We start from the raw sequence: 57,671 nt of genomic DNA on the forward strand, positions 1-57,671 counted from the left end.
AGCAACGGTCATACGGGTTCCTTGGCTGATTCATTCTTGCCTGCGCAGTTGGCTAACGGGCATTTCCAGACGCTGCTGATTATGCAGCATGTTGAGCAGGACGATCGCTCGCTCCTCGCCCTTCTGGCTTTCGAAAACCGCTTGCAGTGCACGAAATGGCCCATCGGTAATCTCGACGGTCTCGCCGGCTCGAAAGTAGATGTTACCGTTCGACGCGTCCGCTTTGGCCTGGGCGCTTTTGCGTAATGTAACGATCAGCTCATCGTTCACGGGCAAAGGTTCGTCACCGAAGCCGACCAGCTTGAGCACCCCACGCGTCGAGCGAATGGGCCGCCAATTGCTGGCCAATCGATCAAGACGAATGAACAGGTAATAGGGGAACAGCGGCTCGTCGAGCCAATGCAGCTTGCCACGGCGTTTCTTCTGCACCTGTAGCACAGGGTGAAACACTTCATAGCCCTGATTGTTCAGGTTTTCCGCGGCACGAAAGGATTCACCGCCCTTGCAATGAATCAAATACCAGCGGGGAATGGCATCACTTTCCCGTTGTTCGTAATCGGTAAGCTGATCGCTCATAAGACTCCATGATAAATAGTTGCCCAACTTCAATGTAAGGCATTGATCTAATAGGCGCGGAGAACGTAAGTTGTCCATCAGTCTAGCATCGATGTCGAGCATATCGATTCACGATAACCCCCAAGGTCTTTTCTGATGGCAGGAAACTCTCGATGACTCTCCCCCCAGCACGCCGCTCTTGGTGGGATGCTCTGACCGTCTATGCCCAGGCGCCGGTGATCACCATGTTGTTTCTGGGCTTTTCCGCTGGCCTGCCCTTTCTTCTGGTGTTCTCGACATTGACCGCCTGGCTACGCGATGTTGGCGTAGAGGTGGCGGCAATCGGCTTCTTTTCCTGGATCGGTATCCTGTATTCGATCAAGTTCTTCTGGGCCCCGGTCGTCGATCGTTTACCCCTGCCTGGATTGACCCGGCTGTTCGGTCAGCGCCGCGGCTGGATGCTGCTGGCTCAGATGACGATCGCTCTGGGCCTGGTAGGCCTGGCCTATACCGACCCTCGCGCAAGTCTTGTCAGCGTGGCGGGATTTGCCTTGCTGGTCGCCTTCGGCTCCGCCACTCAGGATATCGTGATCGATGCCTTTCGTATCGAATCCGCCGTCGAGGAGGTACAAGCCGCCATGGCCTCGACCTACATCATCGGCTATCGCGGCGGACTGCTGGCCGCCGGTGCCGGCGCGCTCTACATTGCCGATCTGGCATCCTGGCACTGGGCGTATCTGGGCATGGCCTGTCTGGTCGGCATAGGCATGCTAACGGTACTCGTACGGCCAGAGCCACCCCGCTCGTCACTGGGCGTGCAGTTGATTCACGAGCCTCGTGTGCGTGCCTTCCTGCGCGCCAGCCGAGGGCGGGCACAGCTTTGGCGCCGTTTGGGCGCCTGGATGATCGGCGCGGTGGTCTGCCCCTTCACGGACTTCTTCTCCCGCTACGGTCGCCGCGCCCTGTGGCTGCTGGTCTTCATCGGCATTTATCGCATCAGCGATCTGTCGATGGCGGCCATGGCCAACCCGCTGTATATCGATCTCGGTTTTACTCTTTCGCAGATCGCCAATGTGACCAAGGTGTTCGGCATCGCGATGAGTATTGCCGGCGGTATCGTCGGTGGACTGCTGGTCGTGCGCTATGGCATCGGGCAGATGCTCGTTGCCGGAGCCGTGATCGTCGCCCTGACCAATTTGCTGTTCGCCGTGCTGGCGCTGATCGGGGCGCAAATGCCCATGCTGGTGATCACCATCATGGGAGACAACCTGGCCAATGGCCTGGCCAGCACCGTCTTCATCGCGTTCCTGTCGAGCTTGACCTCACGTGCCTACACGGCAACCCAATACGCACTGTTCTCGTCCCTGATGACGCTACCGGGCAAGTTCATCGGCGGATTTTCCGGAGTGGTGGTCGCCGGGCAAGGCTACACGGTGTTTTTCGTCTTCGCGGCGCTGCTCGGGCTACCGGCGGTGTGGCTTGCCTGGCGCATCAGCCGCGATCCGTCATTGAAAGCGGACCGCGAACCTGCCACTGGCGCAGGATGATGGGCTCATTTGTCGAGGTGTCGCTGCTGCTCCGCCAGCCACCCCAATGCGCCCTGAGTTGCAGCCCATTGGTCGCGCATCAACGCTCGATACTGCCAGGCCTCGGCCTTGGTGCCCGGCTCCGGCACCTCCAGCGCCAGCGGTACCGGCCGGGGGTTTTGAGCGCACATCATGGCGATGGCGTGGACGTTGAGGGCTTTTACGTCGCGTAGCGAGCGCACGGCTTCCTCGAGGCGTTGCAACCTGAACAACGCCAGCGCTCGCCCCATCAAGACGCCCAGGAGCGGACCTTCATCGTCGGGTTCCTGTTGATCGCTGAGATCAACGGCCTCCTCGTCGCGGCCTTCGCGCAACAATTGATCCAGCACCAATTCCCGCAAGCCCAGACTGTCCTGATCGTCGAGTACCAACAGACGCTCGGCCATTTGCCGCGAATCGCGTCGCGCGCCACGCTCCATGCCGACCACCAGCGCCAGGCCGGTACGCAAGAGCAACGCGTTATCCGCATCGTCCCAGGTAAAACGTCCACCGGCTTCTTCGATCTGATCAAGCCAGCGTCCAAAACGCCGGGCCAGGGGAACGAAGAACATGTTGGCCATCCAAGGCAAGCTGCCGAAGCGACTGGCCAGCGCCACCGCCAGTGTCTGAACGACCTGGGGCGAGTCGAGCCAGGCAGGCTGGGCGTGCAAGGCATCGAGCCAGTCGGCGGCATGCGGCCAGGGGTCGTCCTTGAGGCCCAGAGCGGAATCTTCATCGATCTTGACGAGAAAGTATCCCTGCCAGGCAGCAAACAGCGTATCCTCCCGGGCACTGGTATGATATTCCAGATGACCGTCCGCCGCGTGCTCGAGGTGCAATCTAGGCGCGTCGCCCAACCCTTCGAGCAGGGTCTGCAAGTTGATCAGCGGCGCGGCCAATGCCTCTTCGGAATTGACCATCTGTTCTGCCAGGGTGGCACCGGGGTTATCGGCTAGATCGGCGAGAAACTGCAGCTGCTCGACATCGAGATCACTATGCCGTGCCAGGCGTCGAAACCAGAACCGTGCGCGCTCGCTGGCTTCTTCAGGGTGCCCCTCGTGAAGCAGCAGCATGGCCTCGATATAGGCAAGCGTAGGCGAATCCGGCAACGTTTGCTGGGCGCGCACGAAGGCTTCTCGGGCGCTTGCCAGGTCATCGCTGTCGAGATGCATCAGACAGAGACGCTCCAGGGCCACGCCGCGCAGAAACAGTGGCCCACGGTCGAGTATTTCGTCGAGCAGCGCCGCCTTCTTGCGGTGAAATCCACGCTCTTGATAGATATCGATGAGCAGTTCAAAGGCCGGTTCGGTCTGTTCCGGCAGTTGGCTCCAGTCCGCCGCCTCGAAGAGCGCTTCGAGCATCTGTTGAGCACGACCCTGCTGATTGCTCTCAGCGGCAATCAGCCCCGCTTCGAGCAGGGCCTGGGCCGGTGCACGACCACTGACCAGCGCCGCCTTGAAGGTGGCCCCTTTCCATTCGCGTAGCGACAACATCCACATCAAGTGCTCGGGCACTGCGCCGGGTAACGCTACAGCGCCGCAGCAGTCGCGACTCTTGCGACCCGAGTCGCACCAGCAGGGTTCGTTGTCGCCAGGACGTGCCAAGGGTTCTGTGGCGAATCCTCGCCGCTCTAGCGGCGTCTGGTTCCATAACTCCGGCGCCAACGCCTGGGCCAGGGCCATATCGCCCCCCAGACGATGCAAGCCATCGGTACGCGCCCAGACCATCAGCGTTGGATAGTGCTCGTCTTGGCGAATGGCATTCAGCGCGCCGCTGGCATATTCCAGTAACTGTTCCACCCACATTGCCAGCATTGCACCTCCCTTGTCATGGTCGCTTCATTCTAGCATGCCGTTGTCACTGTCTCACGGCTCTCTCGGCGCTGGCGAGGCAGGTCCCCGGGTGCTAGGGTGGCGGCCAACGCCTCCTGCCGCCGTGCTTTTGTCGTTATTTCCATCTTGCCATGCTAAGGACTGATGTCGTGCGATTGCCTTTTCGCCGTTCGGCAAAAAATGCCCGAGAGACCCCACAGATCCGCCTGGAACGCGAAGGCCGCGACGAGATCAAGCGCATCACCTCGGCAGTGGAAAAAGTGCCCTGGACGGTCAGTCTGCTACAGATTCTATGGACTGCCGGGCCGGTCACCTTGCTGGGTGCCTGGGGCGGTTTTCTGTTGGGATACGGCAAGGCGCCCACCACCGAAAATTACATCTTCTTCATCTCCTATACAGTAATCACCGGTGCCGCGGGCATCATCGCCAATCTCGTGCACAATCTCACCGGTGGGCGCAAGGCGGAAAGAACCGCTCGCAAGATCGAACGGGTCATCAAGAGTCTGCCGGATCTGCTGCTGGGGACCCGCAACCTGATCGTCGAGAGTCTGGAAGGTGACGCCCGCCGGCGTGAGGCAGCCGCCATGCTGCTTCGCAAGCAAGACCTTTCTCCAGAGGGCGTGGAATTGGCGGCCATCGAATTGCTCGATGATCGCGACAGTGCCCGGATCATCGCCCAGATCGATATTTACCGCCGCGTCGGCCAGCATGCGCGCATCCGCGATCTGATCGCGCTTTATCGCGAGACCATCGATCCTCAACTCAACGAGCTTGCAGAACTGGTGCCGGAGGCGGCGGCACTGTTACGTCAACGCTTCGAGGGGCAGGCGCCGAATCTACGCCGCGGAGTGGCCCGCGATGACCACTTCATCGAGCGGGTGCTGGCGGCCATCGAGCAGAACGATGAGCTGCTGATGACCCTGCAGGATGTGGAGGAGATGCTGATCCTTGCGTTCGAGCTGATCAGCGGTCGCAAGATTCCCATGCTGAGCTTCGAATATCGTGGACGCTGGCGCCTGGCTCAAGCCTTCGACAATCTGGAGAAGGCTCGCGCTCAGCATCGCATCGCCCAGGCCACCGGCCTATCTCGTCTCAAGGCCTTGACTGCCTACCTGGCGGAGCAATCCGGCACTCTGGTCGCGGACGCCGCCGGCGGGCTACGCGCCGAGATCCTGGTGGAGCGCTCACAGCAGGCGATGGACGCGCTGGCCGACCAGATCCAGCATCTCGCCCAGGCAGTCACCAGCGGGCAGACAGAACGGCGCGCGGCGCTAAGAACCAAGGCCGATCTTCTGGCCAATGCGCTGCGCCTTTATCGCACCGCGCTGGATGCCTATGCTCAGGTAGGCCGCAGCCATGCCCAGTTGCTCAAGGCAGTGCAACACTGGGAGGCCATCAGCGCCGATCACGCCGACCGCGACACGCGTCTACGCCTGGGCCCCGGGCGACGTGGCCTGCGTATCCGCGAACACGTGATTGCGCTGGACGACACGGCCAAGGCCCAGGTATGCAAGCATCTCGATCGGCACATCAAGGCGACGGAGGCTGATCGTGAGCAGCGCCGCAATCCTCATCTGATCGATCGGGATCGATTACTGGCGGCCGGTATGGACGCAGGAAAACGCCTGGCCATCGAGATCGCCCTGGCGCTGGAACCCCACATTAATCTCTCGCGCCCCCAGGTGCAGCGGGCCATCAACGGCTCGAATGCGGCGGATTTCGGTCAGCTCGAGCCCAATCTATCGGCGGCAGCGAAGGCGGCACTAGGGGCGGCCATGGTGCGGGAAATCGATGTCGATCTATCACGCACCGCGGAGTCTCTGGCCCTGGCACTGGTGCGTCATTATCGGGTCGAGCTCGATCCGGGGGCCAAGGCGTTTCTCATCAAGCAGTATGGCGCTCGGGAAACGACCCTGAACATGCTGTCCAATTATCTTTCCAACACGGCACGCAGCGAGGTCCGCAATGTCAGTTATCTCAGCCAGCGGCCGGCGGTGGTGAGCGCCCCTCACCGACATTGGTACAGAGCACTGGTACAGGCACGGCGCGCACTCAAATGAGCGGTATCAGGAAGAAGCACGCTGCGCCCAGGCAATCAGCGGCTGACTGCGGGCGTGCATGTCCAGTCGCGCCTGCAACCTCACCAGGTTCCAGTAATGGCCGTTGAGTGCCCGGGACAGCAATAGCGTATCCGCCGGTGGCTGCAAGCGATCCATTGCCGCCCAGACCCGAGGGCTGAGATCGCGGAGGCGCCGATGTACCCGGACATCACCGAAATCCTGTAGTCCCGGCGCAAACAGCGGTGCAATGGCCTCCGCCGATTCACGGTACAGCGCCAACGGGGCGCCCTCCCCCTGGCGCCCGCCCATCTTGCGCAGTGCGGTATCCATGGCCATGGCGTCCTGTTCCAGAGTCGCCTGCAGCAATTCGACCATCTGCAATAAACGGGAGTCCGGTACCGGGATTACCGCACCCAGATCATAGAGGATCAGCCGACCCTGGTCGTCACAGGCAAAATTGCCCGCATGAGGATCCGCGTGCAGTTCGCCGTGGGTGAATAACTCCTCAGTCAACCAATCTGCCAGATGAATAGCGACTTGCTGACGCAAATCGTCATTTGCTGCTTCGATATCCCGCAGCGGCGTGCCGGGAACATAGCGCATGGCAAGCACCTGCTCACCGCTCAGGGACCTCAATGGTTCAGGGATGGTCAGCCAATCGAGATGCGCATAGCGCTCACGATAACGTGCCAAAGCCGTAGCTTCCGCGCGATAATCGAGCTCACCGCGCAGACTTTCCGCCAACTCCTCGAACAGTGCATCGAGCCTTGCCTGAGGGACCTTGAACCATCGGCCAAGACGCATGATACGCCGCACCTGAGCCAGATCGCTCTCCAGCACCGCCGCCAGCCCTGGATATTGCACCTTGAGCACGACGGTGCTCCCCTCCTGGGTCCGAGCACGATGCACCTGGCCCATGGAAGCACTGGCAAACGGGGTGGTTTCTATATCTGCGAAAACGCGATCAGGATCACCATACTGAATGTCCAGGCTCTCGCGAATTCGAGGCCAGGGCATCGGCTCTGCCTGACGCTGCAGGCGAGCCAGTTCATCGGCGAGATCCGCCGGCAATAGATCGTCCCACTGAGAGATGATCTGGGCCAACTTCATGGCGGGCCCCTTGAGTTCCGACAAGCCTTCGAATAGCGCTTCGCCCAGCGCGCGCCAATCGGTCTGACCACCAAGCCGACTCCGTAGCATGGCTCCGCCGGTTCTTGCACCAAGTCCCAGCAGTCGTCGAGATCTTCCACGCTCGCGCATAATGATACAAACCTTGTACGGCATTTATATCAGCGTACACCCGATCGGGTATAAAAGGTATGCTCAGATATTCGACATCAGCAGCGTGGCGATACCAAAATAGATCAGCACTCCGCAAGCGTCGATCATGGTCGTGACCAGGGGGCCGGAAGCAGTGGCCGGGTCCCAGCCCAGACGGTTGAGTACGAAAGGCAAGCATAAACCCAGCAGGCTGCCGGACAGCACGATAATGGTCATACTCATGGCCACCACCAGCATGAGCATTTCCCCTCCCCGCATGAAGCCGATCGGCGATACGGCCAGCGCCATGGTCAGCCCCAGACCAGCGGCAATCAACAGCTCGCGACCCAACAGCTTGCCCCAGTCCTTGAGGGCGATATCGCCAGTGGCCAGGCCCCGAACGGTCAGTGTCGACGCCTGGGCGCCAGCGTTACCACCGCTGTCGATCAGAAGCGGCAGAAAGAACACCAGCGCCACTTGGGCAGCGATGAGATCCTCGAAGTAGGCAATGCCGGCGCCGGAAAACAGGTTGCCAAACACCAGCAGTACCAGCCAGACGATACGCTTGCGGTACAGGCTCCATAAAGAAGTGCGGCCGACACCGTTTTCGAGCATGCCCACCGAGGCGCCCTTGTGAATATCCTCAGTGGCTTCTGCCTGAACCACGTCCAGCACATCGTCATGGGTCACGAGCCGACCATTCGTTCCTCTTCATCCACCACGGGCACCGCCAGTAGATCGTAGCGTGCCACCAGACGCGCCACCTCTTCTCGACGTGTATCGACCTGGGTGTGGATCACATCCTTGATCATCAAATCGTCGATATAGGCGCTGGGACGCGCGATCAATAGTTGCCGAAGCGACCAGGTTCCCGCGAGTTGGCCGCGATCGTCGAGAATATAGAGTTGATAAACGGTCTCCGCGTCCGGTGCGGTTTCGCACACACGCGTCAGCGCCTGGGAAACGGTCAGACCACTAGGGATGGCAACATAGTCGGAGGTCATCACCGCTCCAGCCGTACCTTCCTCATAGCTTGCCAGACGCCTTAGCTCTTCTCGCTTGCGGTGGGCCATACGCCGCAACAGTGCCTCACGACGATCTATCTCCAACAGGTTGTACAGGTCCGCTCGATCGTCCGCGCTCATTTCCTCGAGAATCTCGAGCAATGCCTGATCGGAAAGTTGATCGACCAAGGACTTTTGCAACCAGTTGGGCAAATGGCCGTATACATGAGAACGACGTATCAGAGGCAAATTCTCGAGCAGCACCAGGGCGCCGGCCATATCGTCCTGCTGGTCGACAAGCTCTTCCAGCAGCTCGGCGATATCTGCGGCACGCACCTCTCCCAAAAGCGCTGCAAGCTCCTCGGAATCCTGCTCCAACGCAGTGAGCACGATGGCCTTGTGATCCGGTTGGTTATCGCCTCTGGTCATGACATCTCTCAATTAGCGTGCAAATAATCATTGTAGCAATGAAAGCTTTTTCGAAGCGGAGATCTCATCGTATTCATTCGAGAAAACACGAACCTTCAAGGTTCGCTGCATCGACGTTGCTCTGGCCAGCTGCTTGCAATACTGGAAGAATATCCACTCTTCGCCTTTACTTGTTCACTCTTCCCAGGATGTTAGGCATGCGCGTGATCATCGCCGAAAAACCCAGCCTGGCCCGGGCCATCGCCGATGCGCTGCCCGGCCCAGTGAAACGCAGCGACGGGGCCATCCAGGTTGGCGATACCATCGTCAGCTGGTGTCTGGGGCACTTGCTGGAGCAGGCCGCCCCAGATGCCTACGACCCTCGCTACAAGCAGTGGCGGCTCGATCACCTGCCCATCGTGCCTGACAGTTGGAAACTTATACCTCGAAGTAAAGCGCGGGGCCAACTCAAGGTATTACGGGGGCTGTTCAAGCAAGCCGACGAAATCCTGCATGCCGGCGACCCGGATCGAGAAGGCCAGCTGCTGGTACAGGAGGTCATCGAATACCTCGGCTGGAAAGGTCCGGTCGGCCGATTGCTGATCAATGACCTCAACCCGCCGGCGGTCAAGCAGGCCCTTGCCCGACTCGAGGACAATCGCGTTTATCAGCCGCTTTATCGTGCTGCGGAGGCGCGCTCCCGGGCCGACTGGCTGTACGGCATCAATCTATCCCGAGCCTGGACGCTGACCGGACGGCAGGCGGGTCACGATGGCGTGCTCTCGGTAGGCCGGGTGCAGACCCCGGTGCTGGGACTGGTGGTGCGTCGGGATCAGGAAATCGCCCGTTTCGTGCCGCGTCCCTTTCATGTGCTGTGGGCGGATTTCAAGGTCGAGCAGGGTACCGTTCGTGGCTGGTGGCAACCCGACGAGCGGCACCCCCTGGATGATCAAGGCCGGCTACTTCAGCGCGGCCCAGCAGACACTCTGGCCGCGCGGCTACCGGGCGCCGAGGGCGTGCTCTCGAAACTGGACACCCGCACCAAGCGCCAGGCTCCGCCACTGCCCTATTCGCTATCGGCCTTGCAGGTCGATGCGGCCCGACGCTACAAGCTCTCGGCCAAGGCAGTACTCGATACTTGTCAATCGCTTTACGAACGCCACCGCCTGATCACCTATCCTCGCTCCGACTGTCGCTATCTGCCTGAAGCCCACCTGTCGGAGGCAAGCAAGACGCTGCGGGGCGCCTGCACCGATGATCCCACCTTGTCGAGCTGGCTCGCCGGGGCGGATTTCACACTGCGCTCCAAGGCCTGGAACGACAAGCAGGTTGGCGCTCACCACGCGCTTGCACCCACCGGTCTGCGCCCGGACTTCACGCGTCTCTCCGCCAGTGAAGCAAACGTTTTCCGACTCATCGCTCGTAACGTGCTGGCGCAGTTCTATCCCGCCCTGCAGACCCGTGAAATCAAGGCAGAATTCAGCGTGCTGGACGAACGGTTCCGCGCCCAGGGTCAGGAGATTCTCGTGCCCGGCTGGAAGCCGCTCTTCACCACCCGGGATGAGGTACCACCTTTGCCATCGATGCGGGAAGGTGAGCCCGCCAGGGTGATCGATCAGGCGGTGGAAGACCGGGAGACCCGTCCGCCGGAACCCTTCACCGATGCCAGCCTGATCAAGGCAATGATGAATATCGCCCGTTACGTCGACGACCCGGCGGTCAAGCGCACCCTGCGCGACACGGACGGTTTGGGCACCGAAGCCACCCGCGCCGGCATCATCGAGACGCTGCTCGATCGCCGCTATCTGGTGCGCCAGGGTAGCGCGCTGCGAGCCTCCCGCACCGGTCAAGCCTTGATCAACGCCTTGCCGGATGCCGCGACCCGCCCCGAGCGCACAGCGCTATGGGAACAACGCCTGCGGGCCATTGCCGAGGGTGATGATCAGGCAGCGCCGTTCATGACCAATTTAGTCGCCGATCTGCACACGCTGCTGGCCAGCGCCGATGTGGCGCGCATGCGTCAAGCGCTGAGCAGCGCCGAAGGCTTCGAGGTCGCACCGGCCAAACGTGGACGCGGCAAGACCTCTCGAAGAAGTAGCAACGCCGCTTCCCGCAAAAGCACGTCAAGTAAAGGCGCCACGGACACGTCTGGAGCGGCCAAGCGCGCCCCACGCGGCAACCGCCGCGCCAAGACGACGAACTCATGAAAGACACAACGCTGATTCTCGGTCCCGGCGCCCTGGGGCGGCTGTTGGCCACGCATCTGACAAGTCAGGCGCCTCTGGCGCTGGTGGGACGTCGCAATGCCTCCGATCCATTGTCGCTGATCACCCCAGAGGGCGAGCGCCTGAGTTGCAAGGTGGCGCGTATCACCGTCGATCAAGTCCCGCGACAACCGGCGGTGGTGCACCTGACCACCAAGGCCTACGACACACAAAACGCCTTGAACGGGCTGGCGCCCCACATCGCCCCCGTCACGCCCCTGGTGCTGTGGCAAAACGGCTTTCGAGTGCAGGAACCGCTGACCCGACATTGGCAAGGCCCGGTGCTGTGCGCCACTACGACGGAAGGCGCCTACACCCAAGGCGAGAGCGGCGTGGTGCACGCCGGGCGCGGGCATACCTTCATCGGTCATCTCGATGGACGCCACCGCGATCTCGCCACCCGGATCGCCACCGTGCTGAGCCAAGCCGGCCTGGCCGCCACCCCCTGTGACGATATCCGCCAACGTCTCTGGCACAAGCTCGCCGTCAACGCCGCCATCAACCCGCTGGTGGCGCGCTATCGGATTCGCAACGGCCAACTGCGCGACCGCCCTTTCCGGCCTATGGTCGCAGCCCTCATCGACGAACTTGATTCAATCATGCGGGCAGAAAACATCCCGCCCCCCGAGGACGGCTGGGACATCATGATCTGGAAGGTAATCGACGCTACAAGTAACAACCGCGCCTCGATGCTGCAAGACGTGCTGGCTGGCCGCCCCACCGAACGCGACGCCATTCTCGGGCCGCTGCTCGAGGCGGCCGAACGCCATGATATTGCCACGCCGCATCTCATCGATGCCACTGCTTCTTTGGAAGCGTCCGTGGGGCGCTAGCGAGCGCAGCAAGCCTCAGCAAAACGAGGCAAACAATAGCCAGGGCTAAGCCCGCTCCTGTGGGCTAACGCATTTCCCACATCCCTGTGGGTCACAAGGCGGAAACCAATGAGAACGCGGAGTTTACGTTAGTAAATGAGCATTTCGAATTGGTTTCCAACACAGCATGGCTGAAGCGCAGCCCGTTTTAGCCAGTATTGCGCAGGCCGGCGGAAATCCCCGCCATCGTCACCATCAATGCCCGCGATAGCTCCGGGCTGATCGCCCCATCCGCGTCTCGATTTCGCTGCAACAGCTCCGCCTGCAGGCTATGCAGCGGATCGATGTAGGGATTGCGCACATCGATGGCCTGGCGAATCAAGGGTGTATCGGCAAGCAGGGTATCCTGGTCGAGAATCTCCAACAGCGTGCGCTGCAGAAGCTGCATGCGCTCGCGCAGTTGCTTGCCCAGCGCCTTGAGTGAGGGCTCGACCACCAGGCGATGCTCGTAGTAGGCAGCGATGTCGACGTCCGCCTTGCCCAACAGCATCTCGAGCATGTCGAGATAGGTGCCAAAGAATGGCCAGCGCTTGCGCATTTCGCGCAGGTGCTCCAGTCCTCCTTCTTCCTCTATCCGCGCCGAGAAGGCCTCGCCGCTGCCCAGCCAAGCCGGCAGCATCAGACGAGTCTGGGTCCAGGCAAAGATCCAGGGAATCGCTCGCAGGGATTCGACACCGCCTTCCTGACGGCGCTTGGCCGGGCGCGACCCCAGCGGCAGGCGACCCAAGGCGCCTTCCGGGGTGACCGCACGGAAATACGGTACGAAATCCGGATTCTCACGTACCACACCGACATAGCCACGATGCGCGATGTCTGCCAGACGGTCCATTTCTTCTCGCCAGGCCGGCTCGGGCATCGGCGGCGGCAACAGTGTGGCCTCGAGCACGGCACAGGCGTAAATTTCCATGGAACGCAGGGCGATATCCGCCTGGCCGAACTTGAAGCGAATCATCTCTCCCTGCTCGGTGACCCGCAGGCTGCCATTCACCGAACCCGGCGGCTGGGACAAAATGGCGGCGTGAGCCGGTCCCCCGCCCCGTCCCACGGTGCCGCCACGGCCATGGAACAAGGTCAGCTTGACGCCTTGGCGCTCGCAGACCTCGACCAGCGTCTCCTGGGCACGGTATTGGGCCCAGGCTGCCGCCAGTTGTCCGGCATCCTTGGCAGAATCGGAATAGCCGATCATCACCTCCTGGCGATCGTTGACCAGACGACGATAGCCGGGCAGCGACAGCAGTTGATCGATGGCCTCGCCGGCACCATCGAGGTCGCTCAGGGTCTCGAACAAGGGGGCAATGGGTAGTCTCACATCGCCCCCGGCCTCCTTCATCAACAAGGCGACCGCCAGCACGTCGGAAGGCTGCCCCGCCATGGATATCACGTAAGTACCCAGCGCCTCGCGATGCTCCTGGGCAATGGTGCGAAAGGTGTCGAGCACTTCTCGGGTTTCGGTAGAGCACTCCCAGTGGCGTGGAATGAGCGGGCGACGCGAGGTGAGCTCCTCCAACAGGAAGGCCTGGCGTTGCTGCTCGTCCCACTCCCGATAACGACCCAGACCCAGATAGTCGCTGAGCTCGTCGAACACCTGGCTGTGGCGGCTGGATTCCTGACGGATATCGAGCTTGGTGAGAGTAACGCCAAACACGGCGATTCGGCGCAGCGTATCGAGCAGTACGCCATTGGCGATACCGCTCAGGCCTACGTCGCATAGCGAGCGATAGCAGGCCAGCAGCGGCGTGTAGAGCTGATCCCGGGTCTCGATGATGGGGCCGCCGTCGTAGTTGACACCGTCGATACACGCCTGCGCCCAGTCGCGCGTCGCCTCGACTCGGGTAATCAATCGCTTGATCAGCGCCCGGTAAGGCTCCGCCTCGTCGCCGACTTCCGCCTTCAAGGCGCTGTTGGCCTTCCACATCGACAGCTCGGTCTTGAGTTGATCCAGATCGCGCAGATACAGATCCGCGGCCATCCAGCGCCCCAGCAACAGCACCTCTCGGGTGACCTTGGCGGTCACGTTCGGGTTACCGTCGCGATCACCGCCCATCCAGGAGGCGAAGCGCAGCGGTGCCGCGTCAAGTGGCAGGCGTTCACCGGCGGCGTCGAGCAATAGATTATCGAGATCGCGGTGAAAATTCGGTACCGCCTGCCAGAGCGAGTTCTCGATCACCGCGAAGCCCCACTTGGCCTCATCCACCGGGGTCGGTCGCTCATGGCGTATCTCATCGGTGTGCCAGGCCTGGCTGATCAATTCCTTGAGTCGTCCTTGGGCCCGCGCGGCGCGCTCCGGATAATCCAGGCTGCCCTCCATCATGGTCAGGCAATCATCGATGGCATCGTACTTCTGGATCAGCGTGCGGCGAATGACCTCGGTGGGATGCGCAGTAAGCACCAGCTCGACCCGCATTCCCGCCAGTGTTTCGACCAGTTGACGAGGCGCATGCCCGGCCTGGCGGATGCGCTCGAACAGTTCATCGAGCGACGGCTGCGATCCTGGTTTGTAATCCTCGACGCGGCGAAAACGCGCACGGTAATGCTGCTCGGCGATATTGGCAAAATTGAGGAACTGATTGAAGGCCCGGGTCACCGGCAGGAGTTCTTCATCCGGCAGAGTGCGCAGGTACTCGATCAATTCACGCTGGGAGTCGCCGCCCTCCTGGCGACCACGCTTGGCCAGTGCTCGGATGGTCTCGATCTTGTCGACGAATCCCTCGCCCAGATCCTCGGCGATGGTATGTCCCAGGCTGTCGCCCAGAACACGAACATTCTCCCGCAGCGATTCATGCAGATGCTGACCCATCACAAGCTCTCCTCGGTACTGTTGCGTTCGCGTTCGCGATGTTTGGCATCGTTCCAATGGCGATCCATTTCCGCCAGATCGGCCTCTTCAAGGGTTCGTCCCGACTGGGCCAAGGCCTGTTCGACATAACCAAAGCGTCGTTCGAACTTGCCATTGGTGGCGCGCAACGCCTGCTCGGGATCGATTTTCCGTTGCCTTGCCAGATTGACCACCGCAAACAATAGATCGCCGATTTCTTCGCGGACATGATCATCGTCTGCAGCATCCAAGGCCTCTTCGACTTCATCGAGTTCCTCGCGGATCTTGGCTATCACATCCCGGGTATCGGGCCAATCGAAACCGACCCGTGATGCACGCTTGGTCAGCTTGGCCGCTCGGGTCAGGGCCGGCAGTCCTCGGGGAATGTCGGCAAGTACCGCACCGGCCTCTTGATCATGACGATCGTCACGTTCCTCGGCCTTGAGCTGCTCCCAGCGTCTATCGATATTTTCAATCTCGGCGGCGCTGGCATTCCGGCGACGCGACGCCAGGGTGCCCTCCGGGAATACGTGGGGATGACGTTTGAGCATCTTGCTCATCAAGGCGTCGATCACATCCTGAAAGTCGAAACGCCCTTCTTCATGAGCAAACTGGCTGTAGTACACCACCTGAAACAGCAGGTCGCCGAGTTCACTCGGCAGTTCGTCGAAGGCGCGACGCTCAATGACATCGGCCACCTCGTAGGCTTCCTCCAGGGTATGCGGCACGATGCTGTGCCAGTCCTGCTTGACGTCCCAAGGACATCCTTGCTCGGGATCGCGCAGCACCGCCATCAAGGCAAGCAGGTCATCGAGACTGTAGTGTGCAAATTCGTTCATGAACGTACTCTTTTCCGAGTGCCTTCGCGCAGACGTTTGACATCGACGACATTGGGCAGTTGCTGGATGCGCGAGAAGATGCGTCCTAGCGACTCGAGGCCATCGACTTCCAGCGTGATCTTCAGCCGGGCGAGGTTGTCGTCCTTGTCAGTCAGCGTATTGACCGCCAGCACGTTGACACGATCGTGACTGAACACATGGACCACGTCTCGCAGCAGCCCCGGCCGGTCCCAGGCTTCGATCTCGATGTTTACCGGGTACTTGCTGCGCGCCTTCTTGCCCCACTCGACATCGACGATGCGGCCGGGTTCCTCGCTGCGCAACTGCAGAATGTTCGGGCAGTCCTGACGATGGATGGTAACCCCCCGGCCTTGGGTGATGTAGCCGATGATCTGATCGCCATGCACCGGGTGACAGCAGTTGGCCATGACGGTCTTGAGATTGCCGACACCCAGCACGGTGATGCCGTCATCCTTTTGACTGAGCGGCTTGGGCTTGGTCAGTAGTTTGTCGAGCTGCTCTTCATCGTCACTCTCGCCAAACAATTGCTGAGCCTGATGCAATACCTGACCGATGCGCAAATCGCCGGCGCCAATGGCAGCATACATGTCATCCGGATTCTGATAGTTGACCGCCCTGGCCAGTGTCGTGAGGTTCAAGCCTTCGATATCCAGGCGTTTGAACTCCTTGTCGAACAGCGCCCGGCCCTCTTCCAGGTTCTGATCCCGCGCCTGATGCTTGAACCAGGCCTGAATCTTGGCCCTGGCCCGGGACGTCTTGACGTAACCGAGATTGGGATTGAGCCAGTCGCGGCTAGGCCCCCCTTTGGTAGCGGTAAGAATCTCGACCTGGTGCCCGGTCTTGAGCTTGTAGGTAAGTGGAACGATACGCCCGTTGATTTTGGCACCTCGGCAACGATGGCCAATCTCGGTATGCACGCGATAGGCGAAATCGATGGGCGTGGCATTGCGCGGCAAGTCGATGACGTGCCCTTCCGGGGTGAAGACATAGATGCGATCCGGGGCCACGTCGCTGGCCAGCCCTTCACGCAGATCGCCCAGTTCGCCGACCTCGTCCTGCCAGGCGAGCACCTGACGCAACCAGGCGATCTTCTCTTCGTAGCCGCGGCTCTTTCCACCCACCTCATGCCCCTTGTAACGCCAGTGGGCACAGACCCCGAGCTCCGCATCCTCGTGCATCGTGAAGGTGCGAATCTGAATCTCCAGCACCTTGTTCTCGGGTCCGATCAAGGCAGTGTGCAGCGACTGATAGCCATTCTTCTTCGGGTTGGCGATATAGTCGTCGAACTCGTTGGGCACGTGATGCCAGCGGGAATGCACGATACCCAGGGCGGCGTAGCAGTCGGCCACTTTCTCAACCAGGATACGCACGGCACGCACGTCGTAGACTTGGGAGAAATCGATACGCTTGCGCTGCATCTTGCGCCAGATCGAGTAGATGTGCTTGGCCCTCCCATCTATCTGATAGCCGGTGATGCCCTGCTGATCGAGTAGGCCCTCCAGGGTCGAGACCACCTCCTTGATGTAGCGATCGCGATCCAGTCGCTTCTCCGCCAGCAGCCTGGCTATGGCCTTGTAATCGTCTTCATGAAGATAGCGAAACGACAGATCCTCGAGCTCCCACTTGAGCTGACCTATCCCCAAGCGATGCGCCAGCGGGGCATAGATATCGGCAACTTCATGCGCCACCTGCAGACGTTTTTCCCGCGGCGCCTCACGCACTTGGCGTAACGCACAGGTTCGCTCGGCAATCTTGATCAGCGCGATCCGCACATCGTCGATCATGGTGACCAGCATCTTGCGCAGGTTGTCTTGCTGGTTGTGCTGGGACAATCCCCGGCTAGGCATCTGTTGCTGACTGATCGCCGCCATGGAGAGTACGCCCGCGATCAGACCGGCCACCTCGCGGCCAAAGCGTTTCTCGACCCCTTCGACGCTGATCCTGCCTTCACGCACCGCCCGGTAAAGCACGGCGGCTTCCAGCGTTTCCTGGTCGAGCTTGAGCTCGCTCAGGATATCCGCCATCTCCAGACCGGTGCGAAAGCTGGAGCCGTCCGCTAGCCAGGCCTTGTGTGGCTTTTCCGCGCCCCGCGCAAGATGATCGGCCAATTCGCATACAGCACGCATCTCATCCGCATCTCGCAGCACCACATCGTCTTGCAGACGCTCGAGCCAGAGGGAAATATCGACATTCCCCTCGTCGGTCAGTGGCTGATCTTCACGAACCTTGACCATAATTCTTTCCTCCCTGGCGCTTTCCGCCCCCTAGAAGATGCTAAGCCGGTGAACGCTCGAACAACAGCATGGCCTCGAGATGAGCGGTCTGTACGAACATGTCCGCTACGGCAGCCCGGGTGATGTGATAGCCCCCTTCCACCAGATGCAGCGCATCCCGTGAAAGGGTCGCCGGATCACAGGAAACATAGAGAATTCGCTCTACTTCGCTTTTCGCCAGGGTTCGGCATACCGTTTCAGCACCACCGCGAGGCGGATCGAGAACGACGCTATGAGGTCGCGAATCGAGAGGTGGAGGCTGGTTCAGGTCACCCATCCGGGCCTCGATATTGTTCAGGTCGTTGTAACGGGCGTTGCCCCGAAGCCGCTCGACCATGGCTAGACTCCCTTCCACGCTGAGGAGGTTGGCCACCTGCGGCGCAAGAGCCAGGCTGAAATTGCCCACACCTGCGAACAGATCCAGCACGCGCTCGTCCTTGTGGGGTGTGAGCCACTCCAGCGCACAGGTAACCAGCGCCTGGTTGATCTCGGCATTGATCTGCAAAAAATCCCCAGGCGCAATGTACAGCTCGAGATCGCGATGACCACTCTTCGGGGTATAGCTCAAGCGTGGCGCTTTGCCGACCCATTCGAGCACGGGATCCTGGCGCCCTTGAAGCAACCCGAGCGCCACCCCATGGGCATCCGCCCACTGCCGCCAGCGCTTGGCATCGTCCAGGTTGGTGCGTAGCTGACGAATCACGACAGCCGCACCATGATCGCCGACGAGCAATTCTATATGCCCGACCTGACGTGGCGCCTGGAGATGATCAAGACATTCTCGTAGCGGCCCCAGAAGCGCCGACAGAGACGGCGCCAGAATGGGGCATTCGCCAATATCCACCAGATAGTGGCTGCCCCGGGCGCGAAACCCCAGATGCACCCGGCCCTTTGCATCGACCTTGACACCGAGCCGGGCACGACGACGATAGCCAAATCCTTTACCGGCAAGCAGCCTTGGGGGTAGTGAAAGCGTGATGCCCTGACGCGCCAGTTGATCGATCAACACATCGCATTTATGTCGGCGCTGCGCCTCCAGGGCCAGATGCTGCAGATCGCAGCCGCCACACTGCGCATAATGCGGACAAGGCGGCGAGATACGATCGGCGGAGGGCGTGATGAGCTCGCGCGGGTGCGCTTCATCGAAACGCTTGCGGCTACGGTGGATCGCCACCTTGACCCGTTCGCCGGGCAGCACCTGATTCACGAACAGGGTCTTGCCCGATGCGTTGCGGGCGATACCGCGCCCATCATGCGCCAAGCGCAGAATATCCACCTCGTACTGGCCCGCGTCGTCAGGATTGGCGCCGCTCGTTTCCGCGCGATTGATCGACGTCCGATCTTTCGTCGAACTCTCTATTGTCGAATCAGAAGAAATACGCTGCCTGGACATCCGCGCAGGACGTCGCTTGCCCAGCATGCCCATAGTCAGACTCCCGGGGCAAATAGACCCGTCGACAGGTAGCGATCGCCCCGGTCGCAGACGATGAAGACGATCACGGCATTCTCGACCTGCTCTGCGACGCGCAGCGCTCCAGCCAGACTGCCGCCAGAGGAGACGCCTGCCAGGATTCCCTCTTCCCGGGCCAACCGGCGCATGTGTTCCTCGGCTTCCTGCTGACCGATGTCCAGCACGCTATCCACGCGGGATGCGTCGAAGATACTGGGTAGATATGCCTCGGGCCAGCGCCGGATGCCGGCGATGCTGGCACCGTCCTCCGGCTGCAGGCCGACGATCTGAATCGCCGGGTTGCGCTCCTTGAGATAGCGTGAGACCCCCATGATCGTACCGGTGGTGCCCATGGAACTGACGAAGTGGGTCAGCGTGCCATCGGTCTGTTGCCATAGTTCCGGGCCGGTGGTTTTAAAATGCGACAGGGGGTTGTCCGGATTGGCGAACTGATCCAACGGCTTGCCTTCGCCTCGAGCGATCATGGCCTGGGCGAGATCCCGAGCGCCCTCCATGCCCTCTTCCTTGGAGACGCCTATCAGTTCGGCGCCATAAGCGGCCATGGCCTGCTTGCGTTCGCTGGAGGCGTTATCCGGCATGATCAAGACCATGCGATAGCCCTTGATGGCCGCCGCCATGGCCAGAGCGATGCCAGTATTGCCCGAGGTCGCCTCGATGAGGGTGTCTCCCGGCACGATATCCCCCCGGGCCTCTGCCTCGCTGATCATCGCCAGGGCCGGCCGGTCCTTTACAGAGCCCGCCGGATTATTCCCTTCCAGCTTGGCCAGGAGTGTATTGTTACGTCCGGCGTTGATACGCTGCAAACGTACAAGCGGCGTATTGCCGACCACAGCTTCGAGGGTATGAAATTGCATGAACTCTCCCATCTGACCACGGGGCGCGAAGTGCCACCCGTGGGTAAAAAACTGCTCAACGAAACACGTCGCCTACATTATATCCCTGCCGGCCAACGCTGGACAGGCAAGCTCTGCAAGTCCCTCGTCGTCGCCGTATCGTTTCGTATCAGGCGCCGCCAGGTGTCGCCATGTCGTTGAGATATCGTCTGCTGACCCTTGTGCTGGGCATTCCACTGCTGTTACTGCTGATTCACAACGGCTATCTGTTCCTGCAGGATCAGCAGCAACGTCGCGATACCCTGCGCAGCCATCTCAGCGAGAGTGTCGAGCTCTTGATGCCATCCTTGACGCGGGTGCTGGACGATAACGACTCCGGGCAACTTCAGCCGCTCTTGCAACGCCTGCTGGATCTGCGAGGCGTCAGCGCCACCATTGTACGTGCCAGCGACGGCGATGTGGTGATGCATCTCGGCACGACCCAGACCTCCCTGGCACTGCCCGAGCGCAGACGAACGCAGGTCATCGAAGAAGACGGTCAATGGCGTCTGTTCAAGCCCCTGCCGACGCCCCCGCTATCCTGGGCCAGACGTGACGAAACCAGCACGTATTATTGGCTGGAGGTGGTCGTCAGCGAGAGCGACCTGGCACTGACGAACTACCGTCAGCTCGTGCATTACGCGCTGGCCTGGCTGGCCATGGCCACGTTGCTGCTACTGGCCGCCTATGCCATTCAACGCCGCGTGTTGCCCAATCTTCGACGTCAGCGTCAGGCGCTGCAACGTCTCGATGACGGCGATTACCACTATCGCCTGCAGGATACCGGTCCCCGGGAGCTAGCCTCGCTTTCCCGCGCCATCAACAGGCTGGGCGAACATTTGCTGCGCATGAAGGAGACTCAACGCCAACAGCTCGAGCAAACCACCAGCGAACTGCAGGAGTCGATGGAAACCATCGAGGTTCAGAATATCGAGCTCGACATGGCCAGGCGTCGCGCCCAGCAGGCCAATAGAATCAAGTCGGAATTCCTCGCCAACATGAGCCATGAGATTCGTACGCCGCTGAACGGCATCATTGGCTTTTGCCGTTTACTCGGTCGCGGTCGTCTCGACGTTCGTGAGCGCGAATGGCTGGGACATATCGAGACCGCCTCGAACAACTTGTTGACGCTGATCAATGGCATTCTGGATTTTTCCAAGATGGAGGCCGGCAAGCTCGAACTCGACACCGTCGCTTTCGATATGGTCACTCTGGTCGACGAAGTCCTGACGCTTCAGGCACCCGCCTCTCAGGAAAAGGATCTTCAGTTGCTGGGTCTGGTGTTCGACGACGTGCCGAGTGAGTTGCTCGGAGATCCGCAGCGCATCAAGCAAGTCCTGGGGAATCTGGTCAACAACGCCATCAAGTTCACCGATCAGGGTGAAGTCATCGTCCGGGTACTGGTCGATGAGATCGAGGGCAATATCATCACGTTGCGACTCCGGGTGAGTGATACCGGCATCGGTCTTCCGGCCTCCATTCGTGAACAGCTGTTTCAGCCGTTCAGTCAAGGCTCGGTCAGCCGGTCGCGGGAGTATGGGGGTTCGGGATTGGGGTTGATGATCTGCAAGCAACTGGTCGAACAGATGGGGGGTGAGATCAGCGCCGTCGGACGACCGGAGGGAGGCAGCGAGTTCAGCTTCACCCTGTCCCTGCGTAGCCTGGTGAGTGCCACCGAACGCCCACCCGAACTGATGCTTGCATCACCCTTGATCGGATTATGGGAGCCTCACGCCACGACACGACAGGCCCTGGGCCATCAATTGCTGCGTTGGGGCGCCCGGGTAAGGGTTCTTCAGAACGACGCTGAATTCGATGACTCACTGGACATGTTGATCATAGGTATTACCCGCGACGATTTGCAGTCGCAGCGTTTGCAGGCCTGGCAACAACGCCTGGCAATACTGAACTGCCCGGTGCTGGTATTGATCAATAGCGACCCCTACGATCTGGCCGATCTGTCATTTCCCCTGGAGGGAGAAGTCCTGTGCAAGCCGGTTCCTCGAACACGGCTTTGCGAAGTGATCGAGCGCATGTTATCCAAGAGTGTCGATACGCTCGCGCCGGCGCGGGAACCCGATGCCAGCGATAGGCATATCACTGCATCTGCTCGGGTGCTGGTGGTGGACGACATTGCCTCCAACCTTCTTCTTGTCAAGGAGCTGCTGCATCAGGCCGGCGTCACGGTATTACTCGCCGCGAGCGGTCAGGAAGCGTTAGCGCTGGCCCATGACCAGGAAGTCGATCTCGTCCTCATGGATATTCGCATGCCGGGCATGAGTGGTGTCGAGGTCATGCAGGCACTGCGTCGCCTGGGCGGCCGCTGGGGGGCTTGTCCGTTCGTCGCTCTGACCGCCCATGCCGAGAAAGAGGAAACCCACTGGCTGCACGATGTCGGCATGCAGGAAGTACTGACTAAACCCCTCGATGAACAAGCGCTGGCGCGGATACTGACACGCTATCTGGGAATAACGCCCAATTTTGATACCCCCCATTCTGACGCAGCCCCGGGAGAGACCGAGGATGGCGATGAACAAGGTCCCTTGGCGGTGGTGGATATGCAACTCGGTCAACGCTTGGCGGGGGGACGCCTCGATCTTGCCCAGCAGACGCTGGAGATGCTGCTCGACGGCTTGGACCAAAGCGAGGCGGAGTTGCGCGAAAGTTTCGAGGCAAGTGACGAGAAGGCGTTTCTCGACGCGGTGCATCGACTCAATGGTGCCTGCCGTTACTGCGGTGTACCGGAACTCGCGCTGCTGTGCGAAACGCTGGAGACTCGAGTAAGAGCCCAAGGACTACCGGCCGTGGGCAACATGCTGGACGCCGTGTTCGCTGCCATGCAGCGTCTGCGGGAATGGAAGGCACAGCAGATTTGCACATGATCAACGTTTGCCCAGCGACGCCACGAACCCCGCTTCCTGGCCGGCAATGATCAAACGCTTCATCTCGCTGACCGCTTCCTTCAAGCCGGTGAACAGTGCCCGAGCAATGATCGCGTGGCCGATGTTGAGTTCATGCAGGCCCGGGATCGCGGCGATCGCTTCCACATTATGGTAATGCAGGCCATGGCCGGCATTGACGATCAACCCAAGCTCGGCGGCCAACTCCGCCGCCGCCGCAATACGCGCATGCTCGATGCGCGCCGTCTCGCCCCGGGCCTCGGCATAGGCGCCGGTATGCAATTCGATCGCCGGGGCACCCGCCTCGAAGGCGGCGCGAATCTGTGCCGGCTCGGGGTCGATGAACAACGACACCTCGCAATCGACAGCGGCCAACCGGGTGCAGACCTGGGTGATGCGCGCCTGGGAGCCCACCACATCCAACCCGCCCTCCGTGGTCAACTCCTCGCGCTTTTCCGGCACCAGGCAGACGTGCGCCGGGCGGATCCGCTCCGCAAGCACGATCATTTCATCGACGACCGCCATCTCCAGGTTCATGCGGGTCGCAAGCACCTCCGCCAGGAGGAGTACATCGCGTTCCTGAATGTGCCGGCGATCCTCACGCAGATGCACGGTGATGCCATCCGCACCGGCCTCTTCAGCCAACAGCGCCGCCTGAACCGGGTCTGGATAGCGCGTGCCCCGCGCCTGACGCAGCGTCGCAACATGGTCGATATTGACACCCAATAGAATACGCGGCGGAGTCATGAGCATTCTCCAATTTTCAATAGGAGCGACGGCGAGCGGCCAACTGCACCATCAGTTCTCTCGAGCGCAACGGCGTCGACCCCAATAGAGGTGACAGTGCTGCCCGAGTCAAGGATTTGGCCACGCCGGCAAGCCCGGGTTGCGCCCATTCACCCTGAGCCAGCAAACGTAACGTTCTGCCATCGATACCCGGCTGCCCCGGCCCAGCAACGGCAAAACGCCGATCGCCGACACGGTAGACATAGCGCTGCTGTTGATCCAGTTCACGCTCGTCGATATCGCGGAACACCGGTTGTGCATCCAGCGCGTCCAGTACGGCGAGTTCAAGACGACGCAGTGCCGGGGCACGCTCCGCGGGGATCGGCAACGCCTCGAACAAGGCGCCATAAAAGGCGAAGACCTCGCGTACCGGTAATAACGGCGGCAATGTCCGGGTCAGCAATTCGTTGGCATACAAACCACAGAGTAGCCCCTCACCCGCCAGCAATGCCGACGCGCCGTTGGACTCCATCAGGCGCAGACGCTTGAGTTCCGCGTCTCCGACCCAGGTCACATGCAACGGCGTGAAAGGTTGCAATCGCCCTCGCGCCTTGCTGCCGCCGCGCTGAACGCCCTGGGCCACGGCACGCACGCGTCCATGCTCGAGAGTGATCAACTCGACCAGGGCGCTGGTTTCCCTGTACGGGCGTTTGTGCAGCAGATAAGCAGGCTGAGGCTGCATGGCCTTACTCTAATCTATAGCCCAGACTCTTCAAGGCTCGCTCATCATCGGACCAACCACGCTTGACCTTGACCCACAGATTGAGCATGACCTTGGCCCCCAGCGCCTTCTCCATTTCGAGACGCGCTTCCCGACCAATCTTCTTGATGCGATCGCCTTTTTCGCCGATCAGGATCTTCTTCTGGCCCGGGCGCTCCACCAGCATCAGAGCGCTGATGTGAACGATGCGCCCTTCGTCGCGAAACTCCTCGATCTCGACGGTCATCTGATAAGGCAGCTCATCACCCAGCTGGCGCATGACTTTCTCGCGCACCAGTTCTGCCACCAGAAAGCGCTGACTGCGATCGGTGATCTGATCGTCGGGAAAGTGATGCACACCTTCCGGCAGGCACTTGGCAACCTCGGCCTCGAGCTCGGGCACGTTGGTGCCATGCTTGGCCGAGATGGGCAGAATGGCGGCGAATTCGCGTTTTTTCTGTAATTCCTCGAGCCAGGGCAGCAACGCTGCCTTGTCCTCCAGCCAATCGACCTTGTTCAGGGCCAGAACCACGGGCGCCTTGACATGGGTGAGCTTGTCGAGCACCACATCATCCTCACGGGTCCAGCGTGTACGATCGACGATGAAGACCACACAGTCCACATCACGCAAGGCCTGAGTGGCGGCCTGATTCATGAAGCGATTGATGGCCTTGTTGCGATCCTTGGTCTGAAGGTGCATGCCCGGGGTATCGACGTAGATGAACTGAGCCTCGTCCTCGGTCTTGATACCCATTACCTGATGACGCGTGGTCTGCGGACGACGAGAGGTAATGGAAATCTTCTGACCCAGAATGCGGTTCATCAGTGTCGATTTGCCGACATTGGGGCGGCCGACAATGGCCACGAAACCACAGCGCTGCGTCATGCTCGGGCTCCTTTCGGCTCGATCAAGGCCAACGCCTTCTCGGCGGCCTCCTGCTCCGCATGGCGACGGCTGTTACCGATGCCAATGGTATGTTCCGCCAATGCCTCGATATGGCATTCAATGGTGAAGGTCTGGGCGTGGGCCTCCCCTTCCACCGAGGTCACCTCATAGCGCGGTAACGCCATCTGACGAGACTGCAAAAACTCCTGAAGGCGTGTCTTGGGATCTTTCTGGGTGTCCTGCAGGTTGATCGATTCGAGCCGGCTTGCATACCAGGAAAGCACCCGTGCCTTGATCGTCTGCATGTCGCTATCCAGATAGATGGCGCCGATCACCGCCTCAACCGCATCGGCGAGAATCGAGTCGCGGCGATAGCCACCGCTTTTCATTTCCCCCGAGCCTAGTCGCAGTTGCTCTCCCACAGAAAATTCCCGCCCCAGTTCGGCCAGAGTCTTACCCTTGACCAGACGAGCGCGCAGCCGAGAGAGCTGCCCCTCCCGCGCCTTGGGAAAACGCTGGAACAAGGCCTCGCCGATCACGAAATTGACGATGGAATCGCCGAGAAATTCCAACCGCTCATTATTTTCGCCACCGTAACTGCGGTGGGTTAGGGCCAATTCCAGCAGGCCGGGATCGCGGAAGGAATAGCCTATCCGGCGGCCGAATTCAGTATGGGAGATACTCACGAGACTCCTGGTTACGTACTTGTGGGACATGTTTTTTCAGCGACTTCATTCGATCGCGCGCACCGAAGTGAAGCTTGGCAATCCGCCGTCCCAATGCATCCATACGGCGAACGCCTTGCCTACGATGTTTTCCTCCGGCACGAAGCCCCAGTAACGGCTGTCGTTGGAATGATCGCGATTGTCTCCCATCATGAAATAGTGCCCCTCAGGCACTATCACTTCGCGCAGCTGTGGACCGGGGTCCTGTGGGTTGTTGTAAATGGCATGGAGCCGTTCGGCAAGCTGTTCCTCGTAACGCTGCTCACCCGGCGCCTTCGTCGGGTCGGCGTCGGTCAACTCCTTGGGTACCGGCTCACCGTTGACATAAAGCTGTTTATCTTCATAACGAATACGATCGCCGGGCAACCCGATGACGCGCTTGATGAAATTGACCGTAGGCTCCTGGGGGAAGCGAAACACCATCACATCGCCGCGCTCGGGCTCACCGAAATCGACGATTTCTGTATGGACGACCGGCAGACGCAAACCATAGGTAAACTTGTTGACCAGGATGAAATCACCAATTTCCAGTGTGGGGCGCATCGACCCCGAAGGAATTTGAAAAGGCTCCACCAGAAAGCTGCGCAACAGCAATACCACCAGCAGCACCGGAAAAAAGGAGCGCGCATAGTCGACTGGCCAAGGGTCCTTGCCCAGCTTGTGCTGCGTTTTATCATCCAGGGTCGTACCCTCTGACGACACTGCCTTGGCCAGCTTGGCGTGTCGCGCAGGCCGCCACCAAAGGACATCCAGCAGCCATACCAATCCCGTGACGGCAACGGCCACCACCAACAGTAGCGAAAAATCCATGAGTCGTCTTGATCCTGATGGTTCTGGGAGAGCAGCTCTTGGAGCATGCTCTCTTTGTTAATCGTTGACCTTGAGTACTGCAAGAAAAGCGTCCTGTGGAATTTCCACCCGGCCCACTTGTTTCATGCGCTTCTTGCCGGCCTTCTGCTTTTCAAGCAGCTTCTTCTTGCGCGTCACGTCACCCCCGTAGCACTTGGCGGTGACGTTCTTGCGCAGCGCCTTGACCGTGGAGCGCGCCACGACTTGACCGCCGATCGCGGCCTGAATCGCCACATCGAACATCTGGCGGGGAATAAGTTCCTTCATCTTTTCGACCAATGCACGACCACGCCCATGCGCATGATCGCGGTGAATGATCGCCGCCAGGGCATCGACCTTGTCGCCATTGATGAGCACATCCAGACGCACCAGTTTAGCGGCCTCGAAACGCTCGAAGCTATAATCGAGAGAGGCATACCCCCGGGAGATCGATTTCAAGCGGTCGAAGAAATCCATCACCACTTCGCTCATGGGTAACTCGTAGGTCAGTTGAATCTGATTGCCCAGGAATTGCATATCGAGCTGGGTACCCCGCCGTTGTTCACACTCGGCAATGACGTTACCGACGAACTCCTGGGGCACCAGGATACTGGCGCGCACGATGGGCTCGCGCATCTCGTCGACATTGGCCATATCCGGCAGCTTGGAGGGATTGGCGACGTAGCGTATCTCGCCATCGTCCATTGCCAGTTCGTAGACCACCGTGGGTGCCGTGGTCAGGAGATCGAGATCGTATTCACGCTCCAGCCGTTCTTGAATGATCTCCATGTGCAGCGTGCCCAGAAAGCCGACACGAAAGCCAAAGCCCAGGGCGTCGGAGTTCTCCGGTTCGTACTGCAAGGAGGCATCGTTCAGGGCGAGCTTTTCAAGGGCATCGCGAAATGCCTCGTAGTCGTCGGCGCTGACCGGAAACATGCCGGCATATACCTGAGGCTTGATCTTCTGGAAGCCTGGCAAACGTTCGACATTCGGCGTCTTGGCATGGGTGATGGTGTCCCCCACCGGAGCACCATGAATGTCCTTGATACCCGCCACCACGAAGCCTACCTCACCGGCACGCAGTATCCCGGTCTGGTGACGCTTGGGGTTGAAGATGCCGACCTCGGTGGCTTCCCAGTCTCGTCCGGTGGATTTCATGCGAATCTTGTCGCCCTTCTTCAAGGTGCCATCGAAGATTCGCACCAGGGAGACCACACCCAGGTAATTATCGAACCAGGAGTCGACGATCAACGCTTGCAACGGGGACTCTGCATCGCCCTTGGGGTAAGGGATGTCCCGTACCAGGCGTTCCAGCAACCCTTCCATGCCCACACCGGTCTTGGCGGACACCTGGCAGGCATCGACCGCGTCCAGCCCGATGATCTCTTCGATTTCCTGAGCGACACGATCCGGATCGGCCTGGGGGAGGTCGATCTTGTTGAGCACTGGCAGCACTTCGAGATTCTGTGCAATGGCGGTATAGCAGTTGGCCACGGACTGGGCTTCGACACCTTGGGCTGCATCCACTACCAGCAAGGCACCTTCGCAGGCATATAACGACCGGGACACTTCATAGGAAAAATCCACGTGGCCCGGGGTATCGATGAAGTTGAGCTGGTAAAGCTCGCCATTGTCGGCACGGTAATCCAAGGTCACCGATTGTGCCTTGATGGTGATACCGCGCTCACGCTCGATATCCATCGAATCGAGCACCTGCTCCTTGAGTTCCCGCTCGGTCAGGCCGCCACATAGCTGAATGATGCGATCCGCCAGGGTCGATTTGCCGTGATCGATATGTGCGATGATCGAGAAGTTACGGATGTGCTTGATTCGATCGGAACTCGCCGTGTCTGCCATTGACTCTCTTTCCGCCATGATAATTGCGCCCTCGCCGGAGTAGAAGACGCCAAAAATGTGGGGCTATTGTACCGGCAAGGCGAGTTCAAGGACAGTAATGCCCAGACTAGGCTGACGCCATGGGCGATATTTCCTTGTCAGCCTGGACCAGCAGGCGGGCCAGAGTTTGCAGACAGAGAACGGAATGGATCTGTTGCCGCGCCCCTTCACCCACGGCGATCATCCGCTGTGCCTGCTCAACCGGCGGGGCGTCAGGATTCACGTCGCCACGCCAGCGCAGGGTAAAACTATTCACCGGTGCATCCATGTATTCGATCCGGGTGACCTGATCCACCATGAAACCGACCATACCCTGGCCGCTGTCCGCCACCAGCACATGCTCTGCAGGCACATCCGCGTTCTTGCCCAATAGTATCCGCAGATCCACTAAAGAGACCGTCTGCTCCCGGTGGCGCATGGCAGCGAAAAAGGGCCCGTCCTCTTTCAGCGGCAGCACGTTTTCCGGCAAGGGCAGCACGGCATCCAGCTGCTCGAGCAGCTCGACATAGCACCCACCACTTTCAAAATGCACGAAGGCAAAACGCTGCCACTCCTGTTGAGTGCGCCGATCGCTGACTTCGTCGCCCAGGCGGGCATGAATCTGCGCCAATGCCCCGAGCGCCTCTCCCGTGAACAACTTACGATGATCAAGGCACAATGCATCGTCTTGTTCGGGCCGACTCAATACTCCCGCAACCTGATCGACGGCCTGATCCCCACCGGGCAGCGGGTGCAGATCGTTGTCATCGAAGGCACAGATGGTATTGATGCGAGTGACCGCCAAACCGATACGCCCGCTGTCGGTATTGAGCACGACCACATGGGAGGGCGACAACGTCAATGGCGGGTAGCCCATCAGTATCCCTGGATCAAAGATCGGAATGCGCATGTCACGTAGCGCCACGTTGCCCAGATATGCCTTGACGTTCACTACCGGCCTCTCAACCGCGCCGCAGGCAGTGATCTCGCTGACGACGGCGGTGTCGATGGCAAGGGTTGCCTCTTCGATATCGACGAGCAGATAGCGGTGCGAGCCGCGTCCGAGCTGCTGTGCATCGTCCTTCAGGGCCGTTGACGATGACGACGTCTGATCGACGTCCTCGAAAGCCAGCACCATGCCTTCCAGTGAGAAAAGAACGTCGATATCCAGCAGATAGATCGGCTGTCCTGAAACGGGATGGGTTACCAGCCAGGGAGTGAGCTCACTGGCCGCCCCGGCTTCCTTGCCCAAGACGCTCATCTGGCTCTGTTCGACGGTAATCATGTCGTAGGCGCGATCGATGAGCAGGCCAAAGCGTCCACCGCGATAGTTTACGATGGCGATGTGCTTCTCCGCCGATCCTGACGCCTCGCTGGGACCAAGCTGTAAAAGTCCACCCAGGTCCACACAGGGGATAAGTGAATCCCGCAGCCTGAACGTTCCCAAGGACCACGCCGGCGCCAGGGGTCGCGGCACCAGGGGCGTGTCGGGTTTCACTACTTCCAGCAGATGGCATGCGTCCAGGGCGACGATGCTTTCACCGAGACCCAGGACGCCCAATGTGCGTTGACTCATGCGACATTCATCCTATTCAAGAGACGACTCAGGCAGACTTCGAAAGACCTTCCGATGAATTCTTGCGCGTCGCCCTGGCCAGTTCCTGAATCAATTTCTCGACGTGTGCGGCGGTATCCAACTGGGACGAGGCGGTGACATCGATCTGCTCAACCGCGGAGGTCGTCTGTTCAACCCCTTCGGTAATGCGCGAGAAGGCTTCCTGGGCACGCCGGGAAACGTCATTGCCATTGTCGATACACTTCAGCGACTCCCCCAGCAAGCGATTGATCTGACGCGTGGCATCACCGGATTTCTCGGCCAGCTTGCGCACCTCATCCGCCACGACGGAGAACCCAAGGCCATGCTCCCCGGCACGCGCCGCCTCGATGGCGGCATTGAAGGCCAGCAGATTGGTCTGTGCTGCAATTTCACCGATCGTCTTGACGATTTCATCGATATCCTCGGAGGATTTCTGGATGGCTGCCATGGCTTCGCTCGAATCCTGCAGCGCCCGATTGCCCCGTTCGGCTTCGCTTCGTGTACCCTGGGCTAGCTCCCGTGTGACCCGGGTATGCTCGGCAATTCCATTGATCGCCTGGTTGAGTTCCAGAATCGAAGCATTCATTGCCTCCGACTGCTGCTGGATGCTCGTTTCCAGTTCGACCTGAGCCGTGATGTCGGTGGCGAACTTCACGATCTTGTAGGGCTCGCCGTTGGCGTTGAAAATCGGGTTATAGGTCGCCTGAATCCATACCTGCCGCCCGTGCTTGCCCAGTCGCATGAAACGCCCGTTGAAGAACTCGCCGCGATTCAATGCCTGCCAGAAATCGCGATATTCCGCGCTGAGGACGTACGCCTGCTCACAGAACATGCGGTGATGCTGACCGAGAATCTCGTCGGCGTGATAGCCCAGGGTGTCGAGAAAATTGCGATTGGCCGTCAGAATATTGCCTTTCAGATCGAATTCGATGACCGCCTGGGCACGATCCATGGCATTGACCTTGCCTTCGAACTCGGCGTTACTGCGTTTGCTTTCCGTCACGTCCGTGGCGAACTTGACTATCTTGGTGAGCTTGCCGGCGACATCGAAGATCGGGTTGTAGGTGGCCTGCAACCATATCTCGCGCTTGTCGCTACCCAGACGCTTGAATTCCCCCGCGACGAATTCTCCACGGCGCAGCTTCGCCCAGAAGCTCTTGTACTCTTCGCTCTTGGCATATTTCGGTTCGCAGAAAAGCTTGTGGTGCTGCCCCTGAATATCCTTCAGCGCATAGCCTGTCGTTGCCAGAAACTGCTGGTTGGCGGTCAGTACGTGCCCTTCCATGTCGAACTCGATCACCGCCTGGGCGCGGTCGATGGCATTGACCTTGCCCTCGAATTCGGCATTGAGCCGCTTTTGCTCGGTGATGTCGTTGGCAAACTTGATGACTTTATAGGCGCGCCCAGATGGGTCCAGGATAGGATTGTAGGTCGCCTGCAGCCAGATGGCGTGCCCTCTGCGATGCTGTCGCTGGAACTCTCCGCTAATAAACTCGCCCCGCCCCAGCTGTTCCCAAAATTCCTGGTAGGCTTCGCTTCGAGCATAGCTTTCATCGCAGAATATACGGTGGTGTTGGCCGATGACCGCATCTCGGGGATAGCCAACCGTCTTGAGAAAATTATCATTGGCGGCGGTTACAATGCCGTTGAGATCGAACTCGATGACGGCTTGAGAGCGTCCAATCGCGTCGATCTGGCTCTCGAACTCCGCATTCTTGTGCTTTTGCTCGGTGATATTGGTCGCGAACTTGACTACCTTGTAGGGCTGCCGCTCTGCATCGAAGATCGGATTGTAGGTGGCATTCAACCAGATTTCATTTTTGTTCTTGTCAATACGCTTGAATTCACCGCTGGCGAATTCACCGCGCTTTAGTGCCTGCCAGAACTTGCGATACTCTTCGCTCTTGGCATAGCCATCGTCGCAGAAGATGCGATGATGCTGTCCGCGAATCTCGTCGAGGCTATAGCCTACCGCATCCAGAAAATTCTGGTTGGCGTCAAGAATATGGCCATCGGTATCGAATTCGATGATGGCCTGGGAGCGATGAATGGCTCGCCATAGCGAGGCCGACTGATCGCTGCTTCCATTTGATTCTTTGCTTGAGCTTGGGTCTGCTTTCTGGGTCATAAAAGAAGTTCCGATCCGTACGAGTCAATTGCGGCCTGGGTAGTCAGCAAGTTTTCTTATTCACGGCATACAGTCTTAGGCCAGATTTTACCTGTAGCCTTTGTGTTCTATCGCCCCAGCAGGGGAATACTTTAGCCAGGCAAGACCTGTCCAATGCTCGACTTGAGAACAGTTAAGACAACAAAAAACGGGGCACATGGCCCCGTTCTCAACTGTCACATGAATTAACGCACCATTATTTCTCACCCAACCGCAGTGCCACGAACAGCGACCGGCCATCGCGATAGAGCCGTAGCGGCACCGCGCGATTGCCTTCGATGTTGCTCACCACCTCACTCAAGCGCTTGGCGGAATCGATGTCCTGCTGATCCAGCGAGACAATGATATCCCCCGGACGCACACCTGCGCTGGCGGCCACGCTATCCGGCGCCACCTCTTCCACCCGAACACCGGAAGAAAGGTTGAGGCTCTCGAGCTGCTCGTCACTGAGCGATGCGACCGTCACGCCGAGACGCGTGCGGGGATCGCCCTTGCCACCGGAGGAGGCCATGGGCATGCCTTCTTCCGGCCAGTCCCCTACCGTCACGGTCTTGGTGACACGCTCTCCGTCACGCAGTATCTCGAGCTTGGCATCGTTACCCGGATCGATGCGACCGACCAGTCGCGGCAGCGTAGCGGAGCGCTCGACCGCTTCGCCGTTGACGGACAGCACGATATCGCCGGCCTTCAGTCCTGCCTTGGCCGCCGGAGCATCCGGTGCAACATCGGCAATCAAGGCACCCTCAGGGCCGTCCAGACCGAATGATTCTGCCAGATCCTTCGATACCGGCTGAATCACCACGCCAAGCCAGCCACGGCTGACTCGCCCGTCGTCACGCAGTTGATCGGCAATATCCATCGCGACATTGATCGGTATGGCGAAGGACAAGCCCATGAACCCGCCGCTGCGAGTGAATATCTGGGAGTTGATACCCACCACCTGGCCTTCCAGATTGAACAAGGGGCCACCGGAGTTACCCGGATTGATGGCGACATCGGTCTGAATAAAAGGCACATAGGCATCGCTGGGGAGTGTCCGGTTGATGGCACTGACGATGCCCGCAGTCACGGAATGATCGAAACCGAAAGGCGAACCGATCGCCGCGACCCACTCTCCGACCTCGAGCCGTTCTGAATCCCCTAGATCGAGGGTGGGCAGATTGTCACCATCGATCTTGAGCAGGGCGATATCCGTCTTGGCATCGGCACCAATCAATTCGGCATCGAGTTCGCGGCGATCGTTCAAGCGCACCACGATCGAGTCGGCGCCATCGACCACATGGGCATTGGTCAATACGTAGCCATCCTTGCTGATGATGAACCCCGAGCCCAACGACTGCAGCTCCTGGGAGCGTCCAGGGCCACGCTGACCATGTCCCGGGGGCATTTGATCCTCAAAGAAGCGGCGAAAGAATTCGGGTATGTCCTGACCGTGAGAACCACCGAACGGCATGCTGCGTTGCTTGACTTCCCGGGTACTGGAGATATTGACGACGCCGGGAGCCGCCTGCTTGACCAACTCGGTGAAGTCGGGCAATTCGCGGGCCTGGGCGGCCTGCATGAAGAAGGCCACTGCCATCAGCATCAGCCATTGGGAAAGGTATCGTGAGGTACGTTGCATTGAGTACTCCTGGTTACCTGCTATCCAAAACATATTATTGTCCTGACGTCATGACCCTCGTGAGGCGCTATCTTGTCTCTCTTGTAATCTTGTAAAGAAGGGCCCGCCCTCGCTCGGAAACATTGGATATCGCCATGGATCGAGAGTTCAGTGGCTACGAAAAAACCGTACATGCCGAAGAGCATCAATGGGGTTCAACTGCCAGCAGTATAGGATGGTATTGGCCAGGATGCCGTTGCAGCCAGTAGCGGCTGAGCAGACTGCCCACCAAGAGCCCGCCGACAAAGACAAGCGGTACAGCCATGTTGCCTAATGAGACCCATCTCTCGGCAAGCCCACCAGCCGTGATCGCGATGAGTAGCGGCACTCCATAAACGACCAAGGCACTGTACAAGAATCCTCTGGCGGGCAATCCCAGTCGCACCCGATCCCCAACGCGCAGCGGCGCATCCGTGTAAAGCGACAAGTGCCGCAGGCGTCGTCGTGCTACCAGGCCGGCACCGCACCCTTGCTGCGTACAGCCGTGGCAACCGTCCTGAGGCCGGGCTTCGACCCATGCGCCTCCAGCGAAGAGCGCAACGACCACGGCGCGCTCCTCCAGACAGTGAGCCGTCAACCTTTGTGTTGTTTCTTGCTCGCTCATGGTGCGGGGTCTTTCTGCACTCGATCGGTACTACTTTGGTACTGCAACTGAGAGGCAACCCGATAAAGGGCCCGCGGGGGCAACTCACCGAGCACCACTATCTGCAAGGTGTGATCTTTCAAGTTCACATGGCGCACCGCCGCGTAGGAAATTCCCAGTCGATGGATACCGGGTAACAAGGCCCTTTGCCCCTTCTCCAGAGGCTGAATAAAGAGACTGAAGCTGGATAAGCCGTCACTATAAAGTCTGTGACTCATGGTTTTGCCAGAAAACCCCGGCGTCGGCGGTAACGAGACAGAAGCATACCCGGGTGGGAGCCAATCCGGCTGCCAAGGGCCTGTGGGCATGTCGTGAAGGGGCTCGAGTGCCACCGACTGAGCATAAAGTGTCGGTTCGATCAGCTCGGTCATCTGGAAGGTTTCGATAATCTTGCCTTCCTCATCGACGAGATTCTGTTTGAGCGGCAGTCCCGTGGCCATGTCGAGCCATAAACGATGGCCATAGCGTAGGTCATCACGTGGCTCGATATCGAGACGCATGCTGGGTCGCCCCGCCACCCGTTCTTTATCACCCAGTGTCAGATGATAATGCCGGTCGATGGGTTGCAGCGCCACGGTAGGTGAGCCATCCGTCGTCCGGCGCATCATGACGCCATTGCGCCCAAGCCGACCGTAACGTTCGTAAATGACTGCAGGGCCATCCAGATAGCTGGTCACTTCCCGCACGACGCCGTCATGAATCTCATGGGCCAACGCCAGGGTACGCACCCCTTCGGGACTGATGCGTATGGCCCGAGCTCGAAACACGTAGCATTGGCTTGCCATCATGCTGCGCTCGAGCCAGCCCAGCGGCGAGGTGGGCGTGGAATTTTCGGCCAGCTGCCCACAATCGACGCTATTCTCGGCGGCAGCAATCGCAGTACTCGACAAGCCTGTCATCACGCATAGCGCCCCAGCCGCATACAAAGCCGTCTTGAACGCCGATAACATCAACGAGTACTCGTAACTTCCTGAGAAGAGGCGCGAAGCAGCGGTATCCAAGCCTCACCGGAACGGTGCGCCGCCCCTTCTGCGTGACGCTCCAGATAATGCTGCAGCAACTGGGATTGCTCTTTCTCGCTGCGCAACGAGGCGTTGGAATGGGGTGCCATGAACATCGGTTGGTCCGCAGCACCAAACCCTACTTCCATCAAACCGGTGTCGTAAGCGGGCGAAGGACGAAACGATGGCAGACTGGTCACATCCAGCGATGGCAGTGAACGGTTGCTGGAAACGGAGGCCTGCTGCGCGCGGGAGCCAAACCCGACGGCATTGGGGCTCTCACCGCCACTATTGATGACGTCATTGACGTTGCCACTGCTGCTGTTGGCCAGCTCCGGCGACACGCTGGAGATATTATCGCTACCGCCGTCATAGAATTGCGCACCGGCAATCACCATGAGCGAAACGGTGGCGGCGACGGCGGCACTTCCGGCAAAAGAAAGATTGCCACTACGCTTCGACGCCTTGTCGGATGGGATTTGAGGCACGGGCTCACTTTCCAGACAAGCCATCACCCGATCGGAAATATCGACAGACGTATCGATGGAGTGATCACGCTGCATCAGACTTCGCGCGAGATGATAGCGACGCCAAGCTTGACCATCGTCCGCTTGATTGGCGAGTGATTTTAGAACACGACGTAATTCCAGCTCATCGCCTTCATTGTCCATCAATGCGGACAGCGATTCGCGACAATTGTCCTTCATTTCAAACCCTCACATTCAAAAAAACGCACAACGGAGCTTATTGCAGCTCATTGTTCTAATATCAGCATGCCCTGATCCGTGCACATGATATCGTGCTGGATTTACCCCCTGCACCTACAAGGTGCGAACATCTTCTATGACGTCGCAGCAGGCGGACAGTTCAGTGATTTGTGCAAAAAATTCATATTTTTTAATTTCCTATTCCCTACTCATTCAGCACGCCCTCATCACTCTCATGCGCAAGTAGCGGCCGCATCTGCTTGTCCACGGCCTCTCTGGCGCGAAAGATACGCGAACGCACAGTACCCACCGGACACTGCATGATATTGGCGATATCTTCATAGGAGAGACCATCAAGCTCACGCAGCGTGATGGCCGTACGTAGATCTTCCGGAAGCGCCTCGATCGCTTCGAAAATCGCCGCTTCCAATTGATCTCGCGCGATTGAGGCTTCCGGCGTTTCCGTATCGGCCAAACGCCCACTGTGATCGACGATCTCGGCATCGTTGATATCCAGATCGCTCCCCGGCGGGCGGCGTCCCTTGGAGACGAGATGATTCTTCGCGGTGTTGATGGCGATACGATACATCCAGGTATAGAAAGCACTTTCGGCACGAAACTTGCCCAAGGCACGATAGGCCTTGATAAAAGCCTCCTGGGCAACATCCTGCACTTCGGCATGGTCGTGTACATAACGACCGATCAGCCCCAGAATCTTGTGCTGATACTTCTTCACCAACAAATCGAAAGCGCGTGTATCCCCCTGTTGTGCCCGCAGTACGAGTTGCTGGTCGGTTTCCCTATTGCCCATTCACTTCCTCCCCGTGCGGGCAGGATGGGCCGGAGCCATGATTGCCTTTGAACGGACAATGCATGCGCTGGCGCAACTTCGGGTCATGGTGACGGTCCGCGGTGTGAACATGAAAGGACAACTATACATAAGCATTCCTGTTTTCCCGATACCCGATCGCGCCACTGACGCCTTCCAGCACCTCGATCGACAACGACGAACCTCCTTGAGTCATTGATTTTCCCACGGACGACAAGCGATAGTAGACAACATTGCCCCTTAGTGCGAATCATCACAGGTATCTGAATGTCCGATCAACAGGTTAACAATCTCAACGTCCTTGCGCAGGACGTTCTTATCACGCCGGAAGACTTGAAAAAGGAAGTGCCGCTCACCGAGGCTGCGGAAAAAACCGTCATCGAGGGCCGGCGTACCATACAACGTATTCTCGATGGAGAGGATCCGCGACTATTGATGGTCGTCGGGCCTTGCTCGATTCACGACGTCGAGGCGGCAAGAGACTATGCCCAGCGCTTGAAACGCCTGGCCGAAGAGGTCAGCGATAGCCTGTACATCGTGATGAGGGTCTATTTCGAGAAGCCACGCACTACGGTGGGCTGGAAAGGACTGATCAACGATCCGCATCTCAACGACTCCTTCGAGATCGAAGAAGGACTCCACATCGCCCGCGGCCTACTGGTGGAACTATCGGAAATGGGGCTACCCCTGGCCACCGAGGCACTCGACCCGATTTCTCCGCAATATTTGCAGGATTGCATCAGCTGGTCCGCGGTGGGTGCGCGCACCACGGAATCCCAGACCCACCGGGAGATGGCGTCAGGACTCTCCTGCCCGGTCGGTTTCAAGAACGGCACCGATGGCAGCCTGGACGTTGCGATCAATGCCCTGCAATCCGTGGCGCATCCGCACAACTTCCTGGGAATCGATCAGGCCGGGCAGGTGGCCATCATTCGTACGCGGGGGAATGCCTACGGCCATGTGGTGCTACGCGGGGGGAACGGCAAACCCAACTACGATAGTGTCAGCGTGACCCTCGCGGAGCAGGAACTGAAAAAAGGCGGCGTCAAGAGCAACATCATGGTCGACTGCTCTCACGCCAACTCCAACAAGGATCCTGCGCTACAACCCTTGGTGATGGAAAATGTCACCAACCAGATCCTCGATGGTAACCGTTCGATCATGGGGCTGATGGTCGAATCGCATTTGGGCTGGGGCAATCAGAAGATGCCTGAGGATCGCAGCCAATTAACGTATGGCGTGTCGATCACCGATGCCTGCATCGACTGGGACACCACCGTGCAGAGCTTTCACGACATGAACGAGAAGCTGCGCCCGGTGCTCGGCAATCGCCACGACGCGGCTTGAGGCTTTTATTCCTGTAAACGGGCCTGTCAATGACAGGCCCGTTTAGGTTCGTTCAAGGATGCCAGGCCAGGGTAACGTCAGGCTTGCAGCTGCCCGTCGATTTCACGCCGAAATGGTGGCAGCGAATCGAGCAACGCTCGCCCATAGCGCCGCGTCAGCACACGCCGATCGAGTAGCGTGATGCGCCCTTGATCCGACTCCTTGCGAATCAGCCGACCACAGGCCTGGACCAGCTTGATCGAAGCATCCGGCACCGAGATGCGCATGAAGGGGTTGCCGCCACGGCTTTCGATCCACTCGGCCAGCGTTGCCCCGACCGGGTCGTCCGGCACCGCAAAAGGCAAGCGCGTGACCACCACATGGGTCAGATAGTCACCGGGCAGATCGATGCCTTCGGCAAAACTCGCCAGGCCGAAGATGACGCTGCTCTCGCCGGCATCGACACGTTTGCGATGGCGATCGATCAACTCGCGCTTGGGTAGCCGGTCCTGAGCCAATATTCTCGTCTGGTGGGTCTTGGGTAATGCCTTTTCCACCGCTCGCAACTGAGCCCGGGAAGAAAACAGCACGAGTGCCGCCTCCTTGTCACCCAGCGCCGTGACGAATTCGACGATGGCACGCTCGTGAGCATCGCGATCACCAGGATCCACCGCCTCACGAGGTACGCTGAGCACCGCCTTGGAATAATCGAAGGGGCTCGGCAGGCACTGATAGCGGTAGCGATTGGCGAGTCCCGCACGCTCCTGCAGCCGCTCGAAACGGCCCAGCGCTGTCAACGTAGCGGAGGTAATCACCGCACCATAACAGCTACCCCATAGATAGCGTGCCAGGGTTTCTGCCGCCGAGACCGGGCTGGCCGAGAAGGTCAGCTCTGCATCGCCGCCCTGCTGATCGAAGGTCAACCAGCGTGCCTGGGGCGGTTCGCCTTGAGTATCGTCGGCGGCCATGGCCTGCCACAGGGCATGCGCCTCCAGGGCGCGGCCCTGCAGCAACGCCACCAGGGGTAGCCAAGGCTCGGCCTGTTCCCGGGATAGTCCCGTCGCCTTGTCCGGATCGAGGCTCTCGCGCAGGATATCCGCCATGCTTTCGAGATTGCGTGACAGTTCGTCAAACGGTACGACCAGCGCAGCCGCCATCTCGCGCAAGGGGGCTGGTGCGCGCCCCATGGCAAAGCGATGATGGCGTGTCTCCTCGCCCGCCCCGTTGGGCAGCTCCGCCAACTGATGGCCAAGTGAGTATGCCTCACCGAGACGCGGCTCGATGGCGGCGATCAAATCCGGAAAACCCGCCAACAGCCGAGCGAGGGTTGGCTGGGAGCCTAGGGCCGTGTTGAGCTCGGTCAGCGATTTCTTCAGGGTGCGCAGCCAGCGCAGCGCTCCATTGATCCCGAAGCGATGATAAAAGTGCTCCAGCGCCTTGTCCGGCAGATGGTGCCCTTCGTCGAAGATATAGATGCAGTCCTTGGGCGATGGCAATACCACACCGCCTCCGAGAGACAGATCTGCAAGCACCAGATCGTGATTGGTCACGATGATATCGGCCTGGTCGAGATGACGCCGGGCGCGGAAGAATGCGCAGGCCCCGAAATGACCGCAGCGCCGGTTGGTGCACTGGCGATGATCCGTGGTCAACCGCCGCCAGCTTCCCTCATCGATGGCCACCGGCCAACTATCGCGATCGCCTTCCCAGCGCCCGTTGCCATAGGCATCGGCCATCTCCTGAACCAGCCCATGAAAATCATCCCCATCCCGGGATTCCAGCGCCTGCTCGAACAGCGACAAGGTGGGGTTGTCCTCCACGCCATCCAAGGCCTGATCGAGCTTGGCCACGCAAAGATAGCGGCCACGCCCCTTGGCCAGGGCAAAATCGAAATGCAGGCCGCTGTGCTGCTTGAGAGATGGCAGATCCTGATGCAGCACCTGCTCCTGCAAGGCGACCGTGGCGGTCGAGACGATCAGACGCTTGCCTCGGGCCTGAGCCACCGGCAAGGCGGAAAGCAGATAGGCCAGGGTCTTGCCGGTACCAGTACCGGCCTCGAGGACGCAGACGTGCTCGTTGGAGAGACGCCGACCGCTTTCATCCGCCTCGATGCTGGATAGCGTGCGCGCGATCTCGGCAATCATCAGCCGCTGACCGTAGCGAGGAGTCAGATCGAGACCTTCGAGCACTCGGCGATACGCGGTCTGGATCTCCTCTTTCAACGCCTCATCGAGCATGCGTCAGAGCATTCCTTCCGGCGGATGCTCGCAGGGCAGCTTGTCGTTGATATAGCTTTCGATTTCGGGCAGGGAGAAGGCATCTTCCTCGCCGACGAAGCTGATCGACACGCCCTTGGCACCGGCCCGACCAGTACGGCCGATGCGGTGCACATAGTCCTCCGGATCTTCCGGCAACGTATAGTTGATCACATGACTGACGTCGTCGATGTGGATACCGCGGCCGGCCACATCTGTGGCCACCAGCACCGTCAGTTCCCCCTCACGGAAACGCTCCAGCGTCTTGATGCGTTGATTCTGGGGCACGTCGCCGGACAGCATGGCGACATCGACGCCTGCCTTGCGCAGCACCGTATCGAGCTTGCGCACGAGATCCCGACGGTTGCCAAAGACCATGACGCGATCGAAGCTTTCCTGCTTGAGCAGATTGACCAGCAGACGCTGCTTGTCATCGTCACTGACCAGGTAGACGCGCTGGTCGATATCCGCGGCGTTCTCGACGGTCACCTCGATCTCGACATGGGCGGGATTGTGAGTCCATTGGCTGGCCAGGTTGAGAATGTCCTGGGTGAAGGTCGCGGAGAACAGGAAGGTCTGCCGCTCCTCGGTTTTTGGCGTGTGACGAATGATGCGCTTGACATCGGGAATGAACCCCATCGACAGCATGCGATCCGCCTCGTCCAGTACCAATACTTCCACTTCACTCAGATCGACGTCACGCTTTTGATGGAAATCGAGCAGCCGTCCGGGAGTGGCGACCAGGATGTCTACCTGCTTGCCGAGATTATCGCGCTGCTTCTGATAATCCATGCCACCCACGACACTGGCGACATTCAGCGAGGTAAACCGAGCCAGCGCTTTGGCGTCTTTCTCGATCTGCAGTGCCAGCTCCCGGGTCGGCGCGATGATCAAGGCGCGCGGGGCCCCCGCTTTCTGGCCATTGGGCGCCTCCTCTTCGAGAAAGTAGGTCAGCATCGAGATCAAAAAGGCAGCGGTCTTGCCGGTACCGGTCTGGGCCTTGCCGACCACATCGCCGCCAAGCAGTGTCTGGGCCAAGGCCTCGGCTTGGATTGGCGTGCAATATTCAAAGCCCAGGGCATGAATGGCATGCATCAACGGTAAAGGCAGATCGAAGTCGTGGAAGCGCCATTTACCCGCCGTGGGGGGCACCTGGAAGTGACGCAGATCCCAACTGGATTGGGACTTGCGCGGCTTGCGACGACGACGCTTGGGGCGGCGGTTCTGGGCCGGTGTAGAGGTCTTTTCCAACTCACTCATAGGCGTGGGGTAATGTTCCGTTGTTGAATGGATATCGAGCAAAACATGCGGGCATTGTAACAGCCATTGGCGACTTGGGCGCGCCTGTCGATATCAAGACGGCATTCGAAGCATGATGACGGTCGGCAGGTTCTTGAAGGGCTGGTAGAATCGAACGCACTGAATTCAGGACAGCGATCATGACGCGCAGAAAAAAGACCCGCTCACTGGCCGACAAGGTGAGCCTCCGCACCGGCAAGCGCAAGGATTATCGCAAATGGCGCCGCGACAATCCCGATGAAGTGGCGCCTTCTCGGCGCTATGTCGAGAAGAAACGTCAGCAACGCAAGGCTCAGGCAGCTCGCAAACTCGAGCGTGAACGCAGCGCTCCCACGCTTGAACTTCATCCGACTGGTCTGGCCGAAAAACCATGTCAGAAAGACGACACCAGCAAGGAGTCATGATGCGTCTGGTCTCATTCAATATCAACGGCCTTCGCGCCCGGCTGCACCAGCTCGAGGCGTTGATCGAGGCCCACGCGCCGGATGTTATTGGCTTGCAGGAAACCAAGGTTCACGATGACGAATTTCCTCTCGAGGCGGTTTCCGAACTGGGCTACCACGTCTACTTTCATGGTCAGAAAGGCCATTACGGTGTCGCACTGCTCTGTCGCCAGGAACCCCAGGCGGTTTTTTACGGCTTCCCGGATGACACCGGAGACGCCCAGAAGCGCATGATCGGTGTGCGCCTGGCCTGTGCCGATGGCGAACCCCTGACCGTCTGGAACGGTTATTTTCCCCAAGGCGAGAATATCGACCACCCCACCAAGTTTCCTTACAAGGAGCGTTTCTACAAGCAGCTTGCGCGGCTCCTCGAAGAAGACCATTCCCTCACAGAACGCATAGCGATCATGGGCGACTTCAACATCTCGCCGGAGGATATCGATATCGGTATCGGGGAGCCCAACCGCAAGCGCTGGCTTCGCGAAGGAAAGACCAGCTTTCAGCCCATCGAGCGCGAATGGCTGGGGCGCATCAAGGACTGGGGCATGCAGGACTGCTATCGCCTCTGTCATCCTGATAGCACCGATTACTTCAGCTGGTTCGATTATCGTTCCAAGGCCTTTGAACGCGACCCCAAGCGCGGCCTGCGCATCGACTACATCCTGGTCAGCCCGCCCCTGGCCGACAAGGTCAGCGGCGCCGGTATCGACTATGATCTGCGCGCCATGCAGAAACCTTCCGATCATGCGCCGGTGTGGGCCGATCTTACTTTTCCTCGATAGCAGGTCCACTGGTTTTAGTAGGAGCCCGATTCATCGGGCGATGGAGGGATACTCCATCGCTCGCTGAAGCGAGCTCCTACAAGGACACAAAAAAACCGGCACCTCTGCAGGCACCGGCTTTTAACGACATTTTTCAGGTCACAACTTTTGTTCCAACTCCGGCAAGATCTCGAACAGATCACCGACCAAGCCAGTAACTCTGGAGAGTGCGACCTGGAAGATAACGATCTTCCTACAGTTTGCTTTCTAACTCCGGCAAGATCTCGAACAGATCACCGACCAAGCCAGTAACTCTGGAGAGTGCGACCTGGAAGATAACGATCTTCCTACAGTTTGCTTTCTAACTCCGGCAAGATCTCGAACAAATCGCCCACCAATCCATAATCCGCGACCTGGAAGATCGGCGCGTCTTCATCCTTGTTGATGGCGACAATCACCTTGGAGTCCTTCATCCCCGCCAGGTGCTGAATCGCGCCACTGATACCGACGGCGATGTACAGCTCCGGGGCAACGATCTTGCCGGTCTGCCCCACCTGCATGTCATTGGGCACGAAACCGGCATCCACCGCGGCTCGGGAGGCGCCGATCGCCGCGCCGAGCTTATCGGCGATGCCGTCGAGCAGCTTGAAGTTCTCGCCGCTGCCCATGCCGCGCCCCCCGGAGACCACGACCTTGGCGCCACCCAGTTCCGGGCGTTCGCTCTTGGCCAGCTCTTCATCGACGAAACTCGACAGGGGGTTGTCCACCACTGTGTCCACGGCTTCGATGGAGGCATCATTTCCTTCTCCAACCGCATCGAAGGCGGTGGTACGGATGGTCATCACCTTGAGTGCGTCGGCACTTTGCACCGTGGCAATGGCGTTTCCAGCATAGATCGGCCGCTTGAAGGTATCTTCGCTTTCCACCGCCATCACCTCAGAGAGCTGGGCGACATCCTTCAAGGCAGCGAGGCGCGGCATCACGTTCTTGCCGGTGGTCGAGGCGCTGGTCAGTACATGAGAGTAATCGTCGGCCAGGGCGACCAGCAGATCCGCCAGGGGTTCGGCCAGTTGATGCGCGTAGACGGCGTTGTCCGCCACCCGCACCCGAGTCACACCCTCGAGCTTGGCCGCCGCTTCGGCGATGCTGTCGACGCCTTCCCCCGCGACCAGCAAATCGATGTCGCCTCCAATCTGTTTGGCCGCGGCAACGACGCTGGCGGTCGCGTCATCCAGATGGCCGTCGTGATGATCGGCGAGAATCAGAATACTCATGAGATCACCTTTGCTTCGTTCTTGAGTTTGTCGACCAGCTCGTCCACGGAGCCTACCTTGATGCCACCCTTGCGTTCCGCCGGGGTCTCGACCTGGAGCAGGCTGACCTTGGAAGCGATATCAACGCCGAGATCTTCCGGGCTCTTGGTCTCCAGCGGCTTCTTCTTGGCCTTCATGATATCCGGCAGCTTGGCGTAGCGCGGCTCGTTCAGGCGCAGGTCGGTAGTGACGATGGCAGGCAGGGTGAGTTCGAGACGCTGCAGACCGCCGTCGATCTCGCGGGTGACCGCCAGCTTGTCATCCTGCACCTCGAGCTTGGAGGCGAAGGTCCCCTGACTCAGGCCGGTCAAGGCAGCGAGCATCTGGCCGGTCTGGTTGTTGTCGGTATCGATGGCCTGCTTGCCGAGGATGGTCAACTGAGGCTGCTCTTCATCGATGACCTGCTTGAGAAGCTTGGCCACCGCCAAGGAGTCGACCCGCTCGTCGGTTTCGATATGAATGGCGCGATCGGCGCCCAGGGCCAGGGCGGTCCTGAGCTGCTCCTGGGCAGACTTGGGGCCGACGGTCACGGCGACCACTTCCGTGGCCACGCCTTTTTCCTTGAGTCGCACCGCTTCTTCCACGGCGATCTCGCAGAACGGGTTCATGGCCATCTTGACGTTGGTGAGATCGACGTCGGAACGATCCGCCTTGACGCGAATCTTGACGTTGTAATCGATGACGCGTTTGACCGCGACGAGTACTTTCATGGCGTCCTCGCTAGATTGTAGGGATCCTGCCGGCATACGGGATGCGAGCTTGCAATGACTCTTATCGGCTCCAAGTGTGCCATAGCTTTACGAGCATCCCAATAAAGCCTTTGGCATCATATCAACTCCCAGGATGGCATTTGCGCTCTGGTGTAATTATTTGTCTCTTCTTCGATAAACGAATGTGATAACCGCGTGCAATGATAAAAACGTTTGTTTTGAATATAGTAGGTACCGAACACTTTTTATATGACGCACAATGGCATAAGAGAATAAAAAGCTTCTCAATGAGGCGCCATCGATGAAGGAGATGTGACGTGGAACGTGAATCAATGGACTTCGATGTGGTCATCGTCGGCGCGGGGCCTGCGGGGCTGTCCGCCGCCTGCCGACTGATGCAGCAGGCCAATGAGGCCGAACGCGAACTGAGTGTGTGCGTGGTCGAAAAAGGCTCCGAGGTCGGCGCCCACATCCTCTCCGGCGCGGTGTTCGAACCCCGCGCGCTCGCTGAACTCTTCCCCGACTGGGCGGAACGAGACGCTCCCTTGACCGTCCCGGCGACCCGGGACGAGGTTCATCTGCTCAAGAATGCCGACTCGACCCAGAAGCTGCCTAATGCCCTGGTGCCCAAGACCATGCACAACGTCGGCGGCGATACCCCAAATTACGTGATCAGCGCCGCCAACCTGTGCCGCTGGTTGGGCGAACAGGCGGAAGCCCTGGGGGTGGAAATATTCCCGGGCTTCGCCGCTCAGGAAGCACTGATCGACGACGAAGGCATCGTGCGCGGCATCGTCACCGGCGACATGGGCGTGGCCGCCGATGGAACCGAAAAAAGCGGTTACATGCCGGGCATGGAACTGCGTGCCAAGTACACCCTGTTTGCCGAAGGCTCGCGGGGCCATATCGGCAAGCGTCTCATCGAGCGCTTCAAGCTCGATGACGGGAAGGATCCGCAGCATTACGGCATCGGCCTGAAAGAGCTTTGGGACGTGCCCGCCGAGATTCATGAGCCGGGGCTGGTGCTGCACGGTTCGGGCTGGCCCCTGGACAAGAACGCTCACGGCGGCTTCTTTCTCTATCATGGCGAGAACCAGCAGGTAATGGTCGGCCTGATCATCGATCTGAGTTATGCCAATCCCTACCTATCGCCTTTCGATGAGTTCCAGCGTCTCAAGCATCATCCGCTGCTCAAGCAATACCTGGAAGGCGGCAAGCGGGTGGCCTACGGCGCCCGGGCGATCACCAAGGGCGGGCTCAACTGCCTGCCGAAGATGACCTTTCCCGGCGGCCTGTTGATCGGCTGCGATGCGGGCACCCTGAACTTTGCCAAGATCAAGGGCCTGCACACGGCGATGAAGTCCGGCCTGTTGGCCGCGGAGACGGTGTTCGAAGCGCTGGACCAGTCGGATGAAGCCGATACGGGGGGCGAGGAACTGACCGCATTCACCACGAAATGGGAACAGAGCTGGGCCTATCAGGAACTCAAGCAGACCGCCAATTTCGGTCCGGCAATTCACAAGTACGGCACTGTCGGGGGCGGCGCCTATAATTTCGTCGATCAGCTTTTCAAGGGCAAGCTACCTTCGCTTCACGACACGACCCCGGATCACGCCAAGCTCATCCCGGCGGATCAGGCCGAGAAGATCGACTACCCCAAGCCGGACGGCAAACTCTCCTTCGACAAGCCCTCCTCGGTCTTCCTGTCCAACACCAATCACGACGAGGATCAGCCCTGTCACCTGCGCCTGAGCGATCCGGACATCCCGATTCGTGACAATCTGCCGACCTACGATGAACCCGCGCAGCGCTACTGTCCGGTGGGGGTTTATGAGGTGGTCGAGGACGACGCCGGCAAACCAAGATTCCAGATCAACTTCCAGAACTGCATCCACTGCAAGACCTGCGACATCAAGGACCCGGCTCAGAACATTACCTGGGTGGCGCCAGAAGGGGGTGGGGGTCCTAACTATCCCAACATGTAGGGAAACCCCTGATTCGTTGCTGCGCTCGATATCCTGGCCGCCGGCGGTACTCAGAATCCTCATGTAGCAAGCTACACTGCGGTTCCTGCGTTCCGGCGGCGACCAGCCTCTCATCGCTCGCGACACGAATCAGCGTTTTTCAAGTCAATTTGAACCTACCTAAAGATTCGTCAGTTTCAAACATCGCCGGTGGCCACGGGCCGCTCCGGATTGCGTATCCAGTGGCTCCAGGAGCCGGCATAGAGACGCGGCAAGGCACGACCCGCGATGGCGTAGGCGAGAATGTTGTGGCAGGCGGTGACTCCCGAACCACAGTAGCTGATCACCCCATCCTCGCGAGGCAGTTCGGCATCGAGGTCGGCCGCGCTCTTGAAATAGCCTTCTTCCGTGAGATTGGTCGAGCAGGGTCGACAAAGGGCACCGGGAATATGCCCAGCCACCGGATCGATGGGTTCGACCTCACCGCGAAACCGCTCCCGAGCGCGAGCATCGATCAGGGTATCAGGGGTGGATAGCAGCATATCGGCGGATGCCAGTTGATCCTCGTCGAAGATCGGCTGCCAGTCGCTGGTTGAAATGTCACCGACACTCTGTGTCATCTCACCCCCCTGCCGATGCCAGGCTGCCAGCCCCCCATCGAGCATGCGCACATCCGGATGACCGGCCCAGCAATGCAGCATCCACCAGGCACGAGCCGCCGCCATCTGGCCGCTCATGTCATCGTAGACGACAACCGGTGTCGTCGAGGTAATACCCAGGCGTTGCAGGGTGGCGGTAAAATCGGATGCGTTCGGCAAAGGGTGGCGTCCCATTTCGCCAGGACTGGATGCCAGGTCGCCATCCAGGTCGATATGTTGGCTACCGGGGATATGCCCGGCTGCCCAAAGGCGGCGCCCGGCCCCGGTATCGTCGAGCCGCGCTCGACAATCCAGTATGCACAGTGCCCGGCCGCAGGCCAAGGCGCCCTGCAGCGTCGCAGTGTCGATCAATGCCTGAGGTAAAGGGCTACTCATACTAATGGTTCTCCTTGCAGACGCTTGAGAGGTGCACGTCGAGCGATCAGCCGACGCCGACCGGCATTCACGAAGCGCACTTCGATGACAGGATTGGCTGGGTTACCTTCCACGAGTAGAATTTCGCCGGCACCGAAGACGTCGTGCATCACATGCTGACCGGGCGTATAAACATCGTCGTTCCCTGCTCGGCGAGTCGCGGGTGTCAGAGGCAAAGAAATTTCAAGCGCCGCGAGGTAGCGCTCGACTAGAGCTGGTGATACGACCTCCAAAGCGGTCGTCCTGCCCTCACGCAGCGCCTCGGCAATGTGATTGCCATCCTGCCAGGCACTCTCGGCAAGAAAACGGCTGGGGCGATGTTCGCCCCCGTCATGAAGCATCAAGAGGCGCTCCCTGGCCCGAGTGATGGCGACATAGAACAATCGGCGCTCTTCTTCGAGCCGCTCGTCGCTCAAGGGGTTGTCCCGGCTGTAGTGAGGAAAATCTTCTTCGTTCACACCCCACAATGCCACCAGCGGCCACTCGAGCCCCTTGGCGCTGTGTACCGTCGTAATGAAAACACCCTCTGAAGAGTTCTCTTCAGCGCGATGAGGCAGATTGCTGAAGTTTTCCGGTGCTTGAACGAGCTCTTCTGCCTGTTCGATCAGCACATCGAGCAACCTCACGTCCTCTTCGCCCTTTTCGCGTCGCGCTGCTGCCCGCTTGAGCACCTTTTCCGCATCCAGGCGTTCGACGATCAATTCAAGCAACCGTGCCGGAGGCAGACGTGCCAGACTGGGTAGCTCACAAAGCAGCTCCCAGCGGCGTTTGAGGTTGCGCCGCTGCATGGGCTTGAGCCCTGTCAGCAAGAAATCATGACGCTCTGGCCAGCGCCGATGTGCGGCCAGGTACTGTGCCAGTGCCTGTAGCCGTTCACGAGCCACGAAGGGGGTGGGTTGCGACAGAAGCAGTAACAGGTGCTCCGGGTCCTGCAGCAACCCTGGCTCCCGGGCCAAGCGCAGATATCCCGCCAGCGCTTGAACCAGCGGTAACCGAAAGACAAAGCGATCCTCTCTGGAAAGACGAAAGGGAATGCCGGCGCGCAGCAGTTGAAGCTGTACTGGCACGGACAATGTCCAGCTTCTTACCAGAACGCAGGCTTGATTGAGCGCGCGTCCTTGCTCTTGCCAGCGAGTCAGCTCCTCGATCAGCCGGCCGCACCCCTGTCCGGTATCGATTGTCGTGCAGGGATTGCCCGGCGCCGGCACACACAGCTGATCAGGACGACGACGATTGGCGTGAATGGCATGGTTGGCGGTCAGTGCCAGTGCATGACCATGGCGAAAGGTCGTCGATAGCGGGTAATCCGTGGCGCTGCCAAAGCTGTTGGCAAAGCGCTCGAGCATGTAATCCGGACGCGCCCCTCGCCATTCGTAGATACATTGATTGGCATCCCCCACCACCATCACCTCGGCTTTACTACTGGCCAGCAAGGAAAGCAGCCGCTGCTGAGCCTCGTTGATATCCTGGTACTCGTCGACGATGACATGATCGAGAAAGCCTTGGACTCGGGCACGTGCGCCGGCATCGCGCTCGAGACACCGCAGCGGACGGTAAAGAAGATCCGCGTAGGTCGCTTTTCCATGCTGTTCGAGCAGCGATTCCAACTGGTCGAAGGCCTCGACGAAGTGGCCGGTGTCCGGACCTAGATCGAGACGCTCATAGAACGCGGCCGGCGCGATCATCTCCGCCTTGACCAGCTCGCAGAACTGACTGAGGGTCTCGAGCCGATCGGGCTCCAGGGCTGTCTCCCGGGAGCCATCGTTACTGCTTTCCAAGGCCCGCATGACCGCCTGACGCAAGAGACGTTCTCGCTGCCAATCCGCTAATAATTCTCGAGGAGCAAGATAGCCCCAGCGCGTAAGACTCTGAGTCAGACGGTAACCGATGGAATGAAAGGTGCGCACTTCAGGCAGCGCCTGCCCTGAAGGCGCCAGCGCTGCGAGCTTGGCCGTGAAATCTTCTCGGGCGGCACGATTGAACATCAACACCATGATACGCCGCGCCGGAACGCCCTGCGCCAGCAGGTGAAGCACTCGGGCTACCATGGTGGTGGTCTTGCCGGCTCCAGCCACGGCAGCCACCCGGGCATGTCCTGCACCATGGGCAACCACCGCCTGCTGTTCAGCGGTCAGCTTCACAACGATTCCGTGTCAACGGAGCCTAGGGATTGCCAGACACCTTGGCTGACAATCCCCAGCTCGGTACGGCCCAGCTCGGCCTGATCCTGTCCGGGGCGATGCTCGGCAAGTTCAATCAGACGATAATAGACATTACGATTCAATCGGGCGCTGAGGCCGAAACGCACGCCCACCTCCGGCACTGGCTCACCTTCCGGGGTCTCGCTGATGGTCAATCGATGCTCGCTGCCCAAGACTAGCCGATCACCGACATTGGTGGTCAGGCGCCAGAGCCTCGCATCTCCCTCTTCATTCCACTCTTGATTTGCCTCTCCCTCGCATTCGGCATCGACGATCAGGAAGGGGCGATCCTCGACACGGATGCGCATCTTCTCCACCGGGGTGACCAGATAGTATTCTCCATCCGCCTCCTGGCACAGCACCGTCGACAATAACCTCACGAGGCGCGGTCGAGTGATTACCGCTCCCTCATGGACCCAAGTGCCATCGGCGCGTATTACCAAATCCATGCTGCCGCATCGCTCAGGATTCCATTGGTCAACCGGGGGTATCTTGCCGTCGGATTCGATCTGCGAGAGTAGCGGTTCCAGTGCCATGATGATTCCTTCCTGGCAGACGGTTACGAATGGGCTTTACACCAGATTAGCGTCTACTAGCACTTGCCGCATCTCCTGGGATGCTTGGGGCGCGGCGGCACGGAACAGGCGATAGAAATTGACCGTGGTCTGCATCGCCACTTCGTCGAGGCTGATGCCGCGCTCCCGGGCGATACAGTCGGCCACCTCCACTACCCATTGTGGCTCATTGGGTTTACCGCGGTGCGGCACCGGCGCCAGGTAGGGGCTATCGGTCTCGATCAACAAACGATCCAGCGGAATCATTCGGGCCAGCTCGCGAATCGCCTGCGCATTGCGAAACGTCACGATTCCCGACAGCGATATGAAAAAGCCATGGGCCACGGCCTGACGTGCCATATCGAGATCCTCGGTGAAGCAATGCAATACCCCACCAATGGCCGGGTCGGCATGCTCGCGGATCAGTTCGAGAGTCTCTTCCTTGGCGTCTCGCGTATGCACGATCACTGGCAGCTCGAGCTCGGTGGCGGCTTGCAGATGCCGTTTGAAACGCTCGAACTGTACCTCGCGGCTAACAGCATCGTAGTGATAATCGAGCCCCGTTTCGCCGATGGCCACTACATCGAAGCGCTCGGCGCAGGCCTTGATCGTGTCGACATCCGGCTCGGAATCGACGCTGTGCAGAGGATGCACGCCGGCGGAAATGACGACATCGTCGTGGCGTCGCGCGATGTTGGCCAGCTCTTCAACGTCCTCGAGAGTAACGGCGATAGCCAGAAACTGACTCACGTCCCTAGCTCGAGCAAGGTCCAGGGCCGCATCGAGATCTCCCGAATACGCCGCGAGATCAAGGCGATCGAGATGACAATGGGAATCGACGAACATTGACAAACACTCAGTCGGTGAAATGAAAGCGCTATACTCAGTGACTTATAGGGTGTAGGTGGGAGAGTCACTGTTCAGCTTCCCGGCCAACAGGCTCTCGATGCGATCCCGCACCGCCTGATCGTCGTTGCCGAAATGAATACCCACACCCGGTATGCGGCGTCCCCCCACGCCAGGCGGAGACATCCACACCACATGGCCCGTTACGGGAAGCCGCTCGCTCTCTCCAGGCAGGGTCAGCAGCAGAAAGATCTCTTGACCAAGCGTATAACGCTCCTTGGTGGGAACGAAGAGTCCGCCTCGCTCAAGCATCGGCATATACGCCGAAAGTAACGTCTGCGTATCCTTGATAGTCAAGGACAGCGCCTTTTTTCCAGCCATCTTCAGCCTCTTAGCGACAGTGTTTCAGGAGCGCAGGAGCGCCGACCATCGGACCAGCCAGGCTTCGAGCACCAACTGGGGGTTGGGATTGCCTCCCGCTACCAGCAAACGGCGCTGCTCTTGCGCGTAGTCGAGCAAGCGAAACCAGTCTCGAACCCGTGCATTCTTGACGGCTTGCCGATAAAGCGGCAGAAGATCGAGATTGCGTACGCGCTCGATGTCTCCCGACAAGCCAAGACGAATCAGGTCCTCGAGCCAGGTGATACCGTACCACAGGATGCGATCGACGGCCTGACGCTCCAGACGCGCCGCCTCGGCGACCGGCTCGCCACCACGGATCAGCGCATCGAACAGCTCCTGCAACTCCTGGCGCAACCCGCGGGACTCGGTACTGGCCAGCTCTTTAGCAAGTAACGGCAATCCGCCCGAAACCCTTAGCCAGAATTCAGCGTCATCGCCCTCTCCCAACGCTTCTTGCAACCAAGGCAGACATGCCGACTCCTCTGGCACCCCCAGCGCCCAGTGCTGACACCGGGAACGGATGGTCGCCAGCATACGCGAGGGTACATCCGCCAGCAGAATGAACAGCGTGCTCTCGCCGGGCTCTTCAAGACTCTTGAGCAGCGCATTGGCAGCGGCAACGTTCATGGCCTCCGCCGGCTGCAGAACGATGACACGATAGCCGCCCTGCTGCGCGGTCTGGGCGACGAAGTGATTGACCTCACGAATCGGATCGATGCGTATCTGACGGCTCTTCTCCGCAGGAGAGACTCGCAGCAGATTTGGATGGTACCCCGCCTTCAGCATGTGGCAACCATGACATTCACCACAGGCCGTATCGCTTGAGGTTCGACACAGCGTACGTGCCAGCAAGGCTTCAGCCAGTTCCTGCTTGCCTACCCCGTGAGGACCGGAAAGCAGCAGAGCGTGCGGTAGACGCCCCGTGTCCTGCAGAGCCGTCAGGCGTTTCCATAGCCGTTGCTGCCAAGGCAGGGGCTGCATCAGCATGACGCCCACCAGGACTGCAGGGCATTCTTGATATATTGCTGAACGTCTTGCAGCGGCTGGGCCGCATCGATGATCACAAAACGTTCTGGATCGGCCTCTGCGCGCTTGAGATAGGCCTCGCGAACGGCGGTAAAGAAGTCCGCCCGCTCCTGTTCGAAGCGATCGCGTTCATTGCCCCGCGTGTTGACGCGTTGCTGCGCGGCGCTGACCGGCATGTCCAGCAGCAACGTCAAATCCGGTTGAAGGCCGCGCTGAACCAGCGTTTCGAGCGTGGCGATACGAGCACTATCAATACCGCGCCCGCCCCCTTGATAGGCAAAGGTGGCGTCGGTGAAACGATCACACACGACCCAGGCACCGCGTGCCAGGGCCGGCCGAATGAGTTGCTCGAGATGCTGGGCCCGGGCGGCGAAGATCAGCAACAGTTCAGCATCGACACCCAGAGGTTCCTGCTCGACCGGATCCAGCAGAAGCCGTCGAATGGCTTCGCTACGCGCCGTGCCACCCGGTTCACGGGTACGTACAACCTCGAGCCCCCGCTTTTCCAGAACCTCGCAGACTAGACCAAGGTTGGTGCTCTTTCCGACGCCCTCTCCTCCCTCGAGGGTGATGAAGCGTCCATGGCTTGGCGCATGTCTGTCATCCTGCATGGCGTGTCGAACTCATCGGTTGAGGATATAGCGACGTACCGCCGCATTGTGCTCTTTCAGGCTACGCGAAAAGTGATGGGTGCCATCGCCCTTCGCGACGAAGTAGAGGGTATCACCTTCAGCGGGATCGACCGCAGCTTCCAGGGCAGCACGACCAGGCATGGCAATCGGCGTCGGAGGTAAACCCGCAATCACATAGGTGTTGTAGGGCGTGGAACGTCGTAGATCCGCCCGCGTGATATTGCCATCGTAATCCTCTCCCAAACCGTAGATCACGGTGGGATCAGTCTGCAGGCGCATGCCCTTTTGCAGACGACGCTTGAATACCCCACCTATCTCGCGACGCTCACCGTCGGCGCCGGTCTCGCGTTCGATCAATGAGGCCATGATCAACGCCTCGTAGGGCGAGTCCAACGGCAGATCCTCGCGACGCGCCTTCCAAGCCGCATCCAACTCCGACACCATGCGCTCGTAGGCCTGGCGCAATATGTCGAGATCGCTACTGCCCTTGTGATACCGATAGGTATCCGGAAAGAAACGCCCTTCCGGATGCTGATCCGGGTGCCCCAGCTCAGCCATGACCTCGGCGTCGCTCATCTGTTCGGTGCGCTGGGTCAGTTTGGGCGCGGAGGCTAATAGCTCACGCATCTGATCGAACGTCCATCCTTCGGGGATCGTCAGCGGATAGGTCACGACCTTATCGCTGCCCAGCAGAGCGATGGCTTCCTGGGCGCTCATACCAGGCTCGAGCATGAATTCACCGGCCCGCAGCTGAGGCACGCTATCCGGTGACAGCTTGGCCAGCAAGCGCAGCGACCAATCCTCGGCAAGAATATCGTGTTCCGCGAGATCGCTGACCACGCGGTTAAAGCTCGCGCCTCGCGGTACTTCATAGAGGGTGGATTCATCAATGGTAATGGGTGCGGCCAAGCGCGATTGCCAATAGGTGAAGCCTGCGAAGGCCAACGCTGCCCCTACCACGACGATGACCAGCAACACCTTAAGCACGCGCATGATAAAACCTTCTTCTTAAGCTGTACGCGGATAACCCAACAGCCCGTGGGCCGCCGATTGCAAAGTGCGATGGGCGTCACTCAACGTCCATTGCATGATGATGGTGCCGGTCGAGTCTTCAAGCTGTGTTACCGGCCACAGACCCTGGACCGAGTTGCCGAGCCATAGTGCATCGACGGCATACAAGGTCTCGACGGGAGAAGACACTTCTTCGATCGATTGGCTCGCGAGCAGCGCCGCACGCAACGTGCCGGCCACTCCGCAGCGATCAAGACACGGTGTCTCGAGGCGTCCGTCGCGCAACCAGAACAGGTTCATGCAGGTGCCTTCCACCAGAGCGCCGTCACTATCACACAGCAGCCCCTCGACAATGCCTTCGTCACACCATTCCTGACGGGCGAGCACGTTTTCCAGGCGATTGAGATGTTTGAGTCCGGCCAGGTGTGGCTGTAGCCCGAGTCGCAGCTCGCATAACCGCACCCGAACCCCCTCTTGCCAACGCTCACCTTGCGGGGCAAAGGATGACAGCTGCCAATACAGCCGCGGCTCGGGTGACGCGGGAGGGCAATACCCTCGCCCACCGCTACCGCGAGTGAGAATGATCTTCAGTAGCCATAGTCCCGGCTCGGCCCTGGCCGGTAGCGCATCGAGAGTCTCACGGGTGGGCATGGGGATGCCCAGACGTTCACAGCCCCGAGCCAGGCGCTCGAGATGCTCAGGCCACAATAGTGGTTCGCCGTCCCGGATCAGGACGGTCTCGAACAGACCGTCCCCATAGGCGAAACCGCGATCATCGATTGGGACTGTTTCATCACCCATGTTCATCATTCATGAATCAGAGACGACCGAAGATCAACGACCCATTGGTACCGCCAAACCCGAAAGAGTTGGACAGGGCATACTCGAGGGTCATCTGTCGCGCGGTATGCGGTACGTAATCGAGTACGCAGCCTTCCTGCGGGTTGTCCAGGTTGATGGTCGGTGGCGCAACCTGATCGCGCAATGCCAGGATACTGAAAATGGCTTCGACAGCGCCGGCCGCCCCCAGCAGATGACCGATCATCGACTTGGTCGAACTGACCGCCACTGAGTCGGCCGCCGAGCCCATGACCTCCTGGATGGCGTAGCTTTCTGCCAGATCGCCGGTCTGAGTGGAGGTACCGTGGGCATTGATATAGCCGATTTGCGAAGGATCGATCTCGGCATCGCGAATGGCGTTTCGCATCGCCATCGCTGCACCACGACCATCCTCGGGAGGTGCGGTCATGTGGTGAGCGTCATCGCTCATGCCGAATCCCTTGATTTCGGCATAGATGGGAGCCCCCCGCTCTTTGGCGTGCTCGTACTCCTCAAGGACCAACACACCCGCGCCATCGGAGAGCACGAAGCCATCCCGGTCCCGGTCCCAGGGGCGGCTCGCCGCTTCCGGGTCATCGTTGCGTGTGGACAGCGCCCGAGCCGCGGAAAAGCCCCCCAGCCCCAGGGGCGTCGTCGCCATCTCGGAGCCACCGCAAATCATCACATCCGCATCGCCATAGGCGATGGTGCGTGCGCCGTAACCAATATTATGGGTGCCGGTAGTGCACGCCGTGGTAATGGCAATATTGGGACCACGGAAGCCGTGTTGAATCGCCAGATTGCCGGCGATCATGTTGATGATCGAACCAGGCACGAAGAAGGGTGAGATACGCCGTGCACCGCCCTTGTGCAGGGCATTGTGATTATGCTCGATCATCGGCAAACCACCGATGCCAGACCCGATAGCCACTCCAATACGATGGGCGTTGTGTTCATTGCATTCGAGGCCCGCGTCGGCGATCGCCTGACCGCCGGCGGCAATGCCGTATTGAATGAACAAGTCCATCTTGCGTGCATCCTTGGGATTCAGATAAGGACTGATATCGAAATCCTTGACTGATCCACCGAAGCGCGTATTGAAGCCACTGGTATCGAAATGCTCGAGGGGGGCGATACCGCTTCTGCCTGACAGAATGCTGTCCCAGCTTTCCTTGACGGTGTTTCCGACCGGTGTCACCAGACCCAGTCCGGTCACCACGACCCTTCTACGAGGCATCAGCTTTCCTCCAGACGTCCAAAATCGTGCGCACGTGCATGTCACATCGCTGTGGCGCGCATTATACCCGAAGCGAAGCGGCTGTGGGTCAATGCCATCCAAAACAAAAGCCGCTCTGTTTCCAGAACGGCTTTCGCAAATACAAGCGACTGGTAATGCATTTACGCCATCTTATTGATGAGAAACGACGTAATCGATCGCTTCCTGCACGGTCGTGATCTTCTCGGCTTCCTCGTCGGGGATTTCGGTGTCGAATTCCTCTTCAAGCGCCATCACCAGTTCGACAGTATCCAGGGAATCGGCACCGAGGTCTTCGGTAAAGGAAGACGTGTTCTGGATATCATCTTCCTTGACGTTCAGGCGCTCTGCCACGACTTTCTTTAC

46 protein-coding genes and 1 pseudogene (2 of these 47 only partly in view) are annotated in these 57,671 nt (G+C 59.5%); 9 read left to right on the top strand and 38 right to left on the bottom strand.

Translation table 11 applies throughout. The annotated features are described in order from the left end of the window. Positions 1 to 12 carry the 5' end (the start) of an FKBP-type peptidyl-prolyl cis-trans isomerase gene (locus tag ACPF7Z_RS07085; RefSeq protein ID WP_425192557.1) on the bottom strand. 498 nt of this gene lie to the left of the window's left edge, so only the first 12 of its 510 coding nucleotides appear in the window; the start codon lies at positions 10 to 12; its stop codon lies beyond the left edge, outside the window. A gap of 18 nt (positions 13 to 30) precedes the next feature. Continuing rightward, positions 31 to 576 (bottom strand): transcription/translation regulatory transformer protein RfaH, encoded by a 546-nt coding sequence (rfaH, locus tag ACPF7Z_RS07090; RefSeq protein ID WP_425192559.1) that lies wholly within the window; start codon positions 574 to 576, stop codon positions 31 to 33. Between the two features lie 152 nt (positions 577 to 728). Between rfaH and ACPF7Z_RS07095 the strand changes: the two genes are divergently transcribed. Then, positions 729 to 2,102, top strand: a complete 1,374-nt coding sequence (locus tag ACPF7Z_RS07095) for an AmpG family muropeptide MFS transporter (protein WP_425192561.1) — start codon at positions 729 to 731, stop codon at positions 2,100 to 2,102. 5 nt (positions 2,103 to 2,107) lie between these two features. Here ACPF7Z_RS07095 and ACPF7Z_RS07100 read toward each other — a convergent pair whose 3' ends face one another. After that, a complete protein-coding gene (locus ACPF7Z_RS07100) occupies positions 2,108 to 3,934 on the bottom strand; it encodes an SEC-C metal-binding domain-containing protein (RefSeq protein ID WP_425192563.1) in 1,827 nt (608 codons plus the stop codon). 167 nt (positions 3,935 to 4,101) lie between these two features. Here ACPF7Z_RS07100 and ACPF7Z_RS07105 point away from each other — a divergent pair, with 167 nt between their 5' ends. Further along, complete coding sequence (locus ACPF7Z_RS07105; protein ID WP_425192564.1) at positions 4,102 to 6,012, top strand: hypothetical protein; 1,911 nt, start codon at positions 4,102 to 4,104, stop codon at positions 6,010 to 6,012. Between the two features lie 6 nt (positions 6,013 to 6,018). On the opposite strand, the gene ACPF7Z_RS07110 is transcribed toward ACPF7Z_RS07105, so the two are convergent. Both ACPF7Z_RS07110 and mgtE read right to left on the bottom strand, forming a co-directional pair. Further along, complete coding sequence (locus ACPF7Z_RS07110) at positions 6,019 to 7,272, bottom strand: ABC1 kinase family protein (RefSeq protein ID WP_425192566.1); 1,254 nt, start codon at positions 7,270 to 7,272, stop codon at positions 6,019 to 6,021. Between the two features lie 63 nt (positions 7,273 to 7,335). After that, positions 7,336 to 8,705, bottom strand: a pseudogene (mgtE, locus tag ACPF7Z_RS07115) (magnesium transporter). A 197-nt stretch (positions 8,706 to 8,902) separates the two neighbouring features. Between mgtE and ACPF7Z_RS07120 the strand changes: the two are divergent. Together ACPF7Z_RS07120 and ACPF7Z_RS07125 are read left to right on the top strand one after the other, a co-directional pair. After that, entirely contained in the window at positions 8,903 to 10,891 is a 1,989-nt protein-coding gene (locus tag ACPF7Z_RS07120) for a DNA topoisomerase III (protein WP_425192567.1), read from the top strand. Further along, positions 10,888 to 11,781, top strand: a complete 894-nt coding sequence (locus tag ACPF7Z_RS07125) for a ketopantoate reductase family protein (protein WP_425192568.1) — start codon at positions 10,888 to 10,890, stop codon at positions 11,779 to 11,781. The genes ACPF7Z_RS07120 and ACPF7Z_RS07125 overlap by 4 nt, the downstream gene beginning before the upstream one ends. 187 nt (positions 11,782 to 11,968) lie before the next feature. On the opposite strand, the gene ppc is transcribed toward ACPF7Z_RS07125, so the two are convergent. The 5 genes from ppc to cysM are packed head-to-tail and all read right to left on the bottom strand — an operon-like array spanning position 11,969 to position 20,093. Further along, positions 11,969 to 14,617: a phosphoenolpyruvate carboxylase gene (gene ppc / locus ACPF7Z_RS07130; protein ID WP_425192569.1), complete on the bottom strand. Its 2,649-nt coding sequence runs from the start codon at positions 14,615 to 14,617 to the stop codon at positions 11,969 to 11,971. Then, a complete protein-coding gene (gene mazG / locus ACPF7Z_RS07135; RefSeq protein WP_425192570.1) occupies positions 14,617 to 15,474 on the bottom strand; it encodes a nucleoside triphosphate pyrophosphohydrolase in 858 nt (285 codons plus the stop codon). Before mazG ends, ppc begins: the two co-directional genes overlap by 1 nt. After that, positions 15,471 to 17,729, bottom strand: a complete 2,259-nt coding sequence (gene relA / locus ACPF7Z_RS07140) for a GTP diphosphokinase (protein WP_425192571.1) — start codon at positions 17,727 to 17,729, stop codon at positions 15,471 to 15,473. The genes mazG and relA overlap by 4 nt, the downstream gene beginning before the upstream one ends. 40 nt (positions 17,730 to 17,769) lie before the next feature. After that, positions 17,770 to 19,194, bottom strand: a complete 1,425-nt coding sequence (locus ACPF7Z_RS07145) for a TRAM domain-containing protein (protein ID WP_425192572.1) — start codon at positions 19,192 to 19,194, stop codon at positions 17,770 to 17,772. Between the two features lie 2 nt (positions 19,195 to 19,196). Then, positions 19,197 to 20,093: a cysteine synthase CysM gene (gene cysM / locus ACPF7Z_RS07150; RefSeq protein ID WP_425192573.1), complete on the bottom strand. Its 897-nt coding sequence runs from the start codon at positions 20,091 to 20,093 to the stop codon at positions 19,197 to 19,199. Between the two features lie 170 nt (positions 20,094 to 20,263). On the opposite strand from cysM, the gene ACPF7Z_RS07155 reads away from it, so the two are divergent. Next, positions 20,264 to 22,993 carry an ATP-binding protein gene (locus ACPF7Z_RS07155; protein WP_425192574.1) on the top strand — a complete coding sequence of 910 codons (2,730 nt, stop codon included), beginning with the start codon at positions 20,264 to 20,266 and terminating at the stop codon, positions 22,991 to 22,993. Here ACPF7Z_RS07155 and pdxJ read toward each other — a convergent pair whose 3' ends face one another. The 13 genes from pdxJ to rpoE form a co-directional block, all read right to left on the bottom strand. Next, entirely contained in the window at positions 22,994 to 23,758 is a 765-nt protein-coding gene (gene pdxJ, locus ACPF7Z_RS07160; RefSeq protein WP_425192575.1) for a pyridoxine 5'-phosphate synthase, read from the bottom strand. 16 nt (positions 23,759 to 23,774) lie between these two features. Next, complete coding sequence (gene recO / locus ACPF7Z_RS07165; RefSeq protein ID WP_425192576.1) at positions 23,775 to 24,479, bottom strand: DNA repair protein RecO; 705 nt, start codon at positions 24,477 to 24,479, stop codon at positions 23,775 to 23,777. A gap of 4 nt (positions 24,480 to 24,483) precedes the next feature. Then, on the bottom strand, positions 24,484 to 25,383 hold the full coding sequence (era, locus tag ACPF7Z_RS07170) for a GTPase Era (RefSeq protein WP_425192577.1): 900 nt from the start codon (positions 25,381 to 25,383) through the stop codon (positions 24,484 to 24,486). Further along, the gene (rnc, locus tag ACPF7Z_RS07175; protein WP_425192579.1) at positions 25,380 to 26,069 is read right to left on the bottom strand and encodes a ribonuclease III; all 690 of its coding nucleotides are present in this window, start codon (positions 26,067 to 26,069) and stop codon (positions 25,380 to 25,382) included. Before rnc ends, era begins: the two co-directional genes overlap by 4 nt. Before the next feature lie 45 nt (positions 26,070 to 26,114). Beyond that, positions 26,115 to 26,918, bottom strand: coding sequence for a signal peptidase I (lepB, locus tag ACPF7Z_RS07180; protein ID WP_425192580.1), 804 nt, complete (start codon positions 26,916 to 26,918; stop codon positions 26,115 to 26,117). Positions 26,919 to 26,975: 57 nt separating this feature from the next. Then, positions 26,976 to 28,793: a translation elongation factor 4 gene (gene lepA / locus ACPF7Z_RS07185; protein ID WP_425192581.1), complete on the bottom strand. Its 1,818-nt coding sequence runs from the start codon at positions 28,791 to 28,793 to the stop codon at positions 26,976 to 26,978. 106 nt (positions 28,794 to 28,899) lie between these two features. Continuing rightward, positions 28,900 to 30,387, bottom strand: a complete 1,488-nt coding sequence (locus ACPF7Z_RS07190; protein WP_425192582.1) for a chemotaxis protein CheW — start codon at positions 30,385 to 30,387, stop codon at positions 28,900 to 28,902. Between the two features lie 28 nt (positions 30,388 to 30,415). Further along, entirely contained in the window at positions 30,416 to 32,536 is a 2,121-nt protein-coding gene (locus tag ACPF7Z_RS07195) for a PAS domain S-box protein (RefSeq protein WP_425192583.1), read from the bottom strand. A 235-nt stretch (positions 32,537 to 32,771) separates the two neighbouring features. After that, complete coding sequence (locus ACPF7Z_RS07200) at positions 32,772 to 34,196, bottom strand: DegQ family serine endoprotease (protein WP_425192584.1); 1,425 nt, start codon at positions 34,194 to 34,196, stop codon at positions 32,772 to 32,774. Between the two features lie 184 nt (positions 34,197 to 34,380). Beyond that, positions 34,381 to 34,839, bottom strand: a complete 459-nt coding sequence (locus ACPF7Z_RS07205) for a SoxR reducing system RseC family protein (protein ID WP_425192585.1) — start codon at positions 34,837 to 34,839, stop codon at positions 34,381 to 34,383. Further along, positions 34,836 to 35,777, bottom strand: a complete 942-nt coding sequence (locus tag ACPF7Z_RS07210) for a MucB/RseB C-terminal domain-containing protein (protein WP_425192586.1) — start codon at positions 35,775 to 35,777, stop codon at positions 34,836 to 34,838. The genes ACPF7Z_RS07205 and ACPF7Z_RS07210 overlap by 4 nt, the downstream gene beginning before the upstream one ends. A 50-nt stretch (positions 35,778 to 35,827) precedes the next feature. Further along, positions 35,828 to 36,586: a sigma-E factor negative regulatory protein gene (locus ACPF7Z_RS07215; protein ID WP_425192587.1), complete on the bottom strand. Its 759-nt coding sequence runs from the start codon at positions 36,584 to 36,586 to the stop codon at positions 35,828 to 35,830. A gap of 205 nt (positions 36,587 to 36,791) precedes the next feature. Further along, on the bottom strand, positions 36,792 to 37,397 hold the full coding sequence (gene rpoE / locus ACPF7Z_RS07220; protein WP_425192588.1) for an RNA polymerase sigma factor RpoE: 606 nt from the start codon (positions 37,395 to 37,397) through the stop codon (positions 36,792 to 36,794). 285 nt (positions 37,398 to 37,682) lie between these two features. Here rpoE and ACPF7Z_RS07225 point away from each other — a divergent pair, with 285 nt between their 5' ends. After that, positions 37,683 to 38,762, top strand: a complete 1,080-nt coding sequence (locus tag ACPF7Z_RS07225) for a 3-deoxy-7-phosphoheptulonate synthase (RefSeq protein WP_425192589.1) — start codon at positions 37,683 to 37,685, stop codon at positions 38,760 to 38,762. Between the two features lie 77 nt (positions 38,763 to 38,839). On the opposite strand, the gene dinG is transcribed toward ACPF7Z_RS07225, so the two are convergent. Together dinG and rhlB are read right to left on the bottom strand one after the other, a co-directional pair. Then, a complete protein-coding gene (gene dinG / locus ACPF7Z_RS07230) occupies positions 38,840 to 40,978 on the bottom strand; it encodes an ATP-dependent DNA helicase DinG (protein ID WP_425192591.1) in 2,139 nt (712 codons plus the stop codon). 3 nt (positions 40,979 to 40,981) lie between these two features. Beyond that, the gene (gene rhlB, locus ACPF7Z_RS07235; protein WP_425192592.1) at positions 40,982 to 42,256 is read right to left on the bottom strand and encodes an ATP-dependent RNA helicase RhlB; all 1,275 of its coding nucleotides are present in this window, start codon (positions 42,254 to 42,256) and stop codon (positions 40,982 to 40,984) included. A gap of 179 nt (positions 42,257 to 42,435) precedes the next feature. On the opposite strand from rhlB, the gene ACPF7Z_RS07240 reads away from it, so the two are divergent. Together ACPF7Z_RS07240 and xthA are read left to right on the top strand one after the other, a co-directional pair. Next, complete coding sequence (locus ACPF7Z_RS07240) at positions 42,436 to 42,699, top strand: hypothetical protein (protein ID WP_425192593.1); 264 nt, start codon at positions 42,436 to 42,438, stop codon at positions 42,697 to 42,699. Then, positions 42,699 to 43,520 carry an exodeoxyribonuclease III gene (gene xthA / locus ACPF7Z_RS07245; RefSeq protein WP_425192594.1) on the top strand — a complete coding sequence of 274 codons (822 nt, stop codon included), beginning with the start codon at positions 42,699 to 42,701 and terminating at the stop codon, positions 43,518 to 43,520. Before ACPF7Z_RS07240 ends, xthA begins: the two co-directional genes overlap by 1 nt. Before the next feature lie 326 nt (positions 43,521 to 43,846). Here the strand turns inward: xthA and ACPF7Z_RS07250 are convergent, their stop codons facing one another. After that, the gene (locus ACPF7Z_RS07250; RefSeq protein WP_425192596.1) at positions 43,847 to 44,773 is read right to left on the bottom strand and encodes an electron transfer flavoprotein subunit alpha/FixB family protein; all 927 of its coding nucleotides are present in this window, start codon (positions 44,771 to 44,773) and stop codon (positions 43,847 to 43,849) included. Further along, entirely contained in the window at positions 44,770 to 45,522 is a 753-nt protein-coding gene (locus tag ACPF7Z_RS07255; RefSeq protein ID WP_425192597.1) for an electron transfer flavoprotein subunit beta/FixA family protein, read from the bottom strand. The genes ACPF7Z_RS07250 and ACPF7Z_RS07255 overlap by 4 nt, the downstream gene beginning before the upstream one ends. Before the next feature lie 332 nt (positions 45,523 to 45,854). Between ACPF7Z_RS07255 and ACPF7Z_RS07260 the strand changes: the two genes are divergently transcribed. Then, positions 45,855 to 47,507 (top strand): electron transfer flavoprotein-ubiquinone oxidoreductase, encoded by a 1,653-nt coding sequence (locus ACPF7Z_RS07260; protein WP_425192649.1) that lies wholly within the window; start codon positions 45,855 to 45,857, stop codon positions 47,505 to 47,507. A 176-nt stretch (positions 47,508 to 47,683) separates the two neighbouring features. On the opposite strand, the gene ACPF7Z_RS07265 is transcribed toward ACPF7Z_RS07260, so the two are convergent. The 11 genes from ACPF7Z_RS07265 to acpP all read right to left on the bottom strand — a co-directional run. After that, positions 47,684 to 48,520 (bottom strand): sulfurtransferase, encoded by an 837-nt coding sequence (locus ACPF7Z_RS07265; RefSeq protein ID WP_425192598.1) that lies wholly within the window; start codon positions 48,518 to 48,520, stop codon positions 47,684 to 47,686. Next, positions 48,517 to 50,700 (bottom strand): ATP-dependent helicase, encoded by a 2,184-nt coding sequence (locus ACPF7Z_RS07270; RefSeq protein ID WP_425192599.1) that lies wholly within the window; start codon positions 50,698 to 50,700, stop codon positions 48,517 to 48,519. Before ACPF7Z_RS07270 ends, ACPF7Z_RS07265 begins: the two co-directional genes overlap by 4 nt. Next, positions 50,697 to 51,296, bottom strand: a complete 600-nt coding sequence (locus ACPF7Z_RS07275; RefSeq protein WP_425192600.1) for a DUF1285 domain-containing protein — start codon at positions 51,294 to 51,296, stop codon at positions 50,697 to 50,699. Before ACPF7Z_RS07275 ends, ACPF7Z_RS07270 begins: the two co-directional genes overlap by 4 nt. A gap of 36 nt (positions 51,297 to 51,332) precedes the next feature. Then, positions 51,333 to 52,160, bottom strand: a complete 828-nt coding sequence (locus ACPF7Z_RS07280; protein ID WP_425192601.1) for a TatD family hydrolase — start codon at positions 52,158 to 52,160, stop codon at positions 51,333 to 51,335. Between the two features lie 45 nt (positions 52,161 to 52,205). Beyond that, entirely contained in the window at positions 52,206 to 52,541 is a 336-nt protein-coding gene (locus tag ACPF7Z_RS07285; RefSeq protein WP_425192602.1) for a PilZ domain-containing protein, read from the bottom strand. Positions 52,542 to 52,565: 24 nt separating this feature from the next. Beyond that, a complete protein-coding gene (locus ACPF7Z_RS07290; RefSeq protein ID WP_425192603.1) occupies positions 52,566 to 53,549 on the bottom strand; it encodes a DNA polymerase III subunit delta' in 984 nt (327 codons plus the stop codon). Then, complete coding sequence (gene tmk, locus ACPF7Z_RS07295; RefSeq protein ID WP_425192604.1) at positions 53,543 to 54,199, bottom strand: dTMP kinase; 657 nt, start codon at positions 54,197 to 54,199, stop codon at positions 53,543 to 53,545. Before tmk ends, ACPF7Z_RS07290 begins: the two co-directional genes overlap by 7 nt. Positions 54,200 to 54,211: 12 nt before the next feature. Continuing rightward, entirely contained in the window at positions 54,212 to 55,213 is a 1,002-nt protein-coding gene (gene mltG / locus ACPF7Z_RS07300; protein WP_425192605.1) for an endolytic transglycosylase MltG, read from the bottom strand. Between the two features lie 15 nt (positions 55,214 to 55,228). Next, positions 55,229 to 56,032 carry an aminodeoxychorismate lyase gene (gene pabC / locus ACPF7Z_RS07305; RefSeq protein ID WP_425192606.1) on the bottom strand — a complete coding sequence of 268 codons (804 nt, stop codon included), beginning with the start codon at positions 56,030 to 56,032 and terminating at the stop codon, positions 55,229 to 55,231. Between the two features lie 16 nt (positions 56,033 to 56,048). Next, positions 56,049 to 57,287 carry a beta-ketoacyl-ACP synthase II gene (gene fabF, locus ACPF7Z_RS07310; protein ID WP_425192607.1) on the bottom strand — a complete coding sequence of 413 codons (1,239 nt, stop codon included), beginning with the start codon at positions 57,285 to 57,287 and terminating at the stop codon, positions 56,049 to 56,051. 171 nt (positions 57,288 to 57,458) lie between these two features. Beyond that, positions 57,459 to 57,671, bottom strand: partial view of an acyl carrier protein gene (acpP, locus tag ACPF7Z_RS07315; protein ID WP_425192609.1) — the 3' portion only. It continues 21 nt past the right edge of the window; 213 of the gene's 234 nt are visible here — the last part of the coding sequence; its start codon lies off the right edge, out of view — the gene reads right to left on this strand; its stop codon occupies positions 57,459 to 57,461.

The organism is Halomonas sp. GXIMD04776 (genome assembly GCF_049808615.1).
In the GTDB taxonomy this organism is placed as follows: domain Bacteria; phylum Pseudomonadota; class Gammaproteobacteria; order Pseudomonadales; family Halomonadaceae; genus Modicisalibacter.

Excerpts from the sequence above, each read along its gene's own strand:
- ACPF7Z_RS07240 (WP_425192593.1), top strand. The coding sequence starts at position 42,436 with ATGACGCGCAGAAAAAAGACCCGCTCACTGGCCGACAAGGTGAGCCTC.
- relA (WP_425192571.1), bottom strand. The coding sequence starts at position 17,729 with ATGGTCAAGGTTCGTGAAGATCAGCCACTGACCGACGAGGGGAATGTC.
- ACPF7Z_RS07290 (WP_425192603.1), bottom strand. The coding sequence starts at position 53,549 with ATGCTGATGCAGCCCCTGCCTTGGCAGCAACGGCTATGGAAACGCCTG.
- ACPF7Z_RS07095 (WP_425192561.1), top strand. The coding sequence starts at position 729 with ATGACTCTCCCCCCAGCACGCCGCTCTTGGTGGGATGCTCTGACCGTC.
- ACPF7Z_RS07145 (WP_425192572.1), bottom strand. The coding sequence starts at position 19,194 with ATGGGCATGCTGGGCAAGCGACGTCCTGCGCGGATGTCCAGGCAGCGT.
- dinG (WP_425192591.1), bottom strand. The coding sequence starts at position 40,978 with ATGCTCGATGAGGCGTTGAAAGAGGAGATCCAGACCGCGTATCGCCGA.
- mazG (WP_425192570.1), bottom strand. The coding sequence starts at position 15,474 with ATGAACGAATTTGCACACTACAGTCTCGATGACCTGCTTGCCTTGATG.
- ACPF7Z_RS07200 (WP_425192584.1), bottom strand. The coding sequence starts at position 34,196 with ATGCAACGTACCTCACGATACCTTTCCCAATGGCTGATGCTGATGGCA.
- rpoE (WP_425192588.1), bottom strand. The coding sequence starts at position 37,397 with ATGGGCAATAGGGAAACCGACCAGCAACTCGTACTGCGGGCACAACAG.
- xthA (WP_425192594.1), top strand. The coding sequence starts at position 42,699 with ATGCGTCTGGTCTCATTCAATATCAACGGCCTTCGCGCCCGGCTGCAC.
- pabC (WP_425192606.1), bottom strand. The coding sequence starts at position 56,032 with ATGGGTGATGAAACAGTCCCAATCGATGATCGCGGTTTCGCCTATGGG.
- pdxJ (WP_425192575.1), bottom strand. The coding sequence starts at position 23,758 with ATGACTCCGCCGCGTATTCTATTGGGTGTCAATATCGACCATGTTGCG.
- ACPF7Z_RS07110 (WP_425192566.1), bottom strand. The coding sequence starts at position 7,272 with ATGCGCGAGCGTGGAAGATCTCGACGACTGCTGGGACTTGGTGCAAGA.
- ACPF7Z_RS07285 (WP_425192602.1), bottom strand. The coding sequence starts at position 52,541 with ATGGCTGGAAAAAAGGCGCTGTCCTTGACTATCAAGGATACGCAGACG.
- ACPF7Z_RS07195 (WP_425192583.1), bottom strand. The coding sequence starts at position 32,536 with ATGACCCAGAAAGCAGACCCAAGCTCAAGCAAAGAATCAAATGGAAGC.
- recO (WP_425192576.1), bottom strand. The coding sequence starts at position 24,479 with ATGCAGCCTCAGCCTGCTTATCTGCTGCACAAACGCCCGTACAGGGAA.
- ACPF7Z_RS07155 (WP_425192574.1), top strand. The coding sequence starts at position 20,264 with ATGTCGTTGAGATATCGTCTGCTGACCCTTGTGCTGGGCATTCCACTG.
- ACPF7Z_RS07260 (WP_425192649.1), top strand. The coding sequence starts at position 45,855 with ATGGACTTCGATGTGGTCATCGTCGGCGCGGGGCCTGCGGGGCTGTCC.
- ppc (WP_425192569.1), bottom strand. The coding sequence starts at position 14,617 with ATGGGTCAGCATCTGCATGAATCGCTGCGGGAGAATGTTCGTGTTCTG.
- lepB (WP_425192580.1), bottom strand. The coding sequence starts at position 26,918 with ATGGATTTTTCGCTACTGTTGGTGGTGGCCGTTGCCGTCACGGGATTG.
- era (WP_425192577.1), bottom strand. The coding sequence starts at position 25,383 with ATGACGCAGCGCTGTGGTTTCGTGGCCATTGTCGGCCGCCCCAATGTC.
- lepA (WP_425192581.1), bottom strand. The coding sequence starts at position 28,793 with ATGGCAGACACGGCGAGTTCCGATCGAATCAAGCACATCCGTAACTTC.
- rhlB (WP_425192592.1), bottom strand. The coding sequence starts at position 42,256 with ATGAGTGAGTTGGAAAAGACCTCTACACCGGCCCAGAACCGCCGCCCC.
- ACPF7Z_RS07250 (WP_425192596.1), bottom strand. The coding sequence starts at position 44,773 with ATGAGTATTCTGATTCTCGCCGATCATCACGACGGCCATCTGGATGAC.
- ACPF7Z_RS07190 (WP_425192582.1), bottom strand. The coding sequence starts at position 30,387 with ATGAGTCAACGCACATTGGGCGTCCTGGGTCTCGGTGAAAGCATCGTC.
- ACPF7Z_RS07215 (WP_425192587.1), bottom strand. The coding sequence starts at position 36,586 with ATGAAGGACAATTGTCGCGAATCGCTGTCCGCATTGATGGACAATGAA.
- ACPF7Z_RS07275 (WP_425192600.1), bottom strand. The coding sequence starts at position 51,296 with ATGGCACTGGAACCGCTACTCTCGCAGATCGAATCCGACGGCAAGATA.
- ACPF7Z_RS07120 (WP_425192567.1), top strand. The coding sequence starts at position 8,903 with ATGCGCGTGATCATCGCCGAAAAACCCAGCCTGGCCCGGGCCATCGCC.
- ACPF7Z_RS07280 (WP_425192601.1), bottom strand. The coding sequence starts at position 52,160 with ATGTTCGTCGATTCCCATTGTCATCTCGATCGCCTTGATCTCGCGGCG.
- ACPF7Z_RS07225 (WP_425192589.1), top strand. The coding sequence starts at position 37,683 with ATGTCCGATCAACAGGTTAACAATCTCAACGTCCTTGCGCAGGACGTT.
- tmk (WP_425192604.1), bottom strand. The coding sequence starts at position 54,199 with ATGCAGGATGACAGACATGCGCCAAGCCATGGACGCTTCATCACCCTC.
- ACPF7Z_RS07210 (WP_425192586.1), bottom strand. The coding sequence starts at position 35,777 with ATGACAGGCTTGTCGAGTACTGCGATTGCTGCCGCCGAGAATAGCGTC.
- ACPF7Z_RS07205 (WP_425192585.1), bottom strand. The coding sequence starts at position 34,839 with ATGAGCGAGCAAGAAACAACACAAAGGTTGACGGCTCACTGTCTGGAG.
- ACPF7Z_RS07265 (WP_425192598.1), bottom strand. The coding sequence starts at position 48,520 with ATGAGTAGCCCTTTACCTCAGGCATTGATCGACACTGCGACGCTGCAG.
- ACPF7Z_RS07100 (WP_425192563.1), bottom strand. The coding sequence starts at position 3,934 with ATGCTGGCAATGTGGGTGGAACAGTTACTGGAATATGCCAGCGGCGCG.
- rfaH (WP_425192559.1), bottom strand. The coding sequence starts at position 576 with ATGAGCGATCAGCTTACCGATTACGAACAACGGGAAAGTGATGCCATT.
- cysM (WP_425192573.1), bottom strand. The coding sequence starts at position 20,093 with ATGCAATTTCATACCCTCGAAGCTGTGGTCGGCAATACGCCGCTTGTA.
- fabF (WP_425192607.1), bottom strand. The coding sequence starts at position 57,287 with ATGCCTCGTAGAAGGGTCGTGGTGACCGGACTGGGTCTGGTGACACCG.
- ACPF7Z_RS07125 (WP_425192568.1), top strand. The coding sequence starts at position 10,888 with ATGAAAGACACAACGCTGATTCTCGGTCCCGGCGCCCTGGGGCGGCTG.
- ACPF7Z_RS07255 (WP_425192597.1), bottom strand. The coding sequence starts at position 45,522 with ATGAAAGTACTCGTCGCGGTCAAACGCGTCATCGATTACAACGTCAAG.
- mltG (WP_425192605.1), bottom strand. The coding sequence starts at position 55,213 with ATGCGCGTGCTTAAGGTGTTGCTGGTCATCGTCGTGGTAGGGGCAGCG.